50 protein-coding genes, 2 tRNA genes and 1 pseudogene (1 of these 53 cut by a window edge) are annotated in these 57,671 nt (G+C 53.0%); 31 read left to right on the top strand and 22 right to left on the bottom strand.

Features of this window, described 5'->3' with window-relative positions; translation table 11 throughout:
• Window positions 1-145 precede the first annotated feature (145 nt).
• The 6 genes from KGP16_RS16800 (at window position 146) to KGP16_RS16775 (ending at window position 5,408) form a co-directional block, all read left to right on the top strand.
• A complete protein-coding gene (locus tag KGP16_RS16800) occupies window positions 146-1,213 on the top strand; it encodes an FUSC family protein (protein WP_223500019.1) in 1,068 nt (355 codons plus the stop codon).
• 161 nt (window positions 1,214-1,374) lie between these two features.
• Window positions 1,375-1,692: a PTS system regulator TmaR gene (tmaR, locus tag KGP16_RS16795; protein WP_024528076.1), complete on the top strand. Its 318-nt coding sequence runs from the start codon at window positions 1,375-1,377 to the stop codon at window positions 1,690-1,692.
• 217 nt (window positions 1,693-1,909) lie between these two features.
• On the top strand, window positions 1,910-3,055 hold the full coding sequence (locus tag KGP16_RS16790) for an ABC transporter permease (RefSeq protein ID WP_223500018.1): 1,146 nt from the start codon (window positions 1,910-1,912) through the stop codon (window positions 3,053-3,055).
• The gene (locus KGP16_RS16785) at window positions 3,052-3,849 is read left to right on the top strand and encodes an ABC transporter ATP-binding protein (RefSeq protein ID WP_021805834.1); all 798 of its coding nucleotides are present in this window, start codon (window positions 3,052-3,054) and stop codon (window positions 3,847-3,849) included. The genes KGP16_RS16790 and KGP16_RS16785 overlap by 4 nt, the downstream gene beginning before the upstream one ends.
• Before the next feature lie 3 nt (window positions 3,850-3,852).
• Window positions 3,853-4,794, top strand: coding sequence for an MlaD family protein (locus tag KGP16_RS16780; protein WP_021805833.1), 942 nt, complete (start codon window positions 3,853-3,855; stop codon window positions 4,792-4,794).
• Window positions 4,791-5,408 carry an ABC-type transport auxiliary lipoprotein family protein gene (locus KGP16_RS16775; RefSeq protein WP_021805832.1) on the top strand — a complete coding sequence of 206 codons (618 nt, stop codon included), beginning with the start codon at window positions 4,791-4,793 and terminating at the stop codon, window positions 5,406-5,408. The genes KGP16_RS16780 and KGP16_RS16775 overlap by 4 nt, the downstream gene beginning before the upstream one ends.
• Here the strand turns inward: KGP16_RS16775 and dsdC are convergent.
• Complete coding sequence (gene dsdC / locus KGP16_RS16770) at window positions 5,405-6,346, bottom strand: DNA-binding transcriptional regulator DsdC (RefSeq protein ID WP_021805831.1); 942 nt, start codon at window positions 6,344-6,346, stop codon at window positions 5,405-5,407. The two genes, KGP16_RS16775 and dsdC, sit on opposite strands and share 4 nt — an antisense overlap.
• A 211-nt stretch (window positions 6,347-6,557) precedes the next feature.
• On the opposite strand from dsdC, the gene dsdX reads away from it, so the two are divergent.
• From dsdX to KGP16_RS16750, 4 genes are all read left to right on the top strand, one after another.
• Window positions 6,558-7,895 (top strand): D-serine transporter DsdX, encoded by a 1,338-nt coding sequence (dsdX, locus tag KGP16_RS16765; RefSeq protein WP_021805830.1) that lies wholly within the window; start codon window positions 6,558-6,560, stop codon window positions 7,893-7,895.
• Between the two features lie 17 nt (window positions 7,896-7,912).
• Window positions 7,913-9,244: a D-serine ammonia-lyase gene (locus KGP16_RS16760; protein ID WP_223500017.1), complete on the top strand. Its 1,332-nt coding sequence runs from the start codon at window positions 7,913-7,915 to the stop codon at window positions 9,242-9,244.
• A gap of 787 nt (window positions 9,245-10,031) precedes the next feature.
• Window positions 10,032-10,319: a hypothetical protein gene (locus KGP16_RS16755; protein ID WP_223500016.1), complete on the top strand. Its 288-nt coding sequence runs from the start codon at window positions 10,032-10,034 to the stop codon at window positions 10,317-10,319.
• Between the two features lie 28 nt (window positions 10,320-10,347).
• A complete protein-coding gene (locus KGP16_RS16750) occupies window positions 10,348-11,229 on the top strand; it encodes a DMT family transporter (RefSeq protein ID WP_223501542.1) in 882 nt (293 codons plus the stop codon).
• 182 nt (window positions 11,230-11,411) lie between these two features.
• On the opposite strand, the gene KGP16_RS16745 is transcribed toward KGP16_RS16750, so the two are convergent.
• Window positions 11,412-11,720: a monooxygenase gene (locus KGP16_RS16745; protein ID WP_094981616.1), complete on the bottom strand. Its 309-nt coding sequence runs from the start codon at window positions 11,718-11,720 to the stop codon at window positions 11,412-11,414.
• 43 nt (window positions 11,721-11,763) lie between these two features.
• Window positions 11,764-12,507 (bottom strand): DsbA family protein, encoded by a 744-nt coding sequence (locus tag KGP16_RS16740; RefSeq protein WP_223500015.1) that lies wholly within the window; start codon window positions 12,505-12,507, stop codon window positions 11,764-11,766.
• A 104-nt stretch (window positions 12,508-12,611) separates the two neighbouring features.
• Here KGP16_RS16740 and KGP16_RS16735 point away from each other — a divergent pair, with 104 nt between their 5' ends.
• Window positions 12,612-13,550 (top strand): LysR family transcriptional regulator, encoded by a 939-nt coding sequence (locus tag KGP16_RS16735; RefSeq protein WP_223500014.1) that lies wholly within the window; start codon window positions 12,612-12,614, stop codon window positions 13,548-13,550.
• A 74-nt stretch (window positions 13,551-13,624) separates the two neighbouring features.
• Here KGP16_RS16735 and gadC read toward each other — a convergent pair whose 3' ends face one another.
• Both gadC and KGP16_RS16725 read right to left on the bottom strand, forming a co-directional pair.
• A complete protein-coding gene (gene gadC, locus KGP16_RS16730; RefSeq protein WP_021805825.1) occupies window positions 13,625-15,163 on the bottom strand; it encodes a glutamate:gamma-aminobutyrate antiporter in 1,539 nt (512 codons plus the stop codon).
• 101 nt (window positions 15,164-15,264) lie between these two features.
• Window positions 15,265-16,665 (bottom strand): glutamate decarboxylase, encoded by a 1,401-nt coding sequence (locus tag KGP16_RS16725; protein WP_021805824.1) that lies wholly within the window; start codon window positions 16,663-16,665, stop codon window positions 15,265-15,267.
• A 490-nt stretch (window positions 16,666-17,155) separates the two neighbouring features.
• On the opposite strand from KGP16_RS16725, the gene KGP16_RS16720 reads away from it, so the two are divergent.
• The 6 genes from KGP16_RS16720 to KGP16_RS16695 are packed head-to-tail and all read left to right on the top strand — an operon-like array spanning window position 17,156 to window position 24,096.
• Window positions 17,156-18,622 (top strand): amidohydrolase family protein, encoded by a 1,467-nt coding sequence (locus tag KGP16_RS16720; RefSeq protein WP_059201200.1) that lies wholly within the window; start codon window positions 17,156-17,158, stop codon window positions 18,620-18,622.
• Window positions 18,623-18,654: 32 nt separating this feature from the next.
• Window positions 18,655-18,975, top strand: a complete 321-nt coding sequence (locus KGP16_RS16715; protein WP_223500012.1) for a YtcA family lipoprotein — start codon at window positions 18,655-18,657, stop codon at window positions 18,973-18,975.
• An 11-nt stretch (window positions 18,976-18,986) separates the two neighbouring features.
• Complete coding sequence (gene mdtN, locus KGP16_RS16710; RefSeq protein ID WP_094981613.1) at window positions 18,987-20,036, top strand: multidrug transporter subunit MdtN; 1,050 nt, start codon at window positions 18,987-18,989, stop codon at window positions 20,034-20,036.
• The gene (locus KGP16_RS16705) at window positions 20,026-21,897 is read left to right on the top strand and encodes an FUSC family protein (protein ID WP_223500011.1); all 1,872 of its coding nucleotides are present in this window, start codon (window positions 20,026-20,028) and stop codon (window positions 21,895-21,897) included. The genes mdtN and KGP16_RS16705 overlap by 11 nt, the downstream gene beginning before the upstream one ends.
• Window positions 21,894-23,375, top strand: coding sequence for a TolC family protein (locus tag KGP16_RS16700; protein ID WP_223500010.1), 1,482 nt, complete (start codon window positions 21,894-21,896; stop codon window positions 23,373-23,375). Before KGP16_RS16705 ends, KGP16_RS16700 begins: the two co-directional genes overlap by 4 nt.
• A gap of 43 nt (window positions 23,376-23,418) precedes the next feature.
• Window positions 23,419-24,096 (top strand): SDR family oxidoreductase, encoded by a 678-nt coding sequence (locus KGP16_RS16695; RefSeq protein WP_094981611.1) that lies wholly within the window; start codon window positions 23,419-23,421, stop codon window positions 24,094-24,096.
• 145 nt (window positions 24,097-24,241) lie between these two features.
• Here KGP16_RS16695 and KGP16_RS16690 read toward each other — a convergent pair whose 3' ends face one another.
• Window positions 24,242-25,564, bottom strand: coding sequence for a 6-phospho-alpha-glucosidase (locus KGP16_RS16690; RefSeq protein ID WP_021805818.1), 1,323 nt, complete (start codon window positions 25,562-25,564; stop codon window positions 24,242-24,244).
• On the bottom strand, window positions 25,561-27,177 hold the full coding sequence (locus KGP16_RS16685; protein ID WP_094981610.1) for an alpha-glucoside-specific PTS transporter subunit IIBC: 1,617 nt from the start codon (window positions 27,175-27,177) through the stop codon (window positions 25,561-25,563). The genes KGP16_RS16690 and KGP16_RS16685 overlap by 4 nt, the downstream gene beginning before the upstream one ends.
• Before the next feature lie 295 nt (window positions 27,178-27,472).
• Between KGP16_RS16685 and KGP16_RS16680 the strand changes: the two genes are divergently transcribed.
• Window positions 27,473-28,186, top strand: a complete 714-nt coding sequence (locus KGP16_RS16680; protein ID WP_223500009.1) for a GntR family transcriptional regulator — start codon at window positions 27,473-27,475, stop codon at window positions 28,184-28,186.
• A gap of 76 nt (window positions 28,187-28,262) precedes the next feature.
• Here KGP16_RS16680 and KGP16_RS16675 read toward each other — a convergent pair.
• Window positions 28,263-28,338: transfer RNA gene (locus tag KGP16_RS16675), tRNA-Asn, on the bottom strand.
• Between the two features lie 605 nt (window positions 28,339-28,943).
• Between KGP16_RS16675 and KGP16_RS16670 the strand changes: the two genes are divergently transcribed.
• The 11 genes from KGP16_RS16670 (at window position 28,944) to KGP16_RS16620 (ending at window position 39,557) form a co-directional block, all read left to right on the top strand.
• Window positions 28,944-29,360 carry a hypothetical protein gene (locus KGP16_RS16670; RefSeq protein WP_223500008.1) on the top strand — a complete coding sequence of 139 codons (417 nt, stop codon included), beginning with the start codon at window positions 28,944-28,946 and terminating at the stop codon, window positions 29,358-29,360.
• 433 nt (window positions 29,361-29,793) lie between these two features.
• Window positions 29,794-30,912 carry a branched-chain amino acid ABC transporter substrate-binding protein gene (locus KGP16_RS16665; RefSeq protein WP_021805814.1) on the top strand — a complete coding sequence of 373 codons (1,119 nt, stop codon included), beginning with the start codon at window positions 29,794-29,796 and terminating at the stop codon, window positions 30,910-30,912.
• A gap of 105 nt (window positions 30,913-31,017) precedes the next feature.
• Entirely contained in the window at window positions 31,018-31,932 is a 915-nt protein-coding gene (locus KGP16_RS16660) for a branched-chain amino acid ABC transporter permease (protein WP_021180268.1), read from the top strand.
• Window positions 31,933-31,940: 8 nt separating this feature from the next.
• Window positions 31,941-33,227, top strand: coding sequence for a high-affinity branched-chain amino acid ABC transporter permease LivM (gene livM, locus KGP16_RS16655; RefSeq protein ID WP_223500007.1), 1,287 nt, complete (start codon window positions 31,941-31,943; stop codon window positions 33,225-33,227).
• The gene (locus tag KGP16_RS16650; RefSeq protein WP_223500006.1) at window positions 33,224-34,099 is read left to right on the top strand and encodes an ABC transporter ATP-binding protein; all 876 of its coding nucleotides are present in this window, start codon (window positions 33,224-33,226) and stop codon (window positions 34,097-34,099) included. The genes livM and KGP16_RS16650 overlap by 4 nt, the downstream gene beginning before the upstream one ends.
• Window positions 34,096-34,812: an ABC transporter ATP-binding protein gene (locus KGP16_RS16645; RefSeq protein WP_223500005.1), complete on the top strand. Its 717-nt coding sequence runs from the start codon at window positions 34,096-34,098 to the stop codon at window positions 34,810-34,812. Before KGP16_RS16650 ends, KGP16_RS16645 begins: the two co-directional genes overlap by 4 nt.
• Window positions 34,813-34,985: 173 nt before the next feature.
• A complete protein-coding gene (locus tag KGP16_RS16640) occupies window positions 34,986-36,173 on the top strand; it encodes a sugar transporter (protein ID WP_021805810.1) in 1,188 nt (395 codons plus the stop codon).
• Between the two features lie 257 nt (window positions 36,174-36,430).
• The gene (locus KGP16_RS16635) at window positions 36,431-36,784 is read left to right on the top strand and encodes a type II toxin-antitoxin system RelE/ParE family toxin (RefSeq protein ID WP_218519157.1); all 354 of its coding nucleotides are present in this window, start codon (window positions 36,431-36,433) and stop codon (window positions 36,782-36,784) included.
• Between the two features lie 4 nt (window positions 36,785-36,788).
• Window positions 36,789-37,091 (top strand): helix-turn-helix domain-containing protein, encoded by a 303-nt coding sequence (locus KGP16_RS16630; RefSeq protein WP_021180280.1) that lies wholly within the window; start codon window positions 36,789-36,791, stop codon window positions 37,089-37,091.
• Between the two features lie 143 nt (window positions 37,092-37,234).
• Window positions 37,235-38,095 carry an aldo/keto reductase family oxidoreductase gene (locus tag KGP16_RS16625; RefSeq protein ID WP_218519158.1) on the top strand — a complete coding sequence of 287 codons (861 nt, stop codon included), beginning with the start codon at window positions 37,235-37,237 and terminating at the stop codon, window positions 38,093-38,095.
• A gap of 259 nt (window positions 38,096-38,354) precedes the next feature.
• Window positions 38,355-39,557 carry a Bcr/CflA family multidrug efflux MFS transporter gene (locus tag KGP16_RS16620; RefSeq protein WP_094982866.1) on the top strand — a complete coding sequence of 401 codons (1,203 nt, stop codon included), beginning with the start codon at window positions 38,355-38,357 and terminating at the stop codon, window positions 39,555-39,557.
• 72 nt (window positions 39,558-39,629) lie between these two features.
• Here the strand turns inward: KGP16_RS16620 and KGP16_RS16615 are convergent, their stop codons facing one another.
• From KGP16_RS16615 to KGP16_RS16590, 6 genes are all read right to left on the bottom strand, one after another.
• Window positions 39,630-40,574 (bottom strand): p-hydroxyphenylacetate 3-hydroxylase reductase component, encoded by a 945-nt coding sequence (locus KGP16_RS16615; RefSeq protein ID WP_071680978.1) that lies wholly within the window; start codon window positions 40,572-40,574, stop codon window positions 39,630-39,632.
• A 20-nt stretch (window positions 40,575-40,594) separates the two neighbouring features.
• Window positions 40,595-41,764 carry a p-hydroxyphenylacetate 3-hydroxylase oxygenase component gene (locus tag KGP16_RS16610; RefSeq protein ID WP_059201170.1) on the bottom strand — a complete coding sequence of 390 codons (1,170 nt, stop codon included), beginning with the start codon at window positions 41,762-41,764 and terminating at the stop codon, window positions 40,595-40,597.
• 299 nt (window positions 41,765-42,063) lie between these two features.
• A complete protein-coding gene (locus KGP16_RS16605) occupies window positions 42,064-43,311 on the bottom strand; it encodes an ATP-grasp domain-containing protein (RefSeq protein ID WP_223500004.1) in 1,248 nt (415 codons plus the stop codon).
• Between the two features lies 1 nt (window position 43,312).
• Window positions 43,313-44,686, bottom strand: coding sequence for an MFS transporter (locus KGP16_RS16600; RefSeq protein ID WP_223500003.1), 1,374 nt, complete (start codon window positions 44,684-44,686; stop codon window positions 43,313-43,315).
• A 3-nt stretch (window positions 44,687-44,689) separates the two neighbouring features.
• Window positions 44,690-45,814, bottom strand: coding sequence for an acetyl-CoA carboxylase biotin carboxylase subunit family protein (locus KGP16_RS16595; RefSeq protein WP_223498019.1), 1,125 nt, complete (start codon window positions 45,812-45,814; stop codon window positions 44,690-44,692).
• A 9-nt stretch (window positions 45,815-45,823) separates the two neighbouring features.
• The gene (locus KGP16_RS16590) at window positions 45,824-46,876 is read right to left on the bottom strand and encodes an oxygenase (protein ID WP_071680973.1); all 1,053 of its coding nucleotides are present in this window, start codon (window positions 46,874-46,876) and stop codon (window positions 45,824-45,826) included.
• A 295-nt stretch (window positions 46,877-47,171) separates the two neighbouring features.
• On the opposite strand from KGP16_RS16590, the gene KGP16_RS16585 reads away from it, so the two are divergent.
• Window positions 47,172-47,813 carry a TetR/AcrR family transcriptional regulator gene (locus KGP16_RS16585; RefSeq protein WP_371822207.1) on the top strand — a complete coding sequence of 214 codons (642 nt, stop codon included), beginning with the start codon at window positions 47,172-47,174 and terminating at the stop codon, window positions 47,811-47,813.
• A 385-nt stretch (window positions 47,814-48,198) separates the two neighbouring features.
• Here the strand turns inward: KGP16_RS16585 and KGP16_RS16580 are convergent.
• The 8 genes and pseudogenes from KGP16_RS16580 to KGP16_RS16545 all read right to left on the bottom strand — a co-directional run.
• Window positions 48,199-48,474 (bottom strand): annotated as a pseudogene (locus KGP16_RS16580) (IS3 family transposase); the annotation flags it as partial.
• A gap of 107 nt (window positions 48,475-48,581) precedes the next feature.
• A tRNA-Asn gene (locus KGP16_RS16575) sits at window positions 48,582-48,657 on the bottom strand.
• Window positions 48,658-48,941: 284 nt separating this feature from the next.
• The gene (gene fbpC, locus KGP16_RS16570; protein ID WP_039995816.1) at window positions 48,942-50,000 is read right to left on the bottom strand and encodes a ferric ABC transporter ATP-binding protein; all 1,059 of its coding nucleotides are present in this window, start codon (window positions 49,998-50,000) and stop codon (window positions 48,942-48,944) included.
• A gap of 25 nt (window positions 50,001-50,025) precedes the next feature.
• Window positions 50,026-52,104 carry an iron ABC transporter permease gene (locus KGP16_RS16565; RefSeq protein ID WP_094982583.1) on the bottom strand — a complete coding sequence of 693 codons (2,079 nt, stop codon included), beginning with the start codon at window positions 52,102-52,104 and terminating at the stop codon, window positions 50,026-50,028.
• A 67-nt stretch (window positions 52,105-52,171) separates the two neighbouring features.
• Window positions 52,172-53,203, bottom strand: a complete 1,032-nt coding sequence (locus KGP16_RS16560; RefSeq protein ID WP_021180290.1) for an ABC transporter substrate-binding protein — start codon at window positions 53,201-53,203, stop codon at window positions 52,172-52,174.
• A 144-nt stretch (window positions 53,204-53,347) separates the two neighbouring features.
• On the bottom strand, window positions 53,348-54,640 hold the full coding sequence (gene uhpC, locus KGP16_RS16555; RefSeq protein WP_115158125.1) for an MFS transporter family glucose-6-phosphate receptor UhpC: 1,293 nt from the start codon (window positions 54,638-54,640) through the stop codon (window positions 53,348-53,350).
• 88 nt (window positions 54,641-54,728) lie between these two features.
• Window positions 54,729-56,261, bottom strand: a complete 1,533-nt coding sequence (locus tag KGP16_RS16550) for an MASE1 domain-containing protein (RefSeq protein ID WP_223499677.1) — start codon at window positions 56,259-56,261, stop codon at window positions 54,729-54,731.
• 12 nt (window positions 56,262-56,273) lie between these two features.
• Window positions 56,274-56,903 (bottom strand): response regulator transcription factor, encoded by a 630-nt coding sequence (locus KGP16_RS16545; protein WP_021805795.1) that lies wholly within the window; start codon window positions 56,901-56,903, stop codon window positions 56,274-56,276.
• A 485-nt stretch (window positions 56,904-57,388) separates the two neighbouring features.
• On the opposite strand from KGP16_RS16545, the gene KGP16_RS16540 reads away from it, so the two are divergent.
• A protein-coding gene (locus KGP16_RS16540) for an autoinducer 2 ABC transporter substrate-binding protein (RefSeq protein WP_223501541.1) crosses the window boundary here: on the top strand, window positions 57,389-57,671 show its 5' end (the start). Its footprint extends 653 nt past the window's final position; only the first 283 of its 936 coding nucleotides appear in the window; it begins with the start codon at window positions 57,389-57,391; its stop codon lies beyond the right edge, outside the window.

Here is a 57,671-nt window from a genome sequence, read left to right as displayed (position 1 = left end):
AAGGTAAATCCTTCGCCGCTAAAATCTTTAGCGCCAATCTAAACCTATTCCTAACCAGGAAACATCTTTCAACAGCTTGTGTTGTACGTCAGCCACATTGTTCCACTAAAATAAGGGTTTTACAGCAGGGTTGGCGGGTACAAGCGTGCGTCTGGATAGAAAAATCTCTTCTTTTGAACACCTGATCTACCGTAATTACCGTATCGTCCACGGGGTACGGATCGGGTTGGCCTTTATCCTGACCTTCCTGCTGATCCGGCTATTGGCGGTGCCGGAAGGTACCTGGCCGCTGATCACGCTGATCGTCGTGATGGGGCCGATCTCTTTTTGGGGTAACGTGCTGCAACGGGCGCTGGAGCGTATTGCCGGTACGGTGTTTGGTGCGGCCTCTGGCCTGATTGCGCTATACCTGGAGCTGTATTCGCTGCCGGTGATGCTGGCTTGGTGCGGGGTGGTGATGTTTGCCTGTGGCTATCTGACGCTCGGCAAACGACCCTATATGGCGTTGCTGGTGGGCATTACGCTGGCGGTGGTCATCGGTGCCGGGGCTGGCGATATCTCTATCGCACTGTGGCGCAGTGGCGATGTGATTTTTGGTTCGTTGCTGGCGCTGTTGTTTACCAGCATCTACCCGCAGCGGGCTTATGTGTTGTGGCGAATGAAAATGGCGGATTGCCTGGAGACGGTAGGGAAGATCTACGGCGCTTACCTTTCACCCAACATGATTGAGCGGCCCCGACTGGAGCCTCGGCTCAAAAACTTGCTGGGCGATGTGGTGAAGCTACGCACACTGATCGCCCCCGCCAGCAAAGAGACTCATATCGCCAAACCGGTCTTTGAAGCGGTACAGACCCTGAGCCGCAATCTGGTTTGCACGTTGGAGCTGTTAGCCGATGCTTACTGGGCCTCGCGTGAAACCCATTTTATTATGCTCAATGCCAAAACCTTGCGAAGTTCACAGCTGTTGACGCAGCGCGCTATCGAATCGCTGGCGAGTATTATGCGGGAAGGTGAGCCTCTGCATGCACAGGTTATTGCCGGGGAACTGAGCGATATCTCCGCAGAGCTGAAGACATTAATGCAAGAGGCCAGTGCCGCTCAACTCAGCGAAGCCCCGATCTATGGCTATGTCTGGCTGAGCATGGAACTGGCGCAGCAGTTGGAAGAGTTGGGCGATCTGCTCAAGGTCTGTACGGCCAATACTCAGGAATAGTGGATCAGATCATGAAGCAGGTGCATCAGGATAGGGTCAATGCGCTAAAGTGGGTAAGATAAGGCAATGACAGTTGTGTCTGACGGCCACAACCCTGTATCTTGGTATCATTGTGGCCGTAAGCAAATGAATCTGTGTATTACTAAAGCAAGGGTATAAAGATGGATAATGCAAATAAGCCGAGTTTCCAGGACGTTCTGGAGTTTGTGCGTATGTTCCGCCGTAAAAACAAGCTACAGCGTGAAATTGTCGACAACGAAAAGAAAATTCGTGACAACCAGAAGCGTGTGCTGCTGCTCGACAACCTGAGCGAGTACATCAAGCCGGGCATGAGCATTGAAGACATTCAGGGCATCATCGCCAACATGCGCGGTGACTATGAAGATCGCGTTGATGATTACATCATCAAAAATGCCGATCTGTCGAAAGAACGCCGCGATCTGTCCAAAAAGCTGAAAGCAATGGGCGAAGTGAAGTAATTCGCGTCAAGCAGGGCTGGGGATCTCCCGGCCCTGCGTCTTTTCAGGGGCGCAGCGCCCCGAACGACCATAAAGAATAACGATATGTTACCGTGCTATAGCAAATCTGCTTAAAGCCGCTACGCTAATGTTATAAATAGACTTTGCCCAATCGCTTTCACGATGTTGCTTGAAGGACGACGGGTATAAATTTCTTCGCCAGCAGAGGCTGTCATCGATGGCAGAACCGCAACTCAGCACCTTTCTCAACCTGGACGAGACGCTCCATCCTCCCCGTATCTTGGCATCTGGGGATTGGGTGTTGGCACATTATCGCCTGTTGGAACCCTCCGTTGGGCAACTGCAAGCCCGCTTGCCGGCCGATGTGGTGTTCGATCTCAGCCAACTGGGCAGCCTGGATACCGCAGGTGCCACCTTGCTGGTCAATCTGCTGGGTGACAAACGGATATCCGATCTCAAACAGTTAGCCCCCACGCTTCCTGTGGAACGCCGCGTGCTGTTGGAAACCGTTGGCCGTGCTTTGCAAGGTTTTGAGCCGCCACCGGCAGAAAAGCCGCCCGGTCTGGCGATCGAACTGCTGGCCAACGTCGGCCGGTCGATGGAAAATTTCTGGCACAACCTGGTTGCCCTGCTGGGGTTTATCGGCCTGACGTTGCAAACCCTGTTTGCCAATCTGCTACGCCCTACGCGCTGGCGGATCACCTCACTGGTAGCCAATCTCCAGCAAATTGGCCTGAACGCGGTGCCGATCATTATGCTGCTGACCTTCCTGGTAGGGGCCGTCATCGCTTTCCTGGGGTCAACCGTCCTGTCTACCTTCGGTGCCAGCATCTTTACCGTGCAACTGGTGGTGTTTTCCTTCCTGCGAGAGTTCGCAGTGCTGCTGACGGCTATCTTGATGGCGGGCCGTACCGCCAGCGCCTTTACCGCAGAGCTTGGGCTGATGAAGGCCAATGAGGAAATAGACGCTATTCAGGCGATGGGCCTGAACCCGGTTGAACTGCTGGTGCTGCCGCGTGTGTTGGCGCTGCTCCTGGCGTTGCCGATGCTGACCTTCATAGGCATGATTAGCGGCATCTTTGGCGGCATGGTGGTTTGTGCCCTGACGCTGGATATCTCACCCACCATGTTTTTAACCATCATGCAGAGTAGCGGCGGTTTTCAGAACTTCCTGGTGGGGATGAGCAAGGCGCCGGTATTTGCGTTCCTGATTGCCATTATCGGCTGTTTGGAAGGGTTTAAAGTCAGCGGTAGCGCCGAGTCGGTAGGGGCTCATACCACCGCCAGCGTCGTGCATTCAATCTTTGTGGTGATCCTGCTGGATGCGGTCGCTGCACTGTTCTTCATGGAGATGGGCGTGTGAGCCAGACGACCCCTGAAGCCATTATTCGCATCCGTAAATTGCGAAACTGTTTTGGCCCCCAATGCGTGCATGTGGACCTCGATCTGGACGTGCGCCGAGGAGAAATCCTGGGCGTGGTCGGTGGTTCGGGCACCGGCAAGTCCGTGCTGTTGCGTAGCATCGTTGGTCTGCGCCGCCCAACCGCTGGACAGATCCACGTCTTTGGCGAGGATCTGATGGCGCTCTCTGGTACGCGCCGCTCTGTGCTGGAAAGGCGGTTTGGCGTGCTGTTTCAGCGTGGTGCCTTGTTCAGCTCGCTGACGGTGACGGAAAACGTGGCGCTGCCGCTGATTGAATACGCAGGCTTACCGCGCCGTGATGCCGAGCAGCTGGCCCAGGTGAAGCTGGCGCTGGCCGGGCTGCCTGCCAGTGCCGGCAACAAGTATCCGGCCTCGCTTTCTGGCGGCATGGTCAAGCGTGCCGCGTTGGCCCGATCGCTGGCGTTGGATCCGGAAATCGTATTTCTGGATGAGCCAACGGCCGGGCTGGATCCCATCGGTGCCGCCGCCTTTGACAGCCTGATCCGCACGTTGCGCGATGCCTTGGGGTTAACGGTGTTTCTGGTCACCCACGATCTCGATACGCTTTATACAATCTGTGACCGGGTAGCGGTACTTTCGCAGAAGAAGGTGCTGGTGGTGGATACGCTGGAGGTGGTGGCCGCCACTGACGATGCCTGGATCCAAGAGTATTTCCACGGCCCGCGTGGGCGGGCGGCACAGCAGGCCGTAACGAATATCCCAGAGAGGCAATAACAAATGGAAACCCGTGCGCATCATGTCTTGATTGGTTTATTTACGCTCATTATTTTCACTGCCGTGCTGCTGTTCAGCCTGTGGCTAACCAAGTCCGGCACCGATCGCCAGTTCAAGCAGTACGATATCGTGTTTAATGAAGCCGTCAGTGGCCTGTCACAGGGCAGCACGGTCAATTACAGTGGGATCCGTGTGGGGGAAGTCACTCAGCTGCGATTGGATCCCAATGTGCCGACCAAAGTCTGGGCGCGCATTCGGGTCACGGCCTCTGCACCGATCCGTGAGGACACTCAGGCTCGCCTGGCGATAGCTGGCATTACCGGTACGTCCAATATCCAGCTCAGCGGTGGGAGCGAAACCAGCCCGATGCTGACAGGAGAGGATGGGGCAATCCCGGTGATTGTCGCCACGCCATCACCGTTGACCCAGTTGCTCGCCAATGGCGAAGATGTGATGAGCAATGTCAACCAGGTGCTGGTGCGTTTGAATCAGCTCATGACGCCGGACAATCAGCAGCGTTTGGTGAATACGCTGGATAATCTGGAACAGATCACCTCTACCGTAGCCGGGCAACGTGAAGATATCCGCACCATCTTGCAGCAACTGGCGCTGGTGACCAAGCAAAGCAACGATACGCTGGCGCAGACCAATCGGTTGGTGCGCAATGCTAACGTGTTGCTGGACGGGCAGGGCAAGCAATTGGTGGCCAATGCGGCAAATACCATGGCTTCGCTTGAGAAAACCACTGCACTGCTCAACAAGCTGATTGGTGAAAATCAGCAGTCACTGAATAGCGGCATCCAGGGATTCAACGATCTTGGCCCGGCGGTAGATGAATTACGCAGAACCTTATTGACCTTACGCGGTGCCATGAGCCGCCTGGAAGAGAACCCGTCCGCCTTGCTCAGGGGCCGCGAACGTACCAAGGAGTTTACCCCTAAATGATTAAGCTAAAACTTCGCCAGATGCTTCGGTTGTTGGTGCTGGTGGCCGTGATGCCGCTGGCCGCCTGCACCATTTTGCCGGAAAGCCCGATACAGCAGGTGTATTTGCTGCCAGCCCAGCCAGTGGCCGTGGCAGGGGGCCAGGCGTCTGAACGCTCGGTACGTATCGTGCAGCCCAATACCAGCCAGTTTTTGAACGGTACGCGCATTGCTGTGCAGCCTCAGGGTGCGGAGATCACCTCTTTTAGCGGTTCACGCTGGAGCGATCCGGCCCCGTTGTTGTTGCGTAATCGCCTGATCCAGGAGTTCCGTACTAACGGCCATTTCCGCTCGGTGAGCAGCGACGATGACAATTTACAGGCAGATCTTGAGCTAGGCGGCGATTTGTCCTCCTTCCAAGGGGTCTATAACGGGGATCGGGGCGAAGTGGTGATCCGCTTTGATGCTCGCCTGGTTCGCACCTCCGATCGCCGAGTGATGGCCAGCCGTAGTTTTGCGGTGCGCGAGCCGATCCACGGCACATCGATGGACAACGTCGTGCAGGCCTTTGGCCTGGCCAGCGATAAGCTGGCAGCGCAGACGCTGGCATGGGCGCGCCAGCAGGCGGCTAATTAAGACTCGTCGGCCATGGCCTTTAACCACTGGATAAAGGCGTTGATTTTAGGCCATTGCCGGTCCGAGAGCGTGGAAATGTAGTAGCGCTGGGCGCATTGCATTTCCATGCCGGGGAAGGGCGCGATAAGTTCGTTATTCTCCAGGCGCTTACTCACCAACTTCTTGCGGCCCATGGCAATTCCCACGTGGTTCATGGCCGCGATCACCGCCAGATCCGAACGATCAAACCCCATACCGCGCTGGCCTTCAGCAAACTCCAGGTCAAAGTGTTTAGCCCAGGTATTCCATTCCCCAATGTCCGAGTCGTAACTCCATGCCTGACGATCGTGCAATAACGTGCAGCGGCGCAGGTTGGCGGGATTACCCGCTAGCTCATGGCGCTCGGCGTACTCCGGGCTGCAAACGGGCACAATCGACTCATCCATCAAATGCTGGCAATCGAGTTTCTCCGGCGTTTTATCATCAAAATAGATCGCCAGATCGATCCCCGCACCGTGGAAGTTCACCATTTCGTTACCGGTGAGAATATTCAGGCTGATGGCCGGATATTGGCGATCGAAATCTGCCAGCTTGGGCACCAGCCAGCATTGGGCAATCGACGGGCGGGAGTAGATAGTCAGGGTGCCAGACAGTTCCTGACTTTTAATCTCCAGTATCTCCTGATTGAGATAGCTGAGTGACGATTTCAACACCCAGAACAACCGCTCGCCCTCAGGGGTGAGTTCGATCCGGCGGTGAAAGCGCTGGAATAGCTTGAAACCCAACTCGGCTTCCAGATTGTTGATCCGATGGCTGACGGCGCTGGGGGTGATCGCCAACTCTTCGGCGGCAAGCACGAAGGAGCCTTGCCGCGCGGCAATCTCAAACGTATGCAGCTTGGCTAGCTGATAGCCATTCAGGTGCCTGTTGCGGGCGAGCTGGTGCTTGTCGTCGTACATGGTTATCACCGGTGAAATAAACCAGATTATATCGAAGCTGGGGGTTTAAAGATGAAGCAATGTGAGTCAAAGACAGAAATAGTACCAAATGTTGACCGAAATCACCTGATTGATTGAATCTGGTTCATGTGAAGAGGCGTTTTGATCGTTTGTCAGCGCTGGGGCGTTAGTTTCCAATAGGAGTGAAATTTATCCTGGAAGGACGCTGAACATGGACTCGCAGATCTGGGTAGTCGCTACGTTACTAAGCAGCATCATTATCATTATTCTCACTATCGTAAAATTCAAGATCCACCCGTTCCTGGCGCTGTTGCTGGCCAGTTTTTATGTGGGGGCCCTGATGGGCATGAACCCGCTGGAAATGGTCAATGCCATTGAAGGCGGTATCGGCGGGACCTTGGGCTTCCTGGCGGCGGTGATTGGTTTAGGCACCATTCTGGGCAACATGATGGAAGTGTCCGGGGCGGCAGAACGCATTGGCATCACCTTGCAAAAGTGCCGTTGGCTGTCGGCTGACGTGATCATGGTGCTGGTGGGGCTGGTCTGCGGCATTACGCTGTTTGTTGAAGTGGGCGTGGTGTTGCTGATCCCGCTGGCGTTCTCGATTGCCAAAAAAACCAATACCTCCTTGCTGAAGTTGGCGATCCCGCTGTGTACCGCATTGATGGCCGTGCACTGTGTGGTTCCTCCGCATCCGGCGGCGCTGTTTGTCACCAACAAGCTGGGTGCCGATGTGGGCTCGGTGATTGTGTATGGTTTGATTGTCGGGTTGGCCGCCTCGCTGATCGGTGGGCCACTGTTCCTTAAGCTGGTCGGCAAGCGTCTGCCGTTCAAACCCGTACCCGCCGAGTTTTCCTCCGTGGAGGTACGCAACGAGCAGGACTTGCCTTCGTTGGGTGCCACACTGTTTACCGTGCTATTGCCGATCATTCTGATGTTGGTGAAAACCGCAGCGGAACTCTATATGGCCAAAGACAGTGCGCTGTATACCTTCCTGGAGTTTATCGGCAACCCGATCACCGCCATGTTTATCGCCGCCTTCGTGGCCTACTACGTGCTGGGGATTCGCCGCAACATGGGCATGGGCACCTTGTTGACCAAAACCGAAAACGGCTTCTCTTCCATCGCCAACATCTTGCTGATTATCGGGGCCGGCGGTGCATTCAACGGCATATTAAAAGCCAGTGGGCTGGCAGATACGCTGGCCGTGATCCTATCGAATATGGACATGCATCCGATCTTGCTGGCCTGGCTGGTGGCTATCTGCCTGCATGCGGCGGTGGGGTCGGCCACCGTGGCGATGATGGGGGCGACGGCTATTGTTGCCCCCGTATTGCCGCATTACCCTGGCGTCAGCCCGGAGATCATCGCGTTGGCTATCGGCTCTGGTGCCATCGGTTGCACCATTGTCACCGACTCGCTGTTCTGGTTGGTTAAACAATACTGCGGCGCGACGCTCAGCGAGATGTTTAAGTATTATACCTCGGCCACCTTTATTGCTTCGCTGATTGCGCTGGGAACCACATTCCTGCTTTCTTATATCATCTAGACCAAAAGAGACTATTTATGAATACGTTAGACATTGAAAACCTGGTAGTGAAATTTCCTTTGGTGCAACGGCTGATGGATTTGGAAGCGGTGACCTGGTTCAACCCCAATACGACCACGCTGGAGGAAGGGTTACCTTACGTCGGGTTGACGCAAAATGATGTCGCCGAAGCCGAAGCGCGCTTGCAACGCTTTGCTCCGTATCTGTGCCTGGCCTTCCCCGAAACGCAGCAAACGAACGGCATTATCGAGTCTGAGGTAGTGGCGATCCCGGCGATGCAGGGCGCGTTGGAGCAGCGTTATAAGCAGGCGATCGCGGGCAAGATGTGGTTGAAAAAGGACAGCCATTTGCCGATTTCTGGCTCCATCAAGGCCCGTGGCGGCATCTATGAAGTGCTGACCCATGCGGAAAAGCTGGCCATCGAGGCGGGCATGCTGTCTGTAGACGACGATTACAGCATCCTGTTTAGCGACAAGTTCCGCCAGTTCTTCAGCCAGTACAGCATTGCGGTGGGCTCAACCGGTAACCTGGGGATGTCGATTGGCATCATGAGTGCCAAGCTGGGGTTCAGCGTCAGCGTGCATATGTCTGCCGATGCCCGCGCCTGGAAGAAGCGCAAACTGCGTGAGCACGGCGTTAACGTGGTGGAGTACGAGCAGGATTATGGTGTGGCGGTGGCTCAAGGGCGTAAGCAGGCGGAGTCTGACCCGCACTGTTTCTTTATCGATGATGAGAACTCGCAAACCCTGTTCCTCGGCTATGCGGTGGCCGGTGGTCGCCTGAAAAAGCAGTTTGCGCAGATGAACATCCAGGTTGATCAGGACCATCCGTTATTTGTTTATTTGCCCTGCGGCGTAGGCGGCGGGCCTGGCGGAGTGGCGTTTGGTCTGAAGCTGGCGTTTGGCGACCATGTGCACTGCATCTTTGCCGAGCCGACGCACTCACCTTGCATGCTGCTGGGGATCCACACCGGGTTGCACGATCACATTGCGGTGCAGGACCTGGGGATTGATAACGTCACGGCGGCGGATGGTTTGGCCGTCGGCCGGGCTTCCGGGTTTGTCGGGCGTGCCATGGAACGCTTGCTGGATGGTTTCTACACCCTGAGCGATCAGGAGATGTACGACCTGCTTGGCTTGCTTGCCGCTGAAGAGAGCATTCAGTTGGAGCCTTCTGCGTTGGCTGGCATGGCGGGGCCGGCTCGAGTCTGCGCCGACCCACATTATCTGGACCACCACCAGATCGACGCCCAACGGATCGCTAATGCCACGCATTTGGTGTGGGCAACCGGTGGCGGTATGGTGCCTGAGGAAGAGATGGCCAAGTACCTCGCAGCCGCAAAACGCTAGCGCTATATGCGGTTAAATGGGTGTAGCATCATGCTACGCCCGTTTGGTCATGCCTTACCTCCATAGTTTGGCCTTGATCAGCCTATGTCCTTGATACGAAATTAATAATAAGAATTTCGCCTATTAAAAGAATTGCTATCATGTCAATGTTTACTATAAGTCGGATCCTGTTATTCTGTGACGGATAATATTTTCTCAGCTCTGTCGCTCTGGCTGCCACAAACATTAAAACGGTAGAGTCATTAACTGATAAGCGAGTAACATGAAACACTATTAATAGCGCGCTTGCCAGGCTGCGTCCCAGAATTGGTTCAGACTCCTGGTGTGTTCTATAAAAATAGCTGCGCCTCCTGTTATGGACACTATGGTGAAAAGAACGACTTTGGCAAACATTCTTTAATTTGATAAAATTCAGATGTGATATTGCTAAAGTCTAGGGTGTTTCATATTTGAGACTAAAATTCGATACGTTTAAGACGCGTTGTGATTTATTGTATGTTGTAGTTAGTACAGTAGAGCAATTGATAGTCTGAATAAATGTAATTTTTTTAGATAAAAGATCTATACATCTGGCACAGGAGGCATCCTAATGGATGTGATTATAAAATCAAGGAGGAACGTATGAATACGGTTTCTAAACCTCAAAATAATCAATCTGCGTTATTATCTCAATATTGCGCTATGAGTTCGTATACCGAATCAGAAATATGTCAAGCAATTCTCAGAGCATCAGCGTGTCATCAGCCCGGCTCCTGCAATTTTGGGTTTCTTGCATCGACAGCGGACGATGCTGCACAAGAAGGTGAACACGGATCATCAAGTTTGGAATATCGCCCCAGAGAATGATTCCCGAATAAAGCTAGGACTTGAATATAGTGGTTTTCCTTATCCAGTAGAGCTTTTGCACGAACATGCTCATCTAACTATTGATTTGGAAGCAGGTGACCTCGTACTGCTAAATGGTAATCTCGTTCATGCTGTACTTGGTGGTAGCGGTATTTCTGCACGGCAACGCCTGTTGATTACTTGTTTTATGGGGCAATTACCTACGGGGGAGGTTGTCTGGTGGACCTGAAAAGACAACAATATAGGCAGATTATATGATGCTAACCAAGAATGCCTGGGCCTCGTACGGCACAACCATGCTTTTTGTTCTGCTTTGGGGCAGCGGAGCAATTTTCTCACGCTGGGGGCTTGACCACAGCTCAGCGTTCGCCATCCTTACCTTGCGCTTTATTCTCGCGCTGTCACTGCTCGTCGTCATCGCCAGCTTTAGCGGAGGATTGCTGCCGAAGTCGGGCACTCGTGGGAAAGTAGCACTGACAGGAGTGTTGCTTATTGGCGGTTATTCGATTTGCTACTTTCTGGCTCTCGAGCATGGGGTCACCCCTGGCGTACTTGCCACTATCCTTGGCGCACAACCCATCCTTACATTGGTGCTTACCGAGCGGAATTTCTCGTTAGCTCGTCTAGGCGGTTTGGTATTGGCTCTGTGTGGCTTGACTCTGGTGGTATTTGAAGGGCTAAGCTTTGCTAGGATGTCGGTCCTGGGATTGGCTTTTGCCCTGTTGGCACTAGTCAGCATGACGACAGGGACGCTATTACAAAAAACAGTGCAGCAGTCACCCCAGGAAGTGATGCCTCTTCAGTATCTTGTCAGCTTGGTATTCTGCCTTTGCTTTGTGCCATTTAAACCCTTTGAGGTCGACTGGGGAGTGGGGTTCCTATTGCCACTGTTATGGCTGGGTTTGGTTATCTCCGTTGGAGCACAGTTTTTGTTGTATCGACTGATCCGCAGTGGAAATATGGTCAACGTGACCAGCCTTTTCTATTTGGTTCCTGTTGTTACGGCTGTCATGGATTATCTGTTCTTAGGCAACGTATTACCGGCACTCAGTTTGCTAGGTATGGCCGCAATCCTATTGGGTTTGGTGTTGGTATTTAGAGTTGGCCAGAGAAAGACTAATAATAGCGAAAACAAATGATTTTTTTCGCTTCAAGCTGTCGTTTTCGTGGCAATTGTTGGTGAAAAATCAATTGACCGACTTGTTAAGTCGCGGGCGCTCACATACAGTTATTACGTTAATGTCATGATTACATTAATTTTATCGAATAAATTGGCTTCCCTTTGACGTGGCACCTTGTGCTTCAATTTTTAGGACAATAATCACTCATATTGGCCATGGTTGATTTTGGTCAGGGGAAGGTTGATGTCAAATATTTTCAGATGAAGATTTTTGGCCCCCATCGCCTCAGCCCTTTTGACGTGGTGTTCGGCATATTTTTCGGCAAACGCTCGGTTTTCGAAAAAGTATATTCCACCCGCCTCGCCAGTATGCTCATTCTCAGTCCAGATCTTGGAGATGAAACCCGGCTCTTGATTGATGCTTTCGGCCAGCGATTGCGCATTTTTGGACAGGGTTGCACCAAGCTGGTCGGCTGGGAAACTAAAATCAATCTGTAAAATGACACTCATGTCGTGATCCTTTTCGTGACGGGTGGTTGTATAAGAAACAGGGTTATTCCGTGGTGTGCTCTGCAACAGGGGGTAACTGTGCGTTGAGACGGTTAAGCAATGTCTCGGTGTCAACGTAACCCGAAGATAGCAGCGATATCTCACCTTGACGTTCCAGCAATAGGGTGGGGAAGGAGCGAACGCCCCATTGGCGACATAACGCAAAGTCCTGGCTAACCGCCTCTCTGGCCTGTTGTGACGTAAAGGTTTGGCTGAATTCTTCAAATGGCAGGCCAACCTGGTCGCAGATGTCACGATAAAACGCCACGGTTTTAGGATCCTGCCCATCTACATAGAATTTGTACTGGCTTGCTGCGAGAAACGGCAACGTTGCCGAGGAAGGCAAACCCCGCTCAACCAACAGCAGAGTAGCTGTTGCTACCGCCCGGCAGGCCGGCTCGGTATCGTAGTTGAATTGCTCTGCTTCCAGCAGACTGAAACCAAAAGGTTGGCCGGTTGTTTTCTGGATGTGGCGCCACTCCTCCCTTAAGAAGGCTTTGAATGCCGAGTTCCAAGCATCGCCGCCACCAGCGCGCAAGCCACCCATGGTCATCACAAAACTCAGGCCATGTTGATTGCAATACTCCGCCAGTTTCTTCACCACGGGTGAAATGCCCCAGCACCAGGAGCACATCGGATCGCCGACGTAGCGAATGACTACATCGCTGGGCGTAGTGGGTTGCCGTTGTGCATCAGAGGGCTCGTCAGGCAGTAGACAACTGCCGGTGGTGGGATCGCATTGCATCATGTGGAAACTCCAAGCTGGGTTGAGAGCGCGATCGTCATGATATTTGACAGCAAAAATTAATAAATAGACTATAAAAGCTAACTCTGTTCAATATTTGTGAACAAATGGACAAACTTGCAGCCATGGCCACTTTTGTCAAAGTGGTTGAAACCGGAAGTTTCACCCGTGCGGCTATCGCCATGGGGCTTCCCAAAGCGCGGATCTCCCAGCGGATTAGCGATCTTGAGCGCGTCCTGAGCGTGCGCCTGTTGCATCGAACGACCCGGGCGTTGAGCCTGACGGAGGATGGCAGCGCCTATTTTGAGCGCTGCCAGCATATTCTCGCGGAAATTGATGAGTTGGAAGGGGGGCTCAGCGGCGGGGTGACAACGCCGAGCGGCAAGATCCGTATAGAGGCTTTGGCCTCGATTGCGCGTTGGATCCTCGCACCTCAGTTGCATGACTTTCAGGCACGTTTTCCAGAGATCGTGGTGCGGCTTGCCAGCAGCGATCGCATCAGTAATTTGTTTGAGGAAGGGATTGATTGCGCTATTCGTGGCGGCATACTGGAGGATTCAACGCTGGTGGCCAGGCACGTTTGCGATGTGCAGATGGGCCTTTATGCTTCCCCTCATTTTCTCCGCTCAGCGCGAGCTATCAGACAGCCTGAAGATCTTCAGCATCATCGATGGGTTGGGGGTTTTGGCATTCAGCGCGGTAAGCAGCTTACCTGGCATCTGCAATCGGCAAGCCAGAGCATCGCGGTAGTAGGCAACAGCAGCCTGCTGATCGAAGATCCCGATGTGGCCATGAGTGCTTGCCTTACCGGGGCAGGTATCTGCTCCGGAGCCCCCTTCGCGGTGGAAAGCTATGTGAAGAGTGGGCTCTTGCAGCCGGTGTTACCCGAGTGGCACTTTGCTCCACGACCCATTCATATTATCTACCCCACCGGCAAGCATTTGTCGGTTCGGGTGAGAAGCTTTGTGGATTGGTCATTTGCGCTGATGAAAACCCATCCGCTGTTGGCTATGACGCCTTTAGCGCTGGCAAACTCACTGAGTTGAGTCGTTTGAAGGCTGGTTAACCGGGGGGTAAAGAGGTGGATGGCGTTGCCGCACATCCACCTGATAATCGACGATCAGTGAAGCTTTTTACCATCAACAATGATGTGGTGCGGGCTACGTGCCTTCGGATGGATGAAGAAATGCCCTTCCTGAGCGCTATCCGTGTTGATTGGCACCAGAGTGATATTTTTCGCTCCGGCCGCTTTATTATGTAGTGCATAAATAATGAAGGGGATGACCAGCACCACCAGGAAGCAAACGACCAGTAAACCGGCATAGACGTCGTTAGCTTCTCCACCCGGTAGCCCCGAAGGAGGGAAGAAGGAGACGACAAAGGCGACCAGAGAGGTCAGCAATCCGATGACCGCCACCGCAATTTTAACCCCATTGCCTCCTGGTATATTAAAGGTGCGTTTGTTATTCGGCTGTTTGCGGATCAGCTGGATATAAGCCAGGAATAACAGGAAATAGCTGCAAAGATAAATTACCACCGTCAGCGCCAGCGCAATCAGGAACGACATGTTATTGCCGCCCCCGGTATTGGTCAGCACAATCAGTGCCACCGAGGTGATGAGTAACTGGGAAATGACCAGCACTACCGGGACGCCGTTTTTGTTCATTTTGGCAAAGCGGGCAGGCAGGATCCCTTGTTGTGCCGTCACTAACATCCCACGGGAAGGCCCGACAATCCATGCCGCGATCTCAGCTAGCACGCCCAGGAGCAACAGCGCAGCGATACCGCGGATAGCCCATTCAAAGCCCGTCCCCAAATGATTGATCAGCACCGTGAAGGTTTGCATCACGCCCGCAGAGAGGTTGATTTGCTCATGGGGGATCACGGCGGCAATGGACAGCCCGCCGACTGAACTCAGGCAAATCGCCGCAAACATCAGCAGCAGCATGGCGAGCGGATAATCGCGGCCCGGGTTTTTCATCTCATTGACGTGAGTAGCCGATGCTTCGACCCCCATATAGCTTAGGATGAAGGCCACAAACACCACTAACGTGCTCATGCTGGTGAAGTCCGGCCAGAAGGTTTCGGCATTCATTTCAATCGCAATGGGAGCACCAGAGCGCAGATAAGTGACGGCCAGGATCACCAGAATGGCGGCTGGCAGCAGGATACCGGCAAAAAAACCAATCTTGGCGATGCGAGCGGTATTTTTGGTGCCGCCAAACTGAGTCAAGGCCAGGCCCCATAAAATAATCAGTGCGGCGACGGTTTTAACTATCGGATCGTTATTGAGCTCGGGCCAGTTAAGAATATAGGACAGCGCCCCTAGCACGAAGTAGAGCATCGGGATAAAGCCGATCGCGATTTGCAAATAGCCAAACGAAATAGCGGCAAACCCCCATTTCTCACCCAGGGTTTTAGAAACCCAGGTAAACACGCCGCCCTCCTGCCAACCCTCAACCGTTGCCATTTCAGCGGCACACAATCCTACCGGAATGAACCACAGCAAGCCGCCAAGGATCAGGAAGAAGGTCAGTGAAAAACCAGAGGTCGCAAACGTTGGGTATTCGTAAACCGCCATCACCATTGATGCCGTTATGGCAAAAAAGCCCAACAGCGTGAGTTGTTTTGGCGCAGCGATGATTTGAGAGGTAGCCATGGCAATTCTCCTGGGACAAGCGAAGATGCTTGCCAGTTGAGTTCTTATGGTTAACAGGAGTGGCGAAGAGCATGCCACTCCATTAACAGACCAACTGCGGATCAGCCGTGGTTAAAACCGGCCGCTTCATCTTCCGAAAGTGGATTAACGACCGGATGATTTTCGAAATGCTCAAGCGCTCGTTTCAGATCGTCAAGCAACAGACTACCCAGGTCAAAACTCACCCCGTGGCGTACAAGAATACGCTGGATAACCAGATCTTCCCGATTAGCTGGCATGGAGTATGCCGGGACCTGCCAACCGCGTGAACGTAATTTGTCGGCGAGGTCATACAGCGTGTAGCCACCGATGTTGGCGCCTTCTTTCAGTTTCCATGCCAGCGCCGGGATGCCTTTGGCGCTGTCGCCATCAAACAGGATTTCAAACGGGCCGAGCTTACCGATCTCGTCAGCAAGATACTGGGCCGTGGCATAGCAGGCATTATGCACTTTGGCGTAGCCTTCGCGGCCAAGGCGTAAGAAGTTGTAGTATTGAGCGATGATCTGTCCACCAGGGCGCGAGAAGTTGAGCGCAAAGGTAGGCATATTGCCGCCAAGATAGTTGACGTTGAAAATAAGCTCTTCGGGCAAGTCTGTCGCTTCACGCCACACCACCCAGCCCGCTCCCAGAGGGGCTAACCCAAATTTATGGCCTGAAGTATTGATGGACTTTACGCGTGGCAGGCGGAAATCCCATTCCAGATCGGGGGCACAGAATGGGGCGAGAAAGCCGCCGCTGGCACCGTCGACATGAATAGGAATATCCAGTCCGGTGTCTTTTTGCAGCTTATCGAGTGCGTCGCTGACCGCTTTTACCGGCTCGTACTGGCAGGTAAAGGTCACTCCGAGGGTGGGTACCACACCTATGGTATTTTCATCGACTCGTTTCAGTACCTCTTCCGGGCTCATGATCAGACGATCGCCCTCCAGTGGAATTTCTCGCAATTCCACGTCGAAATAACGCGCGAATTTATGCCAGCAAATTTGTACCGGCCCGCAGATCATATTGGGCTTATCGGTGGTTAGGCCCTGTGCGACACGCTTTTTGCGCCATTGCCATTTTAACGCCAACCCCCCCAACATAGCGGCCTCTGACGAGCCAATGGTGGAGCAGCCCAGCGTGGTGTCCGGCGACGGTGATTTCCACAGGTCGGCCAACATGCGCACGCAGCGGGCTTCAATTTCGGCCGTTTGTGGATACTCGTCTTTATCAATCATATTTTTGTCGATAGACAGATCCATCAGGTCACGAATTTCTTCGTCAACCCAGGTTTGGCAGAATGTCGCCAGGTTTTGCCGTGAGTTACCGTCCAACATTAATTCATCGCGAATGGCACTGAATACATGGCGAGGATTTCGCTCTGAGTCTGGAAATCCAGATTTTGGTAGCGAAATGGCCAAATCTATCGAGGAGTAAACATCATCATTAACATTGCTGTTATTTTCCTGGTTGTTTGTACTCATAAAAACCCTCTTGATTTTTATATTCCAATATACTCGGCAGGATCACGTAAAACCGCCCCCTGTGCTCTACTAACGCCACTACGTCTTGGCGTTAATTCTAGAACATTTTGTGAAAAAGACAGGAAATCATTTTAAATATAATGTTTTTCTTTTAAAATCAGTGATAAAGAGGGTTGTGTTGTTGATCGTTTTCTCAATGTCCCCCAAAAAAGTGAGGGGCGATTCATTGGGGTGTTCTCTCTCGGATTTTTATGCCAGTAATTTAAATGTTGTTACGTCATGGTTGTGATAACGTTAAATTAATTAATGAGACTTTACTCTCGATTGATAAGGTAATTCTGATTTTATCCACTGCAAAATAATGTTTTATTAATGAAGATATATAATTATTGAAAAATAAAGCGTTGTGAGGATTACGTTCTACAATTACTCTAAACAAAACCTGCAGTTACCCGCGAAGTCGGTTTAATTTGATAAGGAGTGATGTGTTATGCAGCAAAGCGCCATGGACTTGCCTGCCCACGAACATTCTGAGGCATGCCTATGCCACAGCCCGGCATTTTTACGCATTAATACGGTGCTAACCCGCCAGGCGGCGAAAGCGCCGCCGATAACGACAGCCACGGTCGCAGCAGCAATACCCGCAGGACAATCCACACATTCCAATGCAACCGCCAGCGCTACGCAGCTGAAAGCGTTTATCAACGTACGGATTTTTGACGGGGTTTCTGACCAACTGCGCGAGGGCATGCAGGTTATCGTTGAAGGCAACAAAATCAAATCGATTGAACCTGCTGATACGCCTCCGCCAGCGGAAGCAACGATTATAGACGGCAACGGTGGCGTACTGATGCCCGGCCTGATTGATGCGCACTGGCATGCCATCATGGCTCGTCCTTCCATGATGACGGCGATGACGGCCGATTTTAACTATATCCAGGCGCTGGCGATTGCCGAAGCACAGGCAACGCTGCTGCGTGGTTTCACCACGGTACGCGATATGGGCGGGCCGGTGTTTGGTTTGAAGCGTGCGATTGATGAGCAGATTACGGTTGGCCCGCGCATTTACCCGTCCGGGGCGTTCATTTCCCAGACCGGCGGCCACGGTGATTTTCGCATGCTGAGCGAAGTCCCACGCGCACCCGCGGACTCCTTAAGCTATATCGAGCGGGTGGGGATAACTGCCATTGCCGATGGTGCCGACCAGGTGCTGTTGCGCGCCAGGGAACAGCTGATGAGGGGGGCATCCCAGATCAAATTTATGGCCGGTGGCGGTGTAGCCTCACTCTATGACGGCATCGACGTAACGGAGGGGTCCGTGCCCGAAATCCAGGCGGCGGTGACCGCCGCGGAAAATTGGGGTACCTACGTGACCGTTCACGCCTATACGGCCCGCGCTGTCACCATGGCAATCAAAGGCGGCGTGAAATGCATCGAACACGGCCAGTTGGTGGATGAACAAACCGTGGAGCTCATGGCGCAACAGAATCTGTGGTGGTGTCTGCAACCTTTCCTGGACGATGAAGATGCCGTACCGATGGCGAACCCGGCTTCACGCGCCAAGCAACTGGTGATGTCCGCTGGAACCGATAACGCCTACCAACTGGCGAAAAAGCACCACATCAAGACCGCCTGGGGTACCGACACACTGTTCGACGCCAGGCTTGCCACACGTCAAGGCGCCCAGCTTGCCAAGCTGATCCGCTGGTATACGCCTCTCGAAATTCTTAAAATGGCTACCAGCGTCAATGCCGAACTTTGCGCGCTCTCCGGCCCGCGTAACCCTTATCCCGAGAAGCTCGGGGTGATAGAAGCAGGCGCCCTGGCCGATATGATCATTGTCGACGGCGATCCGCTAACGGATATTCAACTGCTGGCCCAGCCTGAGGAAGCATTTCAGATGATCATGAAAAATGGGCAAATTTATAAAAATACGCTGGTAAACAGCGCGGTTTAATACAGCGCCGCAATGCGGTTTTGGGAGATAAAATGGCAAGCGCACACTCTTTTCGTCAGCGCCGGGGGCCTGTGTTTTTTCGTTCAGGCCATACGCGTTACGGAGCGTTGGCCTTATTGCTGGTCAGCACCTTTAGCCTCATCGGGTGTCGTGACTTTGGTGCGCCAGCATTTTCCATGCTCGGCTCTTATTTCCCAGCCTGGCTAGCCTGTGCTGGGATTGGCCTCGTGGTAGCGATAGGAGCGCGCGTTCTGCTGATTTTTGCAGGAATTGACGAAGTTCTGCCGTGGCGACTCTTCGTCTATACCTGCCTGGCGCTCGCCGTAGCCTTTATGTCATCGCTTTTATTGTAAGTGCGCTAAAAATGAACACGTTAAAACAACCGGGCAATAAACGTCGGATAGCGATCGTCATCGGGGTGGTTATCGTTATTGCTGCCGCTATTTCAGGGTGGCTGACGCTGCGTCAAAACACGTTAAATCCCACGTCGCAGGATACGGTCATCGGTGCTAGCGTGGTGAACGTCAGCAGCTCCGTACCTGGGCGTATTCAGTCCATTAATGTGACAGAAAACGGCAGGGTCCAACGAGGTGAGGTGATGTTCACCCTCGATCCCACGATTTATCGTTTGCGGGTCGAGCAGGCACGGGCGGAACTGCAGATGGCGCAAGCTGCCTGGGATACTCAGCACCGCACGATGATCGCAGAACAATCTAATGCGGCTATTACCGATGAACAGGTAAACCGGGCGCGAGCCAACCTCAAGCTTGCCACCCAGACTCTGGCGCGCATTCAGCCACTGCTGGGCAAGGGGTATGTCACCGCCCAGCAGGTGGACGATGCCCAGACAGCCAAACACGATGCGGAAATCAGCCTGAAACAGGCGCTGAAGCAAACCGTCGCTTCGCAGGCATTAATCAGCAGCGCTGCGGAGTCTGAGGCCCTGCTCAGCGCACGCCGCGCCGCATTGGCCATTGCCGAACAAGAACTGGAAAATACCCAGATACGAGCGCCGCATAATGGTCTGGTAGTGGGGCTGAATGTTTCGGCGGGGGAATTTGTGATGCCGGATCAGGCGGTATTTACGCTGATTAATAGCGACCACTGGCACGCCTCGGCATACTTTCGCGAAACAGAGCTGGCGCACATTAAACCGGGGAATTGCGCCACGGTATATGTTATGGCCGATCGTCAGCGTGCGATTCAGGGCAAAGTGGAGGGGATTGGCTGGGGGATCAGCTCCGAGGAGCAGTTTAACATTCCACGAAATCTGCCCTATGTCCCAAAATCGCTGAACTGGGTGCGGGTCGAACAGCGTTTCCCGGTGCGGATAACCCTTAAAGATCCGCCGGCGGAGTTGATGCGAATTGGTGCCAGCGCGGTAGCAATAGTACGAGACGACCATGGTTGCTGACAGCCCCTTGGGCAGAATGTTGCGCCAGGTGAAACGCGATTTGGCCTATTTCCCTGGCCGATTGGCGATGGCCTGGCGGGTCGGTGCGCTTTGCGCACTGATGACGCTGGTGGCCATGCTGTACGGTATCCCCGAATCAGCGATTAGCTGCTATCTGATTTTGTTCGTGATGAAACCAGACGCCGCCGAAAGTATGGCGATGGCCATTGCGGTGACCCTGCTCGTGTCCATAGTGGTGGGGCTGATCTTGCTGATCCTGCCTTATACCTTGGAATCTGCGCCTTTACGCATGGCGGTGCTGGTGCTTAGCTCGTTTGCCTTTCTCTGGCTAGGCTCGGCGAGCAAGCTCGGGCCGGTAGGCAGCATTATTGCGCTGGTGATCGCTTTCATCATGTCGCTACTTGGCGACGCGCCGAATGGAGAGTTAGCGGTACGCGCGGTGCTGTATGCCTGGCTGATGGCCGCATCCCCGATGCTGCTATTGGTAGCCTTTAATCTTTTCATCGGGCGGCCACCCTGGAAACTGCTACGCGCAAGTCTGGCAGAGCGCTTAGCGGTTGCCGGTGAGGCTTTACGCGACCCGGATGCCCCCAGCCTGTATAAAGTAGAGGAGCTGCTGCGGGAAGGGCAGAGCGAACATCAACAGCGGGCTATGCTCGTGCGCATTTTCCATCTGCGGCCTGCCGCAGAGGCTGCCTGGTTAACCGCCGCTGTCAACAGCAGCTATCGGTTACTGCTGGCCATTTCAGCCCTCAATAAAACCGAACCGGCGTTAACTCGCCCGAATTTGGCGGACTGGTGCAGTTCCGCCGCCGAGGCTATTGCCGCGGGCCGGGGGATTGAACCCCCAGCGTTTAATCAGAGTGGGAAAAATGACGAAGTCACCCACGCGCTGGTGCAACTTGCAACGCCAGATAATGCGGTAGACACCAGTGCGCCCAAAGCCTCATTTTTAGCCGCAGACGCCTTTACCAATCCCGTCCATCAGCAATTTGCCTTAAAGACCACGGCGGCCAGCGTGATCTGTTATCTCGTCTATACCGCACTGGACTGGCAAGATATTCATACCGCCATGATCACCTGTTATGTCGCTGCGTTAGGCACGGCGGGAGAGACAGTACACAAGCTGACGTTACGCATTGTTGGTTGCCTGATAGGCGCATTGATGGGCGTGCTTTCGCTGATTTTTATTGTTCCGTCGCTTAGTGATATCGGCCAGTTAATGGCGTTGGTATTCGGCGCGCTGCTGCTCAGTGCCTGGGTATCGAGCGGCAATGAGCGGATTGCTTATGCGGGCATACAAATCGGACTGGCATTCTTATTGACCGTGTTACATGGCTTTAGTCCGAGTACGGATTTGGGCGTTGCGCTCGATAGGGTACTCGGGATCCTGCTGGGGAATCTGGTGGTGTATTTGATATTCACTTACGTGTGGCCCGTCGCCATTGCTGATTTTGTCCGCACTCGCATCCGTAGCCTGGTCACGGGATTAAGCAATCTTGCCGCGTTATCGCCAACAGAGCGCCCGGCAGCGATAAGACAGGCGGCAGAGGTTGAAGAAGAACTGACTACGGCACGGGAGGCGCTAAGGCTGGTTCCTTTTGAGCCAAGATCGCTACGCCCCTCTCCCGAAGAATACCGGCGTCTGCAAGCGATCCTTGGCGAAATGGAAAACCTCTGTCCGGCGCTGTTTTTGCCCTTTGATAAGTCCTTCTCCGATGTGGAACGGCTTAGCCGGCTTTCCTCGAGCGGTGAAGTGATTAATCCCTCAGAACCAACAGGCAGCAACAACGGTTTGCCACCCGCCGTTGAACTTGAGATCCAACAAAGCATCAGGCGACTTGAGGAACTTCTCGGATGAAGCCGCGCACTCAGACTTTCAAAATACGAACTTTCAGCACGGCAGTGGGATTATGTCTGTTAGCAGGCTGTGCCACGGACCAACTGGCGTTGGCTCCGGCTAGCCCTTCCTCTCCCTGGACACCTGACGGCATCAGCAGTCATGAATTTGCTGTTCCGGCCAACCCGGCGGTAGCGGAACTTCCTGCACCGCCTGCGATCAACCAGCAGCAGATCTATCAGTTACCTGAGCTGATAGACATCGCCCAGATGCAAAACCCGGATACCCGCATCGCCTGGCAACAGGCGCGGCAGGCAGCGCTGGGCGTAGGCATGGCTGAAGCGACATTTTTGCCAATGATGTCAGCCAGCGTGATTGGCGGCTACCAAAGAACGCGAACGCCGTTGCCCTATGACATTGGCGACCAACACGATCTGGACACCTCCGGCAGCGCGGTAGTGCCGGCACTGGCGTTGCAGTGGTTAATTTTCGATTTTGGCCAGCGTAGCGCTTTGCAACAGGCGGCCAAGCACACCTCCTATGCCGCCAACGTCGCCTTTAACGGCATGCATCAAAAGATTATTTATGAGGTTACGCGCAGCTATTACCAATACGGTGCGGCCCAGTCACGCCGCAAAATAGCGCAGGAGACGCTGCGCAATAGCCAGAAAATCCTCGATGCTGCCTTGGCGCGTAACAAAAATGGCGTTGCGACAACGGTGGAAGTTGCACAGGCACGCCAGCAGGTCGCGCAATCTGAATTGAATCGCGTTGTTGCGCAGGGAACAGAACGTGACGCATGGCAGGCTTTGCTGGCATCCATGGGCATTTCTGCCTCATCGCAAATTAAAGTGGGCTATGCCGAGGATAAACCTTTGCCGCAGACGGCCAGTGCGCCAACCCAGCAGATGATTAAGCTGGCGCTCTCTCAGCGGCCAGACGTATTGGCAACTTATGCTGCTGCTCAGGCCGCTACTGCCGGTATCAAGGCGGCAGAGGCGGATTTTCTGCCTAAGGTTTATCTTGCCAGCGCGGTCGCGGGTGGCGATGGGCGTTTTGACATTCAGGGATTGCCGTCCATTGGCCAGCAAACGTCGTCCTCTAGCATTCTGTTGGGCGTTACCGTACCGCTTTACGATGGTGGAATACGAGCTGCCCGCGTGAAAGAGGCCGAATCACGTGCCGCCGTGGCAAACGAGACTTTCCAAAAGACGCAGGAGGCTGCGGTTCGTGAGATTATCGTGGCGGCCGATACGTTACAATCCGCGCTAGAAGCCAACCAGGCAGCATTGAACCTGGTAAAAACCGCGTTTATTACCTACTACGCCGCTCTGGAGTCTTATCGCAACGGCGTGGGGACCATCACCGTAGCCAACGAGGCTGCCAATGGTCTGCTCTATGCCCAACAGATGAGTACCGATGCCCACGCTGCGGCACTGATCGCGGCGGCTAATTTAGCCTTTGTGATGGGCAAAATGACCCACGTGGAGCCGGAGTAATTCTGGGGGAAAACCTACCGTTATCAGCATTAGGAAGAAAATCATGACATCTCCATTCTCGGCACTGATCATCGGTGCATCACGCGGAATAGGTTTAGGCATTGTCAGGCAGCTATCCATGCAGGGCTGGCAGGTAGTTGCAACCTGTCGCGGCGCGGTGCCTGCTGATAGCCCGGCTGACACGCAATGGCTGAAATTAGATATCAATCATCATGATGAAAGGATTGCCCTGAAAGAACGGCTGTTGTCACAACAATTCGATCTTATCTTTATCAACGCAGGTGTTTACGGGCCAGTCCATCAGGACGTTACCCAGGCGAATAATGATGAGATCGTTGAACTGTTTATGACCAATACCTTTTCCCCGGTTCGCTGTGCGGCAGCGTTAATACCGCTGGTGAAAGCGCAAACCGGCGTGATGGCGTTGATGACATCGGAGTTGGGCAGTTTAAATGAGAACGAAGCGGCAACCTATCCGCTGTACGCCGCCAGCAAGGCTGCTCTGAATATGTTAACGCGCGGATTGCGTGATACGGCCGCACAGCGGGAGGTGACTTTGCTGTCGGTGCATCCGGGCTGGGTACAAACGGATATGGGCGGAACCAATGCCACGCTGACTGTCGAACAAAGCTGCTCTGGGATTGTGAGCCAGGTTCTGGCCTGGCGCGGCAAAGGAGGGCACCACTTTATTGACTATGCAGGCAACGTGTTACGTTGGTAAAACGCTTTGTGCTGCAGATTTTGCTTTATGGGAAGCCCGGACCATCCGGGCTTCTATGACTTAATACATCACCATGAGCAATGAAATCCAACTATCCCCCCTTTGGGGAGGGGAAAGTGGTTCTCGTTGGCAACGCTATCCTTACTTACTTCAACTCAGGCCAGTAGTCCTTGTTCGCCTCAATCAAGTCATCAAGTATTGCTTTGGCAACCGATGCGCTCGGCACGGTTTTGGATAGCGTAATGGCTTGCCACAGTTTCTGATAAGAACGCTGTTCCCAGGCATCGACCACCAGTTTTTCTACCGCCACTTGCTGGCTCATCAGCCCTTTCTGGAATTGCGGGATATTGCCAACCACCAGCGGTTGCGGGCCACTTTTGCCAACCAAACAGGGGATCTCGACCATGGCTTCCGGATCGAAGTTATTGATAGCGCCGTTGTTTGGCACAATCAACAGCATGCGCTCCTGGGTGTTGAAGGCGATGGCGGTTGCCAGATCGACGATGTAGGAGGCATGCTCATCGATTTCCAACTCGCCTGCCGAGGATTTACCCGCCTGGATAATGGCATTGCAGGAGCCGAAAACGTGCTTCTCGCGGTGATCCATGACCTCGTTAGCGCGGGTACGCTCTGGGTTGGAATGCTCTACTACGTAGTCTGGGAACAGATAGTATTTCAGGTAAGTATTGGGGAAGGTTTCTGGATCCAACGCCCAGACATCTTTCGCTTTGGCGAAGGTGTCATTCCAGCTAGCCTCCGTACCATGTTCATCTGATGGCGGAACGTAGCCAAATTTAGCCACGTATTCACGGATTTTAGGCATCAAGTCGTTGCCCTGTAGATCCTCAATAGACGTCCACCAGCCGAAGTGGTTCAGCCCGTAGTAACGCACGCGCATCTCTTTGCGGTCTTTCAGGCCAGCAATTTGCGCCATACGGCTTTCAATGCCGATGGGCATATCGCAGATATTGAGGATTTTCGCCGTAGGGCGCAGACGACGGGTTGCTTCTGCCACAATCGCCGCCGGGTTGGAATAGTTCAGCATCCAGGCGTTTGGCGAGTATTGTTCCATGTAGTCGGCAATTTCCAGCACGCCACCGATGGAGCGCATGCCGTAAGCAATTCCACCTGGACCGCAGGTTTCCTGGCCAAGCACGCCGTGGCGCAGAGGGATTTTTTCGTCTTTTTCACGCATCGGGTATTTGCCCACGCGGATGTGTGCCATCACGAAATCCACATCGGTAAATGCCTCTTTGGGGTCCGTGGTGTAGCTGAATTCAATGTCTGGTGCCTGTTCTTTCAGGATGATTTTGCACGCCTCGGCAATGGTTTCCTGGCGCGCACCATCGTTATCATAGAATTTCAAGGCGCGCAGCGGGAAACGGTGCTGGTTTGCCAGTAACATCAGTACGATACCTGGAGTGAAGGTGCTACCACCGCCAGCTACAACTACAGAGAATTTATTCATGATACTGCCTCCGTCATGGATTTAAGTTCGCTCGAAGAAGCGTCTTTCATCAGGTTTTCGATCTTGTCACGGACCTGCGGGACGTTCAGCCCCACAATCACCTGTATAGCGTTGCCGCGTCGCACCACACCGTGGGCGCCCAGCGCTTTAAAAATGTCGTCGCTTTGCGTCAGCGACATATCCACCAGGGTAATACGCAGGCGGGTCGCACAGTTGTTAACGCTCAGGATGTTGCTTGCTCCGCCAAGAGCTTCGAGAAAACCGACAGCCTGGCCTTGTTTGGTTTCTTTCGCTGCCGTAGTTTGCTGGCGGGATGCTTGATAATCCGCCTTGCTGTAGAGCTTGATTTCGGCCTCTTCCCGGCCCGGCGTTTTCAGGTTGAAGCGCAGGATCAGCAAGCGGAACACCACGAAGTAGAGGCCAGTGAAGACGAGGCCGATGCCAATCTGGATGAACATCATTGACGCATGGTTGTGGAACATCGGGATCCAGTTTTGCGGCAGGAACTGGTCAAGCAGACCGCCGCCCATGTTGCCCACCACGCCGCACATATACATGACCGTCGCCATGGTAGCGGCCAGAAATGCGTGAACGACAAACAGTACCGGCGAGATAAACAGGAAGGTAAATTCCAGTGGTTCGGTAATGCCGACCAGCATCGCCGTTAACGTGGCGGGGATCAGCAGGCCTGCCACCTTCACTCGATTTTCAGGTGCCGTGGTGGCGTAGAGAGCCAGCGCAATCCCCAGACAGCCAAACACCTTCGAGTTACCGTGCAGCGCAAAGCCACCTTCTGGGAACAGCGTTTTCAGCGGCAGCGTGCTTTGACTGAACTCCTGCAAATGCTGCGCCCAGTAAACCTGAATGCCTCCTTCCACGACTGCCGGACCATAGACAAATGGGCCATAGATGAAGTGATGTAACCCCGTTGGGATCAGGATGCGCTCAAGGAAGGTGTAAACCCATACGCCGAGTGAGCCAGCGCTGCGCAGGAATTCCTGCAGTGATTCAATCCCCATCTGTACTTTTGGCCAGCCGAACAGGGTTAGCCACGCGCAAGGGATCATGACGAAGAAGGCAACAATGACCACGAATGAGCTGCCTTGGAAAATACCGAGGAAAACGGGAAGTTGTTTATCGAAATAGCGGTTATGGATAGCGGTGACCAATCCGGAAATCACAATCGCACCGATAATACTGGTATCGAGCGTTTTGATGCCGGCAATCATCGTGAGCCCGGTTCCCGCCACCGGGTCGACGTTAAAATCAACGCCAAAGTACTGGCCCCAGGTCATTCCCATTGCGTTAATGAAGTAGTTCCAGGTCATGAAACTGACTAGCACAGCCAGACAGGCGCGGCCCTGAGCCTGTTTTGCCAGGCCAATAGGTAAACCCACGGCGAAAATCAGTGGCATATTACGAAATACCGTCCAGCCGCCTTCTTCAATAATATGGACGATTTGCGCAAATAAGTTATCGGGTGCAGTGAGCGCTTCGCCGACGAACATCGGGTTACGCAGCATAATGGCGATACCGACCACAATCCCGGCAAACGGGAATAGCAGGACCGGGGTAAACATTGCGCCACCAAAACGTTGTATTTGACTGAGCATGTTAAATCCTCATGTAACAACCTGTAGGGGAAGTGACCTTATTCTTTAACGCGGGTCTGAGAAGCAGAGTAGGGAGTACGTGAGGGGTTATCTTTGTCCGTCGCACCGATTCGTGATCGCATTCATGGTTTTTGTTTGCACCAAGTTGTCTACTTTTCGTCATAAAACTGTACACGACGATTTCGCTTGGAATTTTCACTTGATGAGGTTGTTTGCAACTTCAATAAAAACAGCCTATTAATTTATAGGGTGTGGATTATTTAAGCGCAGCGCGGAACTCCAGAGAGGTCTATCAGTGATCTACAAATCCATAGCCGACAGACTACGCATTCGGCTCAATTCCGCCGATTATCATATTGGCAGCACATTGCCTGCGGAGGTTCGCCTGGCAGAAGAGTTTGGCGTCTCCCGCATGACTATTCGCAAAGCGATAGATTTGCTAGTGGGGTGGGGATTGGTGGAGCGCCGCCACGGTAGCGGCACGTATGTCGCGAAGAAAGATGTGCATCATGAAACCACCAACCTGACCGGATTTATCGAGGTAATGCGCAATCAGGGTAAGGAGGTGGTAAGCGACGTGCTGGAGTTTACTATTATGCCCGCGCCACCCGCTATCGCCAGCCAGCTGCGCATCAAGATTGATGAACGGATCTACTACTCGCGCCGGGTTCGTTCGGTCGACGGCAAGCCACTGATGGTAGAAGACAGCTATATGCCAGCGAAGCTCTATCGCAATTTGTCCGTTGCCCACCTGGAGGGGTCAAAATTCAGCTATATCGAAGATGAATGCCACATCATCGTGCGCGGCAATTATGAGAGCCTCACGCCTGTGCTGGCCGATAAAAAGATGGCGAAGCTGCTGAATGTCGATGAGCAGACACCTATTTTGCGCATCACCTCGCTGTCATACAGCGACAGCGGCGATTTCGTGAATTACTCGGTGATGTTCAGAAATGCCAGCGAGTATCAGGTGGATTACCATTTACGGCGGGAGCATGTGAAAGTATAGGGAATAGGGCGAACTGCTGAGACACCGTTGAAAAGCAAAAAGCCCGCTTAGTTTCCTAAGCGGGCTTCTCTAAATATGGCTCCTCTGACTGGACTCGAACCAGTGACATACGGATTAACAGTCCGCCGTTCTACCGACTGAACTACAGAGGAATCGTGTGAACGAGGCGAATAATAGCGAGGCGTATTGGGTTTGTCAAAGCACTAAAGTGAGGGAAAAGTGCGTTTGCTGCCAGATTGAGCATATTGGCTCGTTTTTCGGCACTTTGCTTTGGTTAACAATGCGTAAAATGCGGAACCATGAGGAAAAGATCAGCGCGTTCAACATGCAGCTTAACGACCATGACAGAATGCTAAGTAGCACCGTCATAAAGCGATCCCACAAAAACACTACTCACCGAATATAAATTAATCAGGAAGGGTCTTGATGCCATCTGAATGGGCCATTAGCGAAAACCCAAAATATCTGCTTATCTTTTACCAAACTGTGATCGAGATTGTTTTTTTATTTTTCATCTGCCAGATGCTTGGTTTTTCCAGAAAAGTTGATTTAAATCAAAATGGTAAGTCGTTCTAATTGGCGATAAGTGATTTTTTTTAAGATTTTTCTATGTTACTCTGGCGGGCATTCTATGCTGATAGCAGTAATGAGGCCCTCGCAGATCTTGTCAATGCTTGCTTTATTACTCTATGCTACGCCAAGCCATTTTTATAGCGGTAAACCACGCCGTTCCTTTGTTTCCCGGAGTTTTTTAGTAATGAAAAAAACAATCGCCATAGCTGCATTGTGTGTGTTGCTGGCAGGGTGTCAGACTGCGAAAAACAAACCTGCAACCGCTGCCGGTGTTCCAGCGCCAGCCCCAGTCACGCCGAGTGCTACCGTTACGCAGCCAGCTCAGCCGATGGCTTCTGTGGGTACCGATGAGATCATTTATCCCTGCATGAAAGAGCTGAATGCTCTGCAACAGGTTAGCCCGCGGTTGTATCAAACCCGCAGCGTGGAATTGAACGATATCGTGGCGCAGGCCAAGCTTTACATGCGCATTCGTGACAACGTCAGCACCGAAATCCATCAAATCATGGATGCTGCCTATCAGTTCCGCATTGCCAAAACCTGTAACCGTATCAGCACCGACCTGACCAATGCCTTGATCGAGCGTGTGACTGGCGCCTAACGCGCATACCCCGTATTCAGATGTTCCGGGAATACATGGTGTTGTACCAGAAACGCTCTCTTAGGGAGCGTTTTTGTTTTCTGCTCATCCAAAATGCATTCCAGTTGCACCAGCAAGGTGCGCCAGCAAATTCTCCGCGTTCTTTTCTATCGCTCGTTGCCCGCTAAAACCAGTGAGCCTCCTCATTTTTACGGCTGAGAGCGCCAGCAAATCGGCTCTATTTTTGTATGCGCCGTCACAATGGCTAGATTTTTGCTTGGATAAACGCGGGTAAATCGGTTGCGCTCTCGCGCAAATTATTTTCCCCGACTACACATAAAGTGACTGCTCCACGTCATTTACCCGTCGTCCTGCAACTGCCGCCGTTATTGGCCGCAATCTGCAATCTGCCGGGTCTACGGTCTTTCGCTAAAACAGTGCTGAGGAATGCAAAATGTCATTGAGATTGCTAAAAACCCCGCTTGCTGCTCTGCTTATTGGTTGTTTTAGTACGGCTTTTTCTGCACATGCCGATATCGTGATTGGCGTTGCCGGGCCATTCTCCGGCCCAAATGCCACCTATGGGGATCAATACTGGCGTGGGGCCTCGCAGGCTGCCGCAGACATCAATGCGGCCGGGGGAATTAAAGGGGAAAAAATCAAGCTGGTGCAAGGCGATGATGCTTGTGAACCTAAGCAGGCAGTCTCGGTAGCTAACCGGTTGGTCGATCAGGATCACGTCGCTGCGGTAGTTGGGCACTTCTGCTCGTCTTCCACCATGCCCGCTTCGGAGGTCTATGACGAGGCTGGGATCATTGCTATCACACCCGGTTCCACTAACCCGCAAATCACCGAACGTGGCATGAATAACATGTTCCGCATGTGTGGCCGCGACGATCAGCAAGGGGTTATCGCCACCAATTACATGCTGGATACCCTGAAGGCGAAGAAGATTGCCGTCATCCATGATAAGGACACCTATGGCCAGGGGTTGGCAGATGCCGCCAAGGCAGAAATGAACAAACGTGGCGTGAAGGAAGTGATGTATGAAGGGCTGTCGCGCGGTGAGAAAGACTTTAACGCCCTGGTGACCAAAATCGCCTCGGTGGATCCAGACGTGGTGTACTTCGGCGGCTGCCACCCAGAAGCAGGTCCGCTGGTGCGTCAGATGCGTGAGCAAGGGGTGAAAGCCAAATTCTTCTCCGGCGACTGTATTGTTACCGAGGAACTGGTGACGGCGGCCGGCGGGCCACAGTACACCACTGGCGTGCTGATGACCTTCGGTAACGATCCCCGTCAGATCCCAGAAGGGAAAGCTGTGATCGCCAAGTTCCGCGAGAGTGGATTTGAGCCAGAAGGGTACACGCTGTACTCCTACGCATCGATTCAGGCCATCGCTGCAGCGTTCAATGCCACCGGCGGTAAAGACAGTGCCAAGGCCAGCGAGTGGTTGAAATCTCACGATGTGGATACCGTGATGGGGAAAAAAGCCTGGGATAAAAAAGGTGACCTGAAGGTATCAGACTACGTGGTCTACCAATGGGATGACAAAGGCAAATATCACCAGCTCTGATGTAAAGATCAACGGATCCGAGCCTGCGGCGGATCCGTTCCTTAACCTCCTTTGGGCCGCGTGGTGCTGAACTTGCGGCCCGCCCATCAGGTGAGATTGCTTATTATGGACGTATTCTTCCTGCAACAGCTGATTAACGGCCTGACCCTTGGCGCAGTGTATGGCTTGATCGCCATCGGCTACACCATGGTGTACGGCATTATTGGCATGATCAACTTCGCCCACGGCGAGGTGTATATGATTTCTGCCTATCTGTGTGCGATTGGCTTGGCGCTGCTCTCTTTCTTTGGTCTGCACTCTTTCCCGCTGTTGATCCTGGGCACCCTGGTTTTCACCATCGTGGTTACCGGCGTTTATGGCTGGGTGATTGAGCGTATTGCTTATAAACCGCTGCGTAACTCCACGCGTCTGGCTCCGCTGATTTCTGCCATTGGTATGTCGCTGATTTTGCAGAACTACGCGCAAATTAGTCAGGGGCCGCGCCAGCAGGGGATCCCCACGCTGCTGGACGGCGTTTTTCGGCTCAATTTTGATGGCGGAGTGATCCAGATTACCTATACCAAGGTATTTATTCTGGTCGCTGCACTATTGGGTATGGCGGTGCTTACCTACGTGATCCAACGCACGCGCCTGGGGCGTATCTGCCGGGCTACCCAACAGGATCGCAAGATGGCATCGATACTCGGCATCAATACCGATCGGGTGATCTCGCTGGTGTTCGTGATTGGCGCGGCGATGGCCGGGCTGGCCGGGGTGCTGGTCACCATGAACTACGGCACCTTCGATTTTTACGTGGGCTTTATTATCGGCGTCAAAGCCTTCACCGCAGCGGTGCTGGGGGGCATTGGCTCATTGCCCGGCGCGATGCTCGGAGGCTTGCTGCTTGGGGTGGCAGAGGCCCAGTTCGCCGGCATGGTGAACTCGGATTACAAGGATGTGTTTTCATTCGGTCTGCTGGTGGTGATCCTGATTTTCCGCCCTCAGGGCCTGCTGGGGCGGCCAATGGTCGCTAAGGTGTGAGGGAAACTATGTCTCAATCCACAGTTCATCAAGGGCTGAGTATTAAACGCAGCCTGTTGGATGCCGTTCTCGCGGGCCTGATCGCGCTGATTGTGTTTGGCCCGATCGTCGGCATTGTGCTGGACGGCTACAGTTTCAACTTTGAGCCACACCGCCTGGTGGTGATTATCTCGGTAGTGATGGCGGGGCGGCTGTTACTCAGCCTGTTTTTGCAAACGCCGTTGGGGCGCAGGGTGTCGGCGCGTTTTGAAGGGGGCAATGACGGTGTTTATGTTCGGCCAGTCGGAGCCAGAACGAGCCTGCGTTGGATCCTGCCGTTACTGGTGGTGTTGGCATTGCTGTTCCCGTTTATGGCGACCAAATACCTGCTGACCGTGGCGATCCTCGGCCTGATTTATGTGTTGTTAGGGCTAGGATTGAACATTGTGGTGGGGCTGGCCGGGCTGCTCGATCTGGGTTACGTGGCGTTTTATGCCATTGGTGCCTACGGCCTGGCACTGGGCTATCAGTATCTTGGTCTGGGCTTTTGGGCGATGTTGCCGCTGGGGGCGTTGATGGCGGCGCTGGCCGGGGCCTTGCTGGGATTCCCAGTGCTGCGTATGCACGGTGACTATCTGGCGATTGTGACGCTAGGCTTTGGTGAGATCATCCGCCTGGTGCTGAATAACTGGGTGTCGTTGACCGGCGGGCCAAACGGCGTTTCGGTTCCTGCTCCGACCCTGTTCGGCCTGGAATTTGGCCGTCGGGCCAAGGAAGGGGGAGTACCGATCCACGAGTTTCTTGGTATTACCTACAACCCCAACCTGAAGTTTATCTTTATCTACGCCGTATTGTGTCTGGTGGTGTTGCTGGTGTTGTTCGTCAAACATCGGCTGACGAGGATGCCGATAGGGCGGGCGTGGGAAGCGTTACGGGAGGATGAAATTGCTTGCCGTTCGCTCGGGCTTAATCATGTGCTGGTCAAACTCTCGGCGTTTATGATGGGAGCTTCCACCGCGGGTATCGCCGGGGTGTTCTTTGCTACCTATCAAGGGTTCGTCAATCCAACGTCGTTTACCTTCTTTGAATCGGCGCTGATCCTGGCGATCGTGGTGCTGGGGGGAATGGGATCGACTTTCGGCGTCGTGCTGGCTGCCTTTGTGCTGACGGTGGCCCCGGAACTGCTGCGCAGCTTTGCCGAATATCGAGTGTTGCTGTTTGGCGTACTGATGGTGTTGATGATGATCTGGCGGCCACGCGGCCTGGTGCGTATCAGTCGTAGCAGCTTTACGCCACGCAAGGGGGTAGCACCATGAGCGATGCCATTTTGCGCGTTGAACATTTGATGATGCACTTCGGCGGCATCAAAGCGCTGAACGATGTGAACCTGGAAGTAGAGCGTGGGTCGATCACCGCGTTGATCGGCCCGAACGGCGCGGGGAAAACTACAGTGTTTAACTGCCTGACGGGTTTTTACCGTGCCAGCGGCGGAGCGATCCTGCTCAATACTCACAAACGGCCCATCGATGTGATCCGTATCCTCGGGCAGAAATTCCGTGCAGGGGATTGGATTAACCCCGCGCAGCTGGGGTCGCGCCTGTACTACAAAATGTTTGGTGGCACACATCTGGTGAACCGTGCCGGATTGGCCCGCACCTTCCAGAATATCCGCCTGTTCCGTGAGATGTCGGTGGTGGAGAACCTGTTGGTGGCGCAACACCGTTTGAGTAACCGTAACCTGATTGCTGGCGTGTTCAATACGCCTGCCTATCGCCGGGCAGAAAATGAAGCACTGGACCGCGCATTTTACTGGCTGGAGGTGGTCGAGTTGGTGGACTGTGCCAACCGGCTGGCGGGGGAGATGTCCTACGGCCAGCAGCGGCGGCTGGAGATCGCCCGCGCGATGTGCACCACCCCGGAAATGATCTGTCTGGACGAACCCGCCGCCGGGTTAAACCCGGTGGAAACCGCCACCCTCAGTCGGATCATCCGCTTTCTGCGCCAGTATCATGATATTACGGTGCTGCTGATCGAACATGATATGGGCATGGTGATGGAGATTTCCGACCGGGTGATCGTGCTGGATCACGGCAATGTGATCGCCGAGGGAACACCGCAGGAGATCCAACACAATGACAGCGTGATCGCCGCCTATCTGGGCGCAGACGAAGAGGAGCTGACAGGATGAGCGAGGTGATGCTGGAATTTCGCGAGGTAGATGTCCATTACGGCCCGATCCAGGCGCTGCAACAGGTGTCATTGCAGGTCAGGCAAGGGGAAACCGTAGCGTTGATCGGGGCCAACGGGGCGGGGAAATCCACCTTGCTGATGTCAATCTTTGGCCAACCCCGCATCAGCGGTGGGCAGATCCTGTTTCAGGGGACAGATATCAGCCAGCGGTCGACGCATTTTGTGGCCAGTAGCGGCATCGCGCAGGCCCCAGAAGGGCGGCGGATTTTCCCCGACATGAGCGTAGAGGAAAATCTGCTGATGGGCACCATCACCCTCGGGAACCGCTATGCTGTTGAAGATATGCAGCGAATGTATGAGCTGTTTCCCCGCCTGAAAGAGCGGCGTAACCAGCGGGCGATGACCATGTCCGGCGGTGAGCAGCAAATGTTGGCGATAGCCCGTGCGCTGATGAGCCGGCCAAAGTTGCTGTTGCTGGATGAGCCTAGCCTGGGGCTGGCACCGATCATCGTCAAACAGATCTTCAGCATTCTGCGCGAACTGGCCAACGGTGGCATGACAATTTTCCTGGTGGAGCAAAACGCCAATCATGCGCTGAAGCTGTCCGATCGGGGCTATGTCATGGTCAATGGGCAAATCCGCCTGAGCGGCAGCGGTGCCGAACTGCTGAGCAATCAGGAGGTGAGAAAGGCTTATCTGGGAGGCGCATAAAGGTAACCGCCCCGATGAGGGGCGCATTGAACATCCTCGATCCTAGGCGCGTCAAATATGGCGCTCCTACTGTTGAAAAAAACAGCACCACAAAAACGTGATCTAGGTCGCATTCTGGTTACGGGTTAGTTAAAATGGCGCCACTGCCAGCCCCTGTTCCGGAACACCTTACAATGGATGAAATCAGCACTTCCCGCTCGACCGCCTGGATGCGCGTGGTCGTCTTGGCCATTTCGGCATTTATCTTTAATACCACCGAATTTATCCCAGTCGGGTTATTGAGTGATATTGCCCAAAGCTTTGGGATGCAAACCGAGCAGGTGGGGCTGATCATCACGATTTATGCCTGGATCGTTGCCACGATGTCGCTGGTCTGTATGTTGCTGACCAGCAAGATTGAGCGGCGTAAGCTGCTGATCGGGGTATTTATCCTGTTTATTGCCAGCCATGTGCTCACCGCGGTGGCCTGGAACTTTACCACCTTGGTGATCTCGCGTGCCGGTGTGGCGCTGGCGCACTCGGTGTTCTGGTCGATCACCGCGTCATTGGCCATTCGTGTTGCACCCGCAGGCAAAAAGGCACAGGCGTTGAGTATGCTGGCGGGGGGAACCGCGCTGGCGATGGTGTTGGGTTTACCGTTAGGGCGAGTGGTGGGGCAGCTACTCGGTTGGCGTATGACGTTTATTGGCATTGCCGTGTGCGCCACCCTGGCGTTGGTGATGCTGTGGCGCTTGCTGCCGGTGCTGAAAAGCGAGCATTCCGGTTCACTGGCCAGCGTTCCCCTGTTGTTCAAACGCCCGGAGCTGGTCAGCCTGTATATGTTGACCATCATTGTGGTGACGGCGCACTTTACTGCCTACAGCTACATCGAGCCCTTTATCCAGACCGTGGCCGGGTTATCCGCCAACTTTACCACCTTGATGCTGTTACTGTTTGGTGCTGCGGGCATTGTCGGCAGCCTGCTATTCAGCCGCTACAGCGAACGTTTCCCGTCGGGTTTCTTTATGGGTGCAATTGGTCTGCTGGCCCTCAGCCTGTTATTGCTGTTGCCCGCCTCCGGTAATGAAACGACTTTGACGTTACTGTGTGTGGTCTGGGGCATGGCCATCATGGCGATTGGTCTTTCGATGCAGGCGAAGGTGCTCAGTCTGGCACCGGATGCGACCGATGTCTCGATGGCGATCTTCTCCGGCTTGTATAACTTTGGGATCGGCGGCGGGGCGTTGCTGGGCAACCAGGTCAGCCTGCATCTGGGAATGCCAAACATTGGCTTCGTCGGAGCGCCGTTGGCCCTGATCGCCCTCGGCTGGTGTATCTTGAGTTTCTATCGTAACGAACGCTTGCAGCACCATCGGGCTTAATCAACGCTCCCTTGATTGCCGGGCCCGGTAATCAAGGGCCCCCTAAGACCTATCCTCTCTTTACCTCCCATCTTGCCGCCATGTTTTGCTAGCAGATACGCAAAATATCAACGCTCATGTTTCACCATCATCGAAATGCTGGGATCGGCCCCCAGCTTCATCATTGTGGCCGATGTCTCTCGCCCCAAGCTCCGACATAATGCAATTAATAGGTTTACACCTATATAGTCTTTGACCTATATTGCTAAGGAGCACCTGTGTGGGAGATTAAAACAACGGATACGTTTGACGAGTGGTTCAGCCGGTTGGAGGATACTGATAGAGCTTCTGTGCTGGCGTCACTCATTGTACTACGTGAAAAAGGTCCTCAGTTGCCCAGACCCTATGCCGACACGGTAAAGGGATCGCGCTACAGCAACATGAAGGAACTACGTGTGCAAAGCCGAGGCATACCGATAAGGGCCTTCTTTGCCTTTGATCCACGCCGTCGCGGTATTTTGCTTTGTGCTGGTAACAAGGCTGGTAATGAGAAGCGTTTTTATGAGGTGATGATCCCGATTGCCGATCGGGAATTTACCCAATTTCTGAATACAGCAGAGAACAAGGAGTAGGCCAATGGGCAGAACACTGGAACAAATCCTGGCGGAAGAAAAACCCGAGGTAGTGGCCAGCGCTGAGCGCATTGCGGCGGATACGCTGCTCAATATTCACCTGGCCGAGCTACGTGAGCGGGTGCAGAAAACCCAGGTTGAAATGGCGCAGGCACTTGGCATCAAACAACCCACCGTGGCGGGCATGGAAAAACCAGGCCGCGATCTGAAGCTCTCCTCGCTCAAACGCTATATCGAGGCCGCGGGGGGCAAGCTGCGTCTGGATATAGAGCTGCCAGATGGTTCGCACTATGGGTTTGTTATTTAATCAACTGGCTCGATGATTCAACCCTAAATCAGTTGTGCATCGGTTTGAACGCTGTAGCTTGCCAGGCGACGGGTATATATTGTTTGCCTATCGTCGGTAATAGCAGCGTCTGAACTTTGCGCCATCTTATTAGGAGTTTGATTATGTCCAGCACTCATCTGTCAGGTACCTTTGCGCTCGGCACGCATACCGTCAAGCGGCTCGGCTATGGCGCCATGCAGCTCGCCGGTCCAGGTGTTTTTGGCCCACCGAAGGATCCTGAAACGGCCATCGCAGTTCTGCGTGAAGTGGTTGCCAACGGGGTCAACCATATCGATACCAGCGATTTTTATGGCCCGCATTACACCAATCAAATTATTCGCCAGGCACTGCATCCTTATGCCGACGATCTGGTCATTGTCACCAAGATCGGCGCGCGCAGGGATGAGCAAGGCGCATGGTTGCCTGCATTTTCTCCGGCGGAGTTGACCCAGGCCGTGCATGACAACCTGCGTAATCTGGGGTTGGATGTGCTTGATGTGGTCAATCTGCGCTGCATGTTTGATGCACATGGTCCGGCAGAGGGGTCGCTTGAAGAGCCACTCTCCGTGTTAGCCGAGCTACAGCAGCAGGGGCTGGTCCGCCATATCGGGCTGAGCAATGTCACCTCGGCTCAGGTTGCGCAAGGGCAGAAGATTTGTGAGATTGTCTGCGTACAGAATAATTACAACCTGGTACATCGGGATGACGACGCACTGATCGACGAACTGGCTGGCAAGGGCATTGCCTATGTGCCGTTCTTCCCGCTGGGTGGATTCACGCCGTTGCAGTCAACGACGTTGTCGGAAGTTGCGCAGCAGGTGGGAGCCTCGCCTATGCAAGTGGCACTAGCCTGGTTGCTGCAGCGTTCACCCAACATTCTTCTGATCCCAGGGACATCCTCCTTGGCACATCTGAAAGAGAACCTTGCCGCAGCCCAACTCAAACTGCCGAGCGATGCTGTTGCGAAGTTGAATGCGATCTAAGGCAACGCGGCAACTGTAACCTCTGCGGGAGCCCTGGGTTCCCGCTAAAAATACATCCTCCCAGCATTCTCAGCCCTCTGCGTTTCAACGCCAGCCCTGTTTTCTTTAATGTATTAATAAAATCCCTTCTCGTCAGGAAAGAGACAAATGTTGTCTTAAATGTGTCCATTTTATAAGATGATTGTTAATATGTTAACGAATAATCACCAAGACTCACGCCCACAACCGCTGAGGCGTTATTGATGATAAAGGAGCCGCTATGCCACCTGCCTTTACTAACCGGCCGCCACGTTGGTTGATCCCGCTACTGGGATCGCTGGTGGCTTTTGGCCCACTGTCGATTGATATGTATCTACCTGCGTTACCTGCGATGGGGCAACAACTGCATGCCACACAGGGGCAGATGCAGCATTCATTGGGGGCATTCTTTGCCGGTTTTTGCATCGGCATGTTGCTGTACGGGCCACTTAGCGATCGGCTAGGCAGGCGAAAGCTGTTGCTGAGCGGCATGCTGCTGTTTGTGATTGCCAGCGTGCTCTGTACGCAGGTCACTCAGGTTGAGCAACTGGTGGTACTGCGGGCGTTACAGGCATTTGGTAGCGGGGCCGCTGTAGTGATGGCGCGCGCCATTGCCAGGGATGTTTATGCCTCGGATGAGCTGCCCCGAGTGTTATCGCTGATGACGCTGGTTACCATGATTGCACCGCTGCTGGCCCCGTTGTTAGGCGGTGCTTTGCTGACTATCTTCGACTGGCAAGCCATCTTCATGCTGTTGGCGGTGGTGGGTTGTATCAGTGGGTTATTGGTATTCTTGATACTGCCGGAGACGTTAAAGACCCCGCCAGGGCAGTCAGGCAGCATCCTGAAAGCGTTTCATAACTATTGCCTGTTGGCTCGGGACAGGGAAGCGATGGGCATTATTGCTACCCTGGCGTTTTCCTTCGCGGGCATGTTTGCCTTTATCAGCGGTTCTCCCTTTGTCTACATCAGCTACTTTCAGGTGCCCGCTGAGTATTACGGGCTGCTGTTTGGCTGCAACGTCATTGGCATGATCGCCGTACTGCTGCTGAACGTGCGGATGCTGAAGGTCTACAGCCTGCCGCGCCTGTTGATGATACAAAGCAGTGCCCAGGTGGTGTTTGGGTTGTTGCTACTGGTGTTCCACCAGCAGAGCCTGTCCATCCTGGTGATTCTGCTGGTGTTGTTTATGTCGCTGGTGAATGCTATCGGCACCAACAGCCTGTCGCTATTGTTGCAACAGCGTGGCCAACAGGCTGGGAGTGCCAGTGCCCTGGCGATCTCGTTGCAGTTTGGTATGGGGGCGTTGGCAAGCCTGGCCGTTTCCTGGTTGCAGGATGACACGCCGTTTGCCATGACGTTGGTGATGGCCGTCTGTGCGGCGCTAGGTTGGGTAGGGCAGAGGGTATCTGTGGCGCGAATAGGTTCACGGCTGCATGAATAGGTAGGATGCGGTGGTGAGGTTTTCATGCGCATTGCCGTTGCTGACAATGCGCATGAGGTTTACCGATTTAAATCACTGACTATTGGCAATAATACCGCGCAACAGCTTCTTCAAAATGCCCACTTCGTCAGCCGAGAAGGCGGACAGGACCTGTTCTTGCTGTTTGGCGGCAATATCTCTCAGCACGCTGGCCTGGCGTTCGCCTGCCTCGGTCAAGTGATGGCCATTCTCGGTGCTGGACACCAGGCCTTTACGGTACAACGCCTCCTGCGCCTCTTCGATCTCTCTGGTTGGCATCGCCATTTCTGCCAGCAGGCAGGCCTTATCAAGGCAGGCGTCGCTGTCCAACACCAGCAGCATTCTGGCCTCGCTGGCCCGCAACCCGGTGGAGAGCTGCTTGGGCTGGTAGCTGCTTTGATAGCTGCGCAGCGCCTGGGTGAGCAAGTAGAAGACGTTGTTATTCAAGCGTTCCTGCCTGGCGCTGCCTACTGCATTCTGTGCAACGCGCTCCGCCACCTGCGGGTAAGGCAGCACCATGGAATAGGATCCCTGGTGATATACCAGTGGTGCGCGGCCCAGGTCGTCAAACGCCACCACTTTGCCAATCAGGATCCAGTGGTCACCACCGTCAACCTGCTGATATTTCTCACACTGAAAGCGTGCGGCACAGTCGGTAAGCAAAGGCACGTCACCCGCGCCGACCTCCACCTCAATCCCGGCAAATTTATCCTCGCTGGGGCGGGCGAAACGATTGGATATATCCATCTGATCGGCGGCCAGCACGTTAATGGCGAAGTGGCTGGCTTGCTCAAAGATCGCGTAGCTGCCGGAGCGTTTATCAATGCTCCACAAGACCAAAGGCGGATCCAGTGATACCGAGTTAAAACTGTTGGCCGTGACTCCCACGCGGGTGCCATCTGCGGTTGCTGCTGTCACTACCGTCACGCCAGTGGCGAAATTACCCAGCGCACGGCGAAATGCGCGGGGATCCAGGGCTGGTTCTGTGTGATGTGTCATTAAATAGGAACTCCTGCTCGTTACACCATCGTCGGATCGGGTTCTAACCCCATCAACTCGCGGCCTAATATCTGTGCGCAGACATCGTAATCGGTATAGGCGTGTGCCCCGGTCATGTGCGAGTCGCGGAACAGGCGCTGGATCTCATTGCTTTCCATCCAACTGGTTGCCCCTGCGGCGCTGAACAAGCGATCAACCGATTCGATGCACATTTTGACCGCGTAGGCCTGGTTGGTACGCCAGAACGTCAATGTCTGATGAGAGGGATATTGGTGCTTACGGCCGTGTTCGGCATGTTCTTGCCAGGTTTTTTCCAAAAAGGCGCGGGCGGCAGCAACCTGATGGGTGGACTCCGCCAGACGCATCAGCGCCGGGGTGGCCGTCCCCACGCTGGCTCCGGTATAGGCTCGCACGCGGTTTTGGGTTTTTTCTTTAAAGGCGACCAGCATACGCTCCGCAACGCCAAGGCTGATGGCGGCAAAACCGCAGGCGAAATAGGGGCGATAGGGCGAGTAGAAGATATTACTGTCCGGGTAGAGGCCGAAACCTGCAGAGCGCCCATGCATCATATCTTGAGCGGCTTCAATGCGGTGGTTCGGTACGAAGGCATTTTTTATGACCAGCGTTTTGGAACCGCTGCCGCGCATGCCAACTGCAAACCAGTCATCACGGATTTCGTAATCGCTGCGTGGGATCACGCCAAAGCTGTAGAGCAGCTCACCGTCGGCGTTTTTGCGGCGAAAGCCGACAATCGCCCATTCGGCGTGGTCACAACCGCTGCTCCAGCCCATTTCACCGCTCAGATAAACGCCGCCTTCGGCTTCCTCAATGCGGCCAAACGGGGCAATACTGCTGCTGGCGGTGGCGTCTGGATTATCTCCCCAGATCTCTTGTTGTAGTTTGGGGGAAAACATCGCTATCTGATGGCTGTGGGTGCATAGCAGGCTGAAAGCCCAGGCCGTTCCGCCACAGGCTCCGGCCAGCGCGGCGACACAGTCGGTGAATTCTGGCAGGGAGATTTCCAGGCCACCGAATTTTTTCGGTTGGAATACCCGGTGCATACCTATGCTTTTTAACAAACGGATATTCTCATCCGGTACTTTTCGTTCGCTTTCCGCCTGTGCGGCGTTGGCAGCGATAAGTGGCAGAATGGGCAGTAATTTTTCCAGCATCGGGTTGCTAGTTTTCATCAGTTGGTTCCCTCGGTAGGGGTGGGCGTGGGATGAGTATGGGGGAAGGGTATTTTAATGGAATGTAACATTCAGGTAAAAAATTGTACTTTTCATGTTAAATGTTGAGGGTGTGATCTGGAGGCGGGTTTGAGGGGCTGGGTGTGAGGCTCTTGGTTAGCCACCTGATATGCGCTGGTTGAGATTGCATAAATTTTCTGCTCTTTTTTGGGGCGATTAGAATGGTGTTAGTTGAATAATTAAAAAGAGAGGCAGTGCATGCCTTTTTATCTTAACTACCTCCCTAATTTGGCTGTTTTTTAGTCTTTTTTATACATGGCCCCTGTATTTTCTTCATGGCGTACTAAAAGGAGATCGGTTGCTAGTTGTTTACTGTCCCGATTAAAAAGAGATAGAGTACCTATCGCTGTCTTCAGATCTTTAGTCTTGGGAGTTATTCCTTCAGTAGGTAAATTGGATTTATAACTGACAAAAGAAGATAACGTTTCTAATCTCGACCAATAATCTTTGCGCAATTTACGGCCGGCCAAAGGAGAACGAAGTAATACATGCATCGCCTGACCATAAAATGAAAGGGGATGAGAGCATGAGGTCATAAAGTAATCAGGGGATAAGAGGGAGGTGACCACATCCTGGACATGATTACGGCCACATGCATAAGTGGTCAGACGGAGGTCAAGACTCCCATGTAAGCGACAGTTAAGCTCGACTAGTGCTGGGCCATTTTCAGTCAGAATAACCTCAAGATGTGAGGGTCCATTACGGACGCCAAGAGCATTTAAAACAGCTGTTGCATACTCCCGAATTACAGTGTATTTCGGCAAGGTGTGATCAACTGTTTCCATATTATCAAGAAACGGCGATGACCCATTGTCACGTTTGACAAGCCAAATACTGGTTAAGTAGTGTTTTCCATTTAACGATACGCTATCAAGAATATATTCCTTCCCAGCTAAGAAGCTTTGAATTAAAACAGTTGTATTTGGCTCTTCATAGTATGAAGACGAGTTCATTACCTTATTAAAGTACCGGTGTACTTCCTTAATAGAGCTACATTTAAAGACACCTTTTACTCCTGCGCTTTCAACAGGCTTTATAATAACAGGATACTGATTTCTGTTCTCGACCCAATTTAAGATGACTTGTATGTTATCTGATAATATCTGTTCTGGGGCTCGTAATCCTGCTTTTCTGACGGTTTCTATCATTTCAAACTTGTGCCGCCTAGCTAGATTTAACTCCGGCTCATTGACATATGTCAGATTCAACGCGTTGGCGATGGCTCCTGCCACTGCTAACGCTGAGTCCAAACCATGTAATACAGCTGAGATTTGCCATTTGGATAGACGCTCAAGGGTTTGCGTTATGTCACCCTGATGGGTCAAACATGCTACGTAATCTTGCTGATTGATCATTGCTCCAAAGTGACTGGCTATAACAGGATCGCTAAACAGATGGATGCAAGGAATGCCATAAGCTCGGAATAAAGGAGCATAACTTGCAGAAGTAGAAGCCCCATCGACAATAAGAATATTACTGATATTCATCTTAAACCCTCTTGATTTCAGACTCATAAAACATTGTATAGGTAAGGAGTACTGTTATCAGCATGGTAAAGGCTGCAATAAGAAAGCCGGTGGCAGCTCCGACATTTACTGGGAAATGTACGCCGGAGACAAGAAGCCCAAGCAACGCTACGCCAATAGCACCACCGATTTGACGTATGGAGTTAATCGCTGCTGAGGCGGTTGCCGTCTTATCGGCAGGTGCTGCATGAATGAAAGCCGAAATAAGCGTGGGCAAGGCAATTCCGCCACCTATCGGCATAAGAAATAGGAAACATACAAAAGCAAGATAACTCGCATCGGTATACGTAAGAAAAGCCAGAATAGTGTAGGTCACAGAGGCAGTAACTAGTCCGGTCATGATGGTTAGGCGGGGGCCAAAGCGTTCAGACAAGTAACCGCTGGCAGTATTGGCCACAGCAATAATAGTGAAAGTCAGCAGAGCTAACCCTGTCATAACGGGTGAAAATTCGCGATAAACCTGAAAATAAATGGTTAATATAAAGATAGAACCATAAAATGAAAAGTTCATGGTGGCGCCTAGAAGCAATCCCATTGAGAAAATGGGGGTTCGCAGTAAAGTTGGCGGTATAAAAGCATATTCATTATTTCTTAGGTGTCGAATTAACAGTGTCGCTGAAATGAAAAATAATATTATAAATGAAAGGTCAGAAAGGGAATGTACGGATTTTTTTCCAAAATTGATAAGTAAAAACACTAGTGAAAAACTAGCTATAATAAAAATCACTATCCCTTTTGTATCAACTTTTTGGCGATGATGACATGGGGGTTCCTTGATAATATAAAGAGTAAAAATTATACCAGCAAGACATAACGGGATATTTATCAGAAAAAGTGCGTGCCAAGATGAATATTTTAGTATAAGCCCTCCAATAAAAGGCCCTGCGGCACTAATAATGCCACCAATAGCACTCCACCATCCAATGGCTTTTGTACGGAGTACTGCATCGCCTTCGCTGACTGCAGAGAGCAATGTGAGTGATGAAGGAAGAATAAGGGCTGCACCTACCCCTTGTCCGATACGGCCAACAATCATAATATCAATTGAGGTAGCGGAAGCACAAATTAGCGATGCAAACAGGAAAATGACCATTCCAACGAGGTTGATTCTCCGACTGCCAAATCGATCGCTCAATCCGCCTGCTGCAAGCAGAAGGGCTGCAAAAACGATGACATACGCATCTGGGATCCACTGTAGCCCAGACATGTCAGCTTGGAATATTCTGGCAAAGGTCGGTAGGGCAACGTTGACGATAGTGACATCAAGCTGAACCACGATATAGCCAAGTGAAGTAACAAGAGCAGCTTGAAGAAGTGAAGGTCGATGTGCTTTCATTGCTCACTCCACCACAAGATAAACATAGGCTCGGCGCTCCCTTTCCGGAATGAACTGCGGTGCATATATCACTTTGATTTTAGAGTCCGTCAGTTGACTTGCTACAGGGACTTGCCATGATTCAGGATCACAACCAAGAAAAAACATTACTTGAGCAAATTTTTTTGGCTCACGTCGTCTAAAAATTTCAACGTGCTTCCCACTCAAGCGTTTTAATAGTGCATCCGCGATATCAAACATCCATGCATCTCGAATGATAGCGGTAATAAAGCTTCCGGCAATGCGCGGGTTAATTTCAATGATATATATCTGCTCTTCATTAATAATACAGTCTATATGTATAGGGCCCCACATCAGATTCAGTGAGGCTGTAATTTTCTCTGTCATGAGGATGAGTCTGTCAATCTGAGACTCTGTCAAATCAATATCAGAGCTGTAACCCCGTTCAATAAAGCGTGAGCCTGCACGCTTGTTTTTTTTCATAGTGCCAATAAAAACTCCATCAAATAGTTCAACACAATACTCGTGCCCTGCAACGAAGTGTTCAATCAGTACTGCGCCACCAGGGATAATTTCTGGCTGAGCCCTGTATTTAGCACTGAGGTGTTCAAGGTGGACTAAAGCTTCTTTCGTTGTCCGGCATAGACTGATCCCTTGGCTGGCCGAGCCTTCAACCGGTTTAATGACCACAGGATAACTTAAGGTCGCGATCAGGGATGCAGGTAGCTGTTCTGATAGAGAAACTCGAGTTGGAGAAGCTTGCTGAAAACCTAGGCGGCTAAGTGTCTCGCTCTGGTTAATTTTAGATACACAGTAAGCTACTGCTTTTTTATCAGGGCCGGGAACACCAAACCAATCGGCAACTTGAGCTGCAACTGTTGCATATAAGTCGTGTGCAGTTGTTATCAGTAATGCCGAGGTAAATACTACCAGGTTGTTTTTAATCCAATTTATGACATTCTCAGTGGAAATATTCAATGAGATAACCTGCACGGCGTTTTCAAAAGCGCCATTGAGATTATCATGTTCAGCCGTTAACACGGTGACGCTATAACCATAGCGAATCGCCAGCGACACAAGATATAAGCTGGTGCCAGTATTTCTAGCACCTATAATGACGAGTTGCATTTCAGCCTCTTATTCATCAGTACATTTTTGATCTGCGGTGAGCAATTTAGCGTTGTAAATCCTTTCGCCTTGGCAACTAAAATTGCGGAAAGGCCATAAATTTTTAGTGACGAAAATACGCTGAACCCAGCGATAGGCTCGGCCATTTTCATCATAATTGGCTGTGAATTGATCGCGAGAATGCAGCATGAAATTGTTGTTGATTATCACCATTGTACCAGGAGTAATATGAATGCCTTCAGCCACACTCCGGATAGTGATATGTAATTTCTCTAATGCTTCTTGAGCCCTGCTATTAACGGGTATAACCATATCTGGGTAAAATGCCACGGTTATCCTAGGCGCATTTATCGGTCCAGAAACGACAGGGACTAACTCTGTATTATCTCTGGGAGTAACCGTGGCCGATCTCCAGCGATGAGGGACTTTGATAATGAAAGATCTTTCTCGTAATACAGCAATATCATCTGCAGAAAGCTGCTTAAGCGCTTTGCGAGCATCAGAGATTCGAGTTAATGGTTTTGCTTGTGTATCTTCCCTCACCCCTAGAAGTATGAGTACGAAAGGGGAAGTATCACCTTCCTCCTGATAAACTTGTGCTGCATTTTCAATATGAAAGTCAAGTTCGACTGCGGAGCCTAATCCGGTATAATCAGACGCTTTTTCTTTATGTGGGGTCAGGTTATTGACCAATTCATATCCTTCATGAGCAATGGAGTAGGGTTCTCCTAAAATAGCGCCCATGCCAACTAAAATATTCTCTGTTACAGAACCACTTTTGAATAGTCTACCTGTTTCATTGTTGTGAGGGCTACCTGTAATAACGCTATCAACAGGCAGATTTGTAACTTTAATACCTGCATATTCTGGAAATGGCTTTTTGAGGTCTTCTAGGGCATCAGTTAAGTGTTCAGGCAGAATACTCCACATCAGTTTTCTGATAGCTTTAATATATTCTGAACTTCCTTCTGGCGAATAGGTTAGCCCTGCTATTTTATCGAGAATTACTGATTTTTCTTCGTGACTAAGTTCGATTAACTTCAGTGTTTTTTCCTTATTCATAGCGATCTCCATATGAAAACATTAATTAATCACAGCTAGAATTACATGCGGTTTTTATGCTGTGGAAGTATCAAAAAGGAATAAAAAAGAATAGATTGGTTGTTAAATTGAATAAGAGTGATTTGTGAAATTAAACATCTTTCCAATCATGATTGTAAAATTCAAGTAAAAACATGCGGTTATTTTAATTATATGATTACTTTCTTTTATTAATCATTAACCTCTTGACTTGTGGATTGATTAATCTACAATTCATGGTGGGCTTATATCACGATAAGAAAAAATAGTGGAAAATATGAAAAATATGAAAAAAAATCTTGGTAGACCTCGAGAATTTCACCCGCAGGATTTTCTTGATGCTGCGCTTAGCGTGTTTTGGATGAAAGGTTTTCACGCCACATCAATGGCTGACTTAATGCAGGTATCGGGCTTGGCCAGCGCGAGCATCTACAAGCTATACCCGGATAAAAGGTCCATTTTTCTGGCTGCGTTAACGCAGTATATGGATGATGGTTTGCGGAGAATGGAAAAACGCGCAGGTGAGCAGGATCCTGAAAAAGCACTGAGAGAAACGCTGAATTACTGTGCTTTACTGTCTACCGGCGAAGATGGTACCCGGGGTTGCTTTACCATTGCTACGGCGAGTGAGTTGCTCCCAGATGACAAGGATATCTACGAAAAAGTCAGCTATATGTTCAGCGGAATTAAGAAAAACCTGTTGATCATAATCAAGCAGGGCCAAGAAAAAGGCATATTCAGGCTGGATGTCAAGGCCGAGATTATGGCTGAAAGCCTCTTCATAATGCTTGAAGGAATGCGTGTTTATGGCAAGGTCAAACCTGACTTTTCTGCCCTCAAACAGGCAAACGAATTCATTATGATGAGTGTATTAAAGATGGGACAGACTAATAGCTCTGCTTTAGCAGGGGGCGGTTAATGTTTATGCCTGGGATGCTTGTACGCTTACGTAAACGACCTGCAATCATGGTCGTCAGTGGAACTACGTCTGATAAGGGACTGGTGCATTGCTGTTGGTATTACCGGGGTGAGCGAAAACGGCAGACTTTTAGTGCAGAAGAGTTGACCGTTATTGAAGGCGGCTACAATCATCTGAGTTTTACTTGAATGCAATGACAAATGGTTTTTCTCGGTCGATAAATACGACTGGGGGATAGGGGCCGGGAATAGTAAGCTCGAATTCCATAAACAGAACAAAGCTATTACCCGGTCGGGCCCGTCAGAACGGTTTTATTTTGTGTATTTTCACTGTCTAGACAAGATGATAGCGTATTTTTTAATCACAGTGCGATCTGGGTGACCAGCTCAAGCTGTTCTTCAAGTTCCCTGATCCTTTGTTCAGGAGTTAAAGGGGCAGGCGGTTGGCTCATGGGCAACTCCCGGCTGGAGAGATGGGGAAGATCTGGGGCCCAGTTAAGATGGCCATGCTTGCGCAACCAGGTCAGAACGGTCGAACGTCCCCGAATACCATAGCGCAGTTGAGCCTGTTTGTAGGTCATTTCGCCTTTATCAACCTGCTCAACAACAGCAATTTTAAAAGACAAAGGATAGTCACGTTGTGTACGTTTAAACTCGGCCATTATCACGTTCTCCGGATTTAAGTCGAAAACGTGTCAACGCTATTCAGGACGGGTCACTGAAAAGCAAAAAGCCCGCTTAAGTTTCCTTAAGCGGGCTTCTCTAAATATGGCTCCTCTGACTGGACTCGAACCAGTGACATACGGATTAACAGTCCGCCGTTCTACCGACTGAACTACAGAGGAATCGTGTGAACGGGCGGAATCATAACGGGGTGCAGGGGGGAAGTCAAAGGGGATTACGCATTCTGCGTTTGTTTGCTTACAGAATGCGCAACCCGTTGAGCTTTTGGCAGATTTACCCCATAGATGCCCGCGTTAAGTTCAACCGATAGTGATAATGCCCGACGGCGGCGAGAAACAGAGCGAGATCACATCAGTGCCGTAAATGCGGTGATATCGAGACGGGAGTAGGGAATGGACATCGAAAAATCCCCGCCCGGAACCACGAGCGGGGAGTAAATTAAGGCTTACTCGTCGGCGAGGACAAACATGCCGAACGGATGGATTTGCAGGAAATAGCTGTCGCCCGGTTCGGGCTGCAACTGCGTAGCGTTTACCTGCAGCAGCAGCGACTGATCGTGCCAGTTCACCAGCACTTCATACTGCGGCCCCATATAGGCCACCTTGCTGATGGTGCAACGCTGACTTGGTTCCCCATGTTGGCTGAGGGTAATCGCTTCTGGGCGCACGCCCACGGTACATTGCTGCAAACCAGCAGCAAAGCCTTGTGGGCGTGGCACCGCGTAGCCAAAGATCTCTACGCCGCTGCTGGTCACCTTGGCCGGGAAGATGTTGGCATCCCCCATAAATCCGGCCATAAAGCGCGAGGCCGGGTAGCGGTACAGCGTTTGCGGTGCGCCAATCTGCATGATTTCCCCTTTGTTCATCACCAGCACGGTGTCGGAAACCGCAAAGGCTTCGCTCTGATCGTGGGTGACATAGAGTGAGGTGATGTTGAACTGCTGCTGCAATTCGCGGATTTTTTCACGCATGCTGCGGCGCAGGTTGGCATCCAGGTTACTCAGCGGTTCATCGAACAGCAGCACCTTGGGTTTGAGGATCAGCGCACGTGCCAGGGCGACGCGTTGCTGCTGGCCGCCGGAGATCTGATCGACATAGCGCTCTTCAAAACCCTCCAGATCGACCAGCATCAGGGCTTCACGTACCCGATCGCGGATCTCTGCCTTGGGCCTTCCGAGCATTTTCAGGCCATAGCCGATGTTATCCCCCAGCGACATATGAGGGAACAGCGCGTAGGACTGGAACACCATACAGATATCCCGCTGCTGAATGGAGCGATCGGTCACGTCCTCGCCGTCGATAAAGATCTGCCCGCCACTGGGTTTCTCCAGCCCGGCGACCAGGCGCAGGACTGTGGTTTTACCGCAGCCGGAAGGGCCAAGCAGCGTCACCATATCCCCACGTGGGATCGCCAGGCTCAGGTTTTCAATCACGGTATTGTTGCCAAACCGCTTGGCGACGTTCTTCAGTTCAACAAAGTGTTTCTTATCTTGAATGTCAGACATGTTGTTCATCCTTCTCCGCCGGGTATCAGGCCGCATTCCGGGCTTTGGAACGCGCGACCCGCGCTTCGCCAACCAGGGCATCAAACAGGAAAATAATCGCCAGCATCACTACGATCAGGATCGATCCGTAGGCAATGGCTACGCCATACTCGCCGTCCTCGACCCGGTTAAGGATGTAGGACGTTGCGACGCGCGTATCTGGCGTCACCAGGAAAACAATGGCGCTCACGGTGGTCATGGCACGGACAAAGCTGTAGACCAACGCCGAAAGGATCGCCGGGCGCAGCAAGGGCAGCAGGATATACACTATGGTGCGTAGCGAACCGGCACGCAGGCTGAGAGAGGCCTCATCCAGCGACTTGTCCAACTGCCCCAAACCGGCGATACCCGCGCGGATCCCCACCGGCACGTTGCGCATCACCATCGAAATGATCACGATGGCTGCCGTTCCGGTCAGATAAACCGGCGCGCTGTTGAACGCCAGAATGTAGGAAACACCGGCCACGGTGCCTGGCACCGCGAAGCACAGCATAGTGCTGAACTCGATCACTTTTTTACCCTGGAACTGCTGGCGTACCACGATGTAGGCAATCAGCAGGCCAAAGATGGCAGTGATCGGTGCGGCAATCCCGGCATACAGCAAGGTATCGAGCAGGGAAGGCCACGCGCCGTCGCTGAAGCCTTGGCCGAACAGTTTGCTGAAGTTGTCCAGCGTCAGCGTGTAGTCCACGCCCCAGTTAACGGTGAAGCTGCCGTAGAAAATGCTGCCGTACAGTAAGATGTTGAAGGCGATCCAGACATACAGCATCAGCGAGACGCCCCACACCAGCGTCACCGGTAGCGGCTGAACGTCGCCGTGGTTGGATTTGCCGGAAATGGTCACGTAGGAACGCTTGCCGATCCACATGTATTGCACGCAGAACACCAGCAGCGAGAACATCAGCAGCACCACGCCTAGCGTACTAGCTGCCTGATAATCAAGCTGCGCACCGGTAATGTAGAAGTAGATCTGCGTGGCCAATACGTCGAAGTTGCCGCCGAGAACCAAGGGGTTACTGAAGTCCGCCAACGATTGAACAATGACGATCAGGAACGAGTTGGCCAATGCCGGTTTCAGCAGCGGCATAAACACCTGGGTAAAAGTCTGGAAGCGGTTGGCGCGCAACGTGTAGGACGCCTCTTCCAGCGACGGATGGATGGTCTTGATAGCCCCATCGAGGATCATGAATGACATGGGCGTAAAGGCCAGTACCTGAGCCAACCAGATCCCGGTAAAGCCGTAGAGCCAGTTGGTGTTGGTCAGGCCGAACCAGGTCACCATCAGCTCGGTGATGTAGCCGGAGCGGCCCATCATCAGGGTGACGCCTAAACCAACCACAAACGGCGGTGTGACGATTGGCAGGATCGAGAAGATACGGCCAATCACCGCCGAACGGCGGGCGATACGCGTGGTATAAATCGCCAGCACCATGCCAAAGAAGGTACAGCCAATCCCGACGGCGACGGAGAGCAGGAAGGAGTTCCAGATCACCTGCAGGATATGCGCCTGCCCGAGCGTTTGCATAAACGCCAACGGGGCGAAGGCACCGGCCTCATCGGTGAACATCGGGATAAAGATGGCGATGCTGGGATAAATGATAAACAGCACGATCAGGGCGATCACTGCCACCAGCGAACCGAGTACAAAGCGATCGCCACCCAGCCATTCCAGCCTTGAGAGAGCAAGAGTGATCACTGCGCCCATTGCCACCAGCAGCGGCAAGGTAGCGAATCCCATCCCGGTACCGGTCGCGGCGGCGCTGATAAATACCAATAGCCCGCAGGCCAGAGCATAGCCAGCATCAAACAGATGGCGGTTGCGTTGCTTGCGGCCAGTGGCAATCTGCGGGCGTACAACCAGCAGCAACGGGGCGGCAAACCACAGCATGGCCAAGCCTGCATGTGACCATCCGTAGGCCGCCAGCAGCTCTTCGCTGGTCGCCTCCAGCAGCCCGTAGTCCAGGCTGTAGGAAGGCAGTAGGGCGAAACCTGCCAGCGCCAGCAGCAACCAGTAGAAAATGGGATCCCGCCCCTGCGCCGTGCGCAAGGTGATGGTTTCAGACATGATATTCCCCGGAATAAACGAAAATGAAGCGGGCGTAGAGCCTACGCCCGATAGATGCAGGATGGGATCAGTGGCCCATCTTCACGTCGTTAACCCATTTGGTGATCAGCTTTTTACGCATGTCGGAAGCGCCGTAGGTATCCATGTCGTAATCGATCAGTTTCAGTTGATCCAGCTTCAGCGAGTTAGGGGAGGTCTCTGCCGTGGTGTTGGTCAGGATCTGGTAAGACTGCCCCTTTTTCCAGGAAAGCTCCTGGGCCTCTTTTGACAGCGCCCAGTCCACGAACAGCTTGGCGTTTTCCATATTGCGGGCGTTTTTCAGGATGCTGATACCGCCGATTTCATAGCCAGAACCTTCGCATGGGGAAACCAGCGTCAGAGGTGCGCCTTTTTCTTTTTCCAGCGAATAGTCGTGCAGGAAGCCAATGCCGATCGTGGTTTCACCACGCGCGGCGTTGCGGGCCGGGGCGATGCCGGACTTGGTGTACTGCGAGATATTGCCGTTCAGCTGTTTCAGGTAATCAAAGGCGGCCTCTTCGCCCCACAACTGCGCAAAGGTGGCCAGCGCGGTGTAGGCCGTGCCGGAACTTTGTGGATCGGCGATCTGGATTTCCCCTTTGTAGATCGGGTTGGTCAGATCCTTCCAGCACTTGGGTTCAGGCAGGTTTTTCTCTTTCAGGCGATCGGTGTTGACGCCGAAACCGAGAATGCCGATATACACCGCAGAGGAGTAGTTGCCTTTACGTTTGGCCGGATCGCGGAACTGCGGCATGATTTGCTCCAGGTTCGGCGAGGCGTAAGCCTCCAGCAGGTCCATTTCACCGGCCTGCGATTGGGGATCCAGCGTGCCCCCGTACCAGACGTCGGCCTGCGGGTTTTTCTTCTCCGCGTCTACCTTGGCCAGGGTGCTGCCAGAGCCGTTGCGGATAAAGCTGGTCTTGACGTCGTATTTTTCCCCGAAGGCTTTGGCTTCTTCCTCGCACATGGCGTTGGTGGCGCTGCAATAGATCACCAGACGGCCTTTGGCCTGCACGGTTCCGGCCAGGGCTGTCAGCGCCAGCGTGGTGGCCAGCAGGGTGTTGAGAGGTGTCAATTTCATGGTGTTGTCCTTTTTGTTGTTGTCTTTGTAGGGTAAAGCAAACCATTTTCCCCTCACCCCAACCCTCTCCCACAGGGAGAGGGAGCTGATCCGGTGTTGCTATTGGGTGCGAGGATCAATCCATTAACCGTATAAAAATTACGTCTATTGTTGTCGTATCTGCCCAGCCATCAGCAGCGGCATCAACAGCAGGCCGACGCAGGTGGCTGCCAGCGCCAGCAGGGCAAAAAAGCCATACCAGCCGTAATGCTGTAACACCTGCGCCAGCGGCCAACCGGCCAGCGCGGCACCCAGGTAGGCGAACAGGCCAAGAAACCCGGTCACGGTCCCGGCCGCGTCCTTGTGGCAGTGCTCCGTGGCGGCCAGCCCGATCAGCATCTGCGGCCCAAACACAAAAAAGCCGAGGCCGAAAAAGCAGGCCGAAAGCAGCCCGTAATGGTGCAGCGGGGCCAGCCATAGGGCGGTCGTCGTCACAAAGAGTCCGATGGAGAACAGCAGGATCATCGGTGCTCGCAGGCCGCGAAACAGCAGATCCGATCCCCATCCGGCAAACAGTGCGCCAAACAGCCCACCCAGTTCAAACAGTGACAACGTGGCGTTGGCCTTCATCAGGTTGACGCCGTGGCTCTCCGCCAGCCAGATGTTGCCCCAATCGTTCAGCGCAATGCGTATCAGGTACACCAGGATGTAGGACACGCCGAGCAACCAGATGGTCGGATTGCGCAATATGGTGTCAAACAACATCCGCCGCATCGGCATCGCCGGGCTTTGCTGCTCTTGCCACAGCTCCAGCTGATCGCGCCGCCAGTGGCCTACGCTGGGTAATCCTTGCTGCTGCGGTTTACCGCACAGTTGCCAGCACAGCCACAGCCCAATCAGCATCCCGATGGCTCCCGGCAGCAACAGCGCAGCCTGCCAACCGTAGTGTGAAGCCATAAATCCGGACAGCAATGGCACGGCCGCACCGCCCAGGCTGATCGAAGTATTCCAGGTGCCCCACCAGAAGCCTCGCTCGTTGCGCGAATACCAACTGGTGAGCATCTTGGCGCAAGGCGGCCAGCCCCAGCCCTGAAAGAAACCGTTTAACGTCCAGACCACCAGCAACGCCGTCAGCGAATGGCAAAAGGCGAACACGATGTTCAGCACGCCGGTGATAAACAGCCCGACACCCATAAACCAGCGCGCCTGGCTGCGATCGCTGACAATGCCGGAGACAAACTTCGAGCCGCCGTAGGCCAGGTAAAACAGCGTACCCAGCAGGCCGATATCCCCTTTGTCCAACCCCAGTTCGAGCTGCATCACCGGCATGGCATAGCTGACGCTCTTGCGTGTCAGATAAAAGGCGCCGTAGCCGACGATCATCGAAAACATCAGGCGTGGTCGCCAGTAGCGGTAACGAGCGCTGATTTGTTCCGCGGTTAACGTGGCCGATGTCATGAGTTCCTCCGGACAGTGAGAGCAGTGTAGGGTGTTGAAAACAGGATTGGATGAGACAAGGTTTTAGGCACCTAAGACTTAGTCCTAGTCAGACGGAGTTTTTGTTCAGTTTTGTGGGCAGGTTAACAATTATGCGCGTGCCATTACGCCGATGGAGCCGCCAATCGCCCCCCAATGCGCGCACTCGCTCTTCGATACCGCGCAGGCCAAAGCCGCTGGTGGGTTGCAACGGCATACCCTGGCCGTCATCACGGACTTCCAGAGTGATCGTCTGGTGGGTTTGCGTCAGGCTTAAATGCACATGGCTGGCGCAGGCGTGTTTGCTGATGTTATTGAGCAACTCCTGTGCCACGCGGTAGAGGGTAAATACCAGGGTTTCATCATCTGGCGTGGCTGGCAGGCGGTAATCCAGCTGGAAGCTGATCCCCTGTTCGGCAAAGGAAAACTCATCGGCCAGGTGATGCAGAGCTTTGTCCAGCTCCATCTCTTCCAACACCGGTGGGCGCAATTGCCGTAGCAGGGTGCGGGTGGTGTGGTGGATGCGTTGCGATAGCGAATCGATCTGCTCCGCGGCCAGGCGGGTGGCCGGGGCGGTGGCGCTGCGGTTCACCAACATTGCCTGGATCTGAATGGCGGTAATATTCTGGCCGATCTCGTCATGCAACTCGCGAGCGATGGCCTTGCGCACCTCTTCTTCGGTACCTATCAGCCGCTCCATCAGGTGTCTTTTAGCCGCTAATTCCTGCTCCAACTGTTGGCGATAGCGCTGTAGCTTTTGCGCCAATTGCTGCTGACGGCTGATGGCAATCCCCAGCCCAATCCCCAACAGCGCCTGGGTAGAAAGGAATAGCTCCAACTCTTGCAGACCCTGAAACGCGCCACCGGCCTGACGGGTGAGGGTGATCATCACGCTACCAAACAGCGCCGCCAGGACGCCCCCTTGCCAGCCAAAGCGATAAGCCATAAACACGTTGGGCAAAAAGATAAAGATCAGCAGCAGCCGCTCCATCTGCGGGGCGATCGCCAGTTGCACGCAAATCCCCATGGTGAGAAACAGTGAACACCACAGCAGAAGAGAGGTGCGTAGCTGTGGTGTCGAGGGGCGCGGAACGGGCATCGACGTCACCAGTTGCTGGCGCAGGTAGGTATAAATCAGATAGACGAAAGGCACCAGCAGTACGCCGCCGGTAAAGCTGGTCAGCAAGGTTTGACTGATACTGGATGGCAGCCAGACCCCCGCCAGTAACCCGCACAGCAGCGCATTGGCCGCGATGGCCGCCAGCAATAGCGATAGCCGTTGCCAATACAGGTGATAGCGATACCACAGCCGCTGAGTGCCCCAGGCCGGTAGCAGGCTTAACAACGGTAGCAGTAGCACCGAGCGATCGCTCAGCAATTGCTGGTCATGCAGCCATAGCAGCGTAGCGGCTTCCGCCAGTAATAGCGTGAGCCAGTAACGTCGGGGTAACAGGATCAGCAGCGCTAGCCGTAGCCCTTGGGGAAACAGCAGCACGGCCTGCTGGCCGTCATGGCTCAGATGCAGGCTAATGGTCCACAGGGCTAGCCAACTGAGGGCAAAAAACAGCGCCAGAAACAGCGAAAGCGCCAGGCGGCGCACCATTGGCGGCACCGGCTAACTCCCGGCAAGCAGTTGATGTTGCAGCGCGAAATGCACCAGTTCTACGGTGGTGTCGCAATGCAGTTTGCCGAGGATGTTGGCGCGGTGCACCTGCACGGTCTTATGGCTTAAGGTCAACTGTTGGGCGATGGTTTTGACACTCAGGCCGTTGACCAGCAGATCGAAGATCTCTTTCTCGCGCGGGGTGAGTACCTGCAATTCTTTCGGTGGCTGCGGAGTATGGCGCAGCGCTCGCAAGGCATCCGCGCACAGGTAAAGCCCACCGCTGCTGACGGCGCGAACCGCCTGCACCAGTTCATGGGGGCCGCAGCGTTTGGTGAGATAACCACCGGCCCCGGCATCGATAGCGCTTTGCACGAAGGCATTGGTGTCATAGATGCTGAGGATGATGGCGCGAAAGGTGGGGCGCTGTTGGCGTAAACGCTGGAGCAGGCTGAGGCCGCTTTCATCCGGCATGGCGATATCCAGCACCGCTACGTCGATCGGATCGCGCAGCAAGTGCGGCCATGCCTGTGCCGCCGAGTCGAACTGGCCGACGATACGGATATCCTCTTCCAACGACAGTAACTGGGCAAACCCGGAACGAACCACCACGTGGTCGTCTATCAGCGCAACGTTAATCATAAGCCTGTAACAAAGTGTGAGATTTTCCGCATCATGCGCAGGAAAACTCTGGCTGGCAACTGTTGCGCTGCAAAATGGAAGGGAGTTAACAGATTGGCATTAAAATGGCCTGCCGCATCGACCCAGAGTATCCCTGTCACCAGCGCTGTTATTGCCTTCCTGACGGTTATTTTTACGCATTTCGCCTCGTTTATCCCCTCAGGATCATGACCCCCGTCGCAAACCGGGAAGGTTGCAGGTTTGTCCATATAAATAGCATTCAAAGATATGGGGGAAATCGCTATCGAGGCTGTAGAGTCCCTCTACGGGAATGTTGTGCAGATGTAAAATCGGCATCCCGGGAAATCGTCACTAACAATAAAATATAAATAATACCAATGAGTTACCTCGCTATTTGGCGATTATGCCTCAACCTACATTAGATCCGGGAGTGTTAGATGAAAAAATTGAGTGTGAAAACGTTATTGGCGGCTAGCCTGTTCAGCATGCTGGTGGGCTCGGGCGGTGCATTGGCGCAAGAAGTGGAAGTCGTCAATATTTCGAAAATCGCGGGAATGCCCTGGTTCAACCGTATGGGTGAAGGTGTGGAACGTGCCGGTAAAGAACTGGGTATCAAAGCCTATCAAGTCGGCCCATCCAGTACCGATGCTCCACAACAGGTTAAAATTATTGAAGATTTAATCGCCAAGAAAGTCAGTGCCATCAGTATCGTGCCGAACGATGCCGATGTATTGGAGCCCGTCTTCAAGAAAGCGCGTGACGCCGGTA

Origin of the sequence: Serratia sp. JSRIV006 (genome assembly GCF_019968685.1) — a bacterium.
Classification (GTDB): domain Bacteria; phylum Pseudomonadota; class Gammaproteobacteria; order Enterobacterales; family Enterobacteriaceae; genus Chania; species Chania fonticola_B.
Note: the sequence above shows the minus strand (reverse complement) of the source record. Positions and strands in the feature narration are given on the sequence as shown.

Excerpts from the sequence above, each read along its gene's own strand:
- livM (WP_223500007.1), top strand. The coding sequence starts at position 31,941 with ATGTCTCAATCCACAGTTCATCAAGGGCTGAGTATTAAACGCAGCCTG.
- KGP16_RS16665 (WP_021805814.1), top strand. The coding sequence starts at position 29,794 with ATGTCATTGAGATTGCTAAAAACCCCGCTTGCTGCTCTGCTTATTGGT.
- KGP16_RS16660 (WP_021180268.1), top strand. The coding sequence starts at position 31,018 with ATGGACGTATTCTTCCTGCAACAGCTGATTAACGGCCTGACCCTTGGC.
- KGP16_RS16600 (WP_223500003.1), bottom strand. The coding sequence starts at position 44,686 with ATGAAAGCACATCGACCTTCACTTCTTCAAGCTGCTCTTGTTACTTCA.
- KGP16_RS16625 (WP_218519158.1), top strand. The coding sequence starts at position 37,235 with ATGTCCAGCACTCATCTGTCAGGTACCTTTGCGCTCGGCACGCATACC.
- KGP16_RS16550 (WP_223499677.1), bottom strand. The coding sequence starts at position 56,261 with ATGGTGCGCCGCCTGGCGCTTTCGCTGTTTCTGGCGCTGTTTTTTGCC.
- KGP16_RS16685 (WP_094981610.1), bottom strand. The coding sequence starts at position 27,177 with ATGCTCAGTCAAATACAACGTTTTGGTGGCGCAATGTTTACCCCGGTC.
- KGP16_RS16705 (WP_223500011.1), top strand. The coding sequence starts at position 20,026 with ATGGTTGCTGACAGCCCCTTGGGCAGAATGTTGCGCCAGGTGAAACGC.
- KGP16_RS16725 (WP_021805824.1), bottom strand. The coding sequence starts at position 16,665 with ATGAGTACAAACAACCAGGAAAATAACAGCAATGTTAATGATGATGTT.
- KGP16_RS16630 (WP_021180280.1), top strand. The coding sequence starts at position 36,789 with ATGGGCAGAACACTGGAACAAATCCTGGCGGAAGAAAAACCCGAGGTA.
- KGP16_RS16590 (WP_071680973.1), bottom strand. The coding sequence starts at position 46,876 with ATGAATAAGGAAAAAACACTGAAGTTAATCGAACTTAGTCACGAAGAA.
- KGP16_RS16620 (WP_094982866.1), top strand. The coding sequence starts at position 38,355 with ATGCCACCTGCCTTTACTAACCGGCCGCCACGTTGGTTGATCCCGCTA.
- tmaR (WP_024528076.1), top strand. The coding sequence starts at position 1,375 with ATGGATAATGCAAATAAGCCGAGTTTCCAGGACGTTCTGGAGTTTGTG.
- KGP16_RS16560 (WP_021180290.1), bottom strand. The coding sequence starts at position 53,203 with ATGAAATTGACACCTCTCAACACCCTGCTGGCCACCACGCTGGCGCTG.
- KGP16_RS16740 (WP_223500015.1), bottom strand. The coding sequence starts at position 12,507 with ATGATGCAATGCGATCCCACCACCGGCAGTTGTCTACTGCCTGACGAG.
- KGP16_RS16775 (WP_021805832.1), top strand. The coding sequence starts at position 4,791 with ATGATTAAGCTAAAACTTCGCCAGATGCTTCGGTTGTTGGTGCTGGTG.
- KGP16_RS16790 (WP_223500018.1), top strand. The coding sequence starts at position 1,910 with ATGGCAGAACCGCAACTCAGCACCTTTCTCAACCTGGACGAGACGCTC.
- KGP16_RS16605 (WP_223500004.1), bottom strand. The coding sequence starts at position 43,311 with ATGAATATCAGTAATATTCTTATTGTCGATGGGGCTTCTACTTCTGCA.
- KGP16_RS16745 (WP_094981616.1), bottom strand. The coding sequence starts at position 11,720 with ATGAGTGTCATTTTACAGATTGATTTTAGTTTCCCAGCCGACCAGCTT.
- KGP16_RS16645 (WP_223500005.1), top strand. The coding sequence starts at position 34,096 with ATGAGCGAGGTGATGCTGGAATTTCGCGAGGTAGATGTCCATTACGGC.
- KGP16_RS16735 (WP_223500014.1), top strand. The coding sequence starts at position 12,612 with ATGGACAAACTTGCAGCCATGGCCACTTTTGTCAAAGTGGTTGAAACC.
- KGP16_RS16755 (WP_223500016.1), top strand. The coding sequence starts at position 10,032 with ATGCTGCACAAGAAGGTGAACACGGATCATCAAGTTTGGAATATCGCC.
- KGP16_RS16715 (WP_223500012.1), top strand. The coding sequence starts at position 18,655 with ATGGCAAGCGCACACTCTTTTCGTCAGCGCCGGGGGCCTGTGTTTTTT.
- KGP16_RS16565 (WP_094982583.1), bottom strand. The coding sequence starts at position 52,104 with ATGTCTGAAACCATCACCTTGCGCACGGCGCAGGGGCGGGATCCCATT.
- KGP16_RS16640 (WP_021805810.1), top strand. The coding sequence starts at position 34,986 with ATGGATGAAATCAGCACTTCCCGCTCGACCGCCTGGATGCGCGTGGTC.
- KGP16_RS16610 (WP_059201170.1), bottom strand. The coding sequence starts at position 41,764 with ATGAAAACTAGCAACCCGATGCTGGAAAAATTACTGCCCATTCTGCCA.
- KGP16_RS16780 (WP_021805833.1), top strand. The coding sequence starts at position 3,853 with ATGGAAACCCGTGCGCATCATGTCTTGATTGGTTTATTTACGCTCATT.
- uhpC (WP_115158125.1), bottom strand. The coding sequence starts at position 54,640 with ATGACATCGGCCACGTTAACCGCGGAACAAATCAGCGCTCGTTACCGC.
- KGP16_RS16615 (WP_071680978.1), bottom strand. The coding sequence starts at position 40,574 with ATGACACATCACACAGAACCAGCCCTGGATCCCCGCGCATTTCGCCGT.
- gadC (WP_021805825.1), bottom strand. The coding sequence starts at position 15,163 with ATGGCTACCTCTCAAATCATCGCTGCGCCAAAACAACTCACGCTGTTG.
- KGP16_RS16720 (WP_059201200.1), top strand. The coding sequence starts at position 17,156 with ATGCAGCAAAGCGCCATGGACTTGCCTGCCCACGAACATTCTGAGGCA.
- mdtN (WP_094981613.1), top strand. The coding sequence starts at position 18,987 with ATGAACACGTTAAAACAACCGGGCAATAAACGTCGGATAGCGATCGTC.
- KGP16_RS16760 (WP_223500017.1), top strand. The coding sequence starts at position 7,913 with ATGAATACGTTAGACATTGAAAACCTGGTAGTGAAATTTCCTTTGGTG.
- KGP16_RS16545 (WP_021805795.1), bottom strand. The coding sequence starts at position 56,903 with ATGATTAACGTTGCGCTGATAGACGACCACGTGGTGGTTCGTTCCGGG.
- KGP16_RS16750 (WP_223501542.1), top strand. The coding sequence starts at position 10,348 with ATGCTAACCAAGAATGCCTGGGCCTCGTACGGCACAACCATGCTTTTT.
- KGP16_RS16700 (WP_223500010.1), top strand. The coding sequence starts at position 21,894 with ATGAAGCCGCGCACTCAGACTTTCAAAATACGAACTTTCAGCACGGCA.
- fbpC (WP_039995816.1), bottom strand. The coding sequence starts at position 50,000 with ATGTCTGACATTCAAGATAAGAAACACTTTGTTGAACTGAAGAACGTC.
- dsdX (WP_021805830.1), top strand. The coding sequence starts at position 6,558 with ATGGACTCGCAGATCTGGGTAGTCGCTACGTTACTAAGCAGCATCATT.
- KGP16_RS16695 (WP_094981611.1), top strand. The coding sequence starts at position 23,419 with ATGACATCTCCATTCTCGGCACTGATCATCGGTGCATCACGCGGAATA.
- KGP16_RS16670 (WP_223500008.1), top strand. The coding sequence starts at position 28,944 with ATGAAAAAAACAATCGCCATAGCTGCATTGTGTGTGTTGCTGGCAGGG.
- dsdC (WP_021805831.1), bottom strand. The coding sequence starts at position 6,346 with ATGTACGACGACAAGCACCAGCTCGCCCGCAACAGGCACCTGAATGGC.
- KGP16_RS16690 (WP_021805818.1), bottom strand. The coding sequence starts at position 25,564 with ATGAATAAATTCTCTGTAGTTGTAGCTGGCGGTGGTAGCACCTTCACT.
- KGP16_RS16650 (WP_223500006.1), top strand. The coding sequence starts at position 33,224 with ATGAGCGATGCCATTTTGCGCGTTGAACATTTGATGATGCACTTCGGC.
- KGP16_RS16595 (WP_223498019.1), bottom strand. The coding sequence starts at position 45,814 with ATGCAACTCGTCATTATAGGTGCTAGAAATACTGGCACCAGCTTATAT.
- KGP16_RS16585 (WP_371822207.1), top strand. The coding sequence starts at position 47,172 with ATGAAAAATATGAAAAAAAATCTTGGTAGACCTCGAGAATTTCACCCG.